Genomic DNA, 57271 nt, shown 5'->3' on the forward strand with positions numbered 1-57271 from the left:
GCCACGGCCCCCAGCAGGGAAATCGCCGCCCAGATTGCGATCCTCGCCGGAGTCCACCTTCGGTCATCGGCCTCCAGAACAGACTCGTCCACGGCGGTTGGGGGCAGCGTACGATCGGCGCCCTTCTCTTCTTCTGTTCGATCAACTTCTGTTCGATCGAGTTCTGCTCGGTCAAGTTCCGTTTGGTCAGGTTCTGTATGGTCAGGGGTCATGCCCGTGTCTCCTCCTTGAGAACTGCTGCGGTGGTGGCCGCGGGTGCGCTGAACAGTCAGGGCACGCTAACAAAGAGGACATACAGAACGTGCAGGTGACACCGGAACGCCCATGGTCCTGCGATAAGCGGTAGTACCCCTGCGGTGGGCGTACTAACTGAGCCCTCTGTTGCCCTGCGACTGGACCATGCGCGCCTCACAAAGATCCAGCCAGCGCACTTCCGCCTCGGCTTGAAAGATCAGGGAATCGAGCACCAGGAGCCATGCGGTGTCTGAGGAGCGTTGGTTGGCTGAGACGGCCTTCCGCGTCTGCGTATGTTCTTGCAGGGCGCGAACGGAAACTTCGCGTTGGGACTGGATGACAGCCGAGGCGTCCACGCCCGGCAGTGTCACGGCGAGCGCCAGCTTGATCGCAATTTCATTCCGCGGCGGGTTGTCTCGGTCCACCGCTCCCTCAAACCAAGCCGCGACCTCCTCCACCCCGGCGTCCGTGATGCTGTAAACGACGTGGCCGCCGCCGTCGTCGCCGTCGTTGCTGACGAGGCCGTCGCGCTCAAGCCGGTCCAGCGTGGTGTACACCTGACCGATGTTCAGCGGCCAGGCGGCACCCGTGCGGTCCTCGAACTCGACGCGCAGCTCATAGCCATACCGGGGCTGGTCCTGAAGCAGGGCAAGCAGACTGTGCCGGATGGACATGAGGCTCCTCGCTACTGGGGGGTGGTTGGCGGACGTCCTGCGTGGAAGGGGCTGCTGTGACTGTTAGAGGAGCAGGAGGACCTTTCCTACGTGCTCTCCGGAATCAAAGTATTCATGTGCCTCGCGGACCCGATCCAGCGGAAATGATTTGGCCACCAGGGGCTTGATGCGGCCATCAGCGAGCATCGGCCACACGGACTCCCGTACGGCGGACATGATGATGCCCTTTTCGGCCACCGGGCGGGGTCGAAGGGCCGTGCCGATCACGGCGGCGCGCTTGCTGAGTAGTTGGCCCAGATTTATCTCGGCTTTGGTTCCGCCCTGCAGGCCGATGACGATCAGCCGGCCGTAGTCGGCGAGCGCTTCGATGTTCTGTTGCAGGTACTTGGCGCCCACGACGTCGAGGATCACGTCCGCGCCTTTGCCTCCGTTTTGAGCCTTGAGGCTTTCTGGGAAGTCTTCCTCGTTGTAATTGATGGCGATGTCGGCACCGAGGAAGGCCTTTGCTGTGCCAACTTTTTCGTCAGAGCCGGCGGTGGTGGCTACCTTTGCCCCGTACGCCTTGGCGAGCTGGATGGCCATGGTGCCGATGCCGCCGGTGGCGCCGTGGATGAGGACAGTCTCCCCGGGTTGTAGCTGGGCCGTCATGACGAGGTTCGAGTACACGGTTGCCGCCACCTCGGGCAGTGCCGCAGCGGTGACCAGGTCTACGCCGTCGGGTAGTCGCAGTACTTGCTCTGCGGGCACGGCGACCTGCTGGGCATATCCCCCGCCCGACAACAGCGCCACTACTTTGTCCCCCACTGAGAATGCTTTGGTGACTCCTGGGCCGAAAGCCGCGATGCGGCCGGAGACCTCCAGCCCGGGAATTTCCGAGGCCCCTGGCGGCGGTGGGTAGAAGCCGCGGCGCTGCTGGACGTCGGCACGGTTGAGGCCAGCAGCTACGACGTCGATCAGTACTTCGCCCTCGCCCGGCACCGGTGCCGGTACGTCACGGACTTCGAGGACTTCGGGTCCGCCTGGTTCGGAAATAAAGACGGCTTTCATGACGAACTCCCGGTTTCTTGCTTGTACATCCAGGCCCGGGGCAGGGACTGGAGCACGTGATGTTTTGGAACAGCCAACTCCCTATGAAACACTACTAGGCAGGGAAGGTTGTCCGAGCGGCCTAAGGAGCTGGTCTTGAAAACCAGTGTGCGGTAACCCCGTACCAAGGGTTCAAATCCCTTACCTTCCGCCAGCAGATGCCCCGGGTTCACGAACCCGGGGCATTTTCGGCGTAAAACCGGGGCCAGATGTTGGACTCTCATCCGGATCTGAGAACTGACACCCAGAAAATCATTGAAACTGTCATAGCCCCCGCATAGTGTTCTGCTTGTCCTCACAACCGCCGACAAACAGCCGTGGCTTTCGCCGCGGAGCAAACACAGGAGCCTCACTTATGCCTACGCCTGACATCACCACCGGCGCACCGTGCTGGATTGATCTGATGACATCTGATACGGAAAAAGCCAAGTCCTTCTACAGCGCACTCTTTGGCTGGACTTACCAGACGGGCGATCAGGAGAAGTACGGGGGCTACATCACAGCTTCCAAAGATGGGCGCATGGTTGCGGGCATCATGCAGAAGCAGGAAGACATGGGTGCCATGCCGGATGTGTGGTCAACGTACTTGCGCACGGACGACATCAAAGCCACCACCGAGGCCGCTGCCGCCAACGGTGGCCAGGTCTACCTCGAGCCCATGGATGTTCCCGAACAGGGCAGCATGGCCATGTATGGCGACTCTTCAGGTGCCTCAATCGGAGCCTGGCAGTTCGGTGAAATGAAGGGCTATGAGGTCGCCGCAGAGTCCGGTGCCCCGGCATGGCACGAGCTACTCGCGAAGGACTACGAGTCGGCCGTCAACTTCTACCAAAACGTCTTCGGTTGGGATACTTCGGTCATGAGCGATACCCCGGAGTTCCGCTACACCACTCTGGGGGCTGGCGACGATGCCAAGGCCGGGATTATGGACGCAGCCGGTTTCCTCCCGGAGCAGGTTCCATCCATGTGGAGCGTGTACTTCGCGGTTGACGATACCGACGCCACCGTGGAACAGGCCACAGCCCTGGGCGCTACCGTTATGGAAGCTGCAGAAGATACTCCCTTTGGACGGTTGGCCACGTTGTCGGACCCTACAGGTGCCGTCTTCAAGGTGATCCAGAATATGACGCCAGCCAGCTAAACCACTGAACGCCCGGTTCCTGCTGGCTGCCTCCCGAGCAGAGGCAGCCATCAGGACCCGTGCAGTGCCGGTTACTCCTTAGCCAGCTCGGGTTCCTCCCCGCGCTTGGCGTCCTTCTCGAGCCGCGCTTGGAACTCCTCATAGCGAACCAGATGCGCAGCAAAAGCAGCTAGCTGCCCAGAATGCTACGAGCGATTTCGTCCGCATCCCGCAGGGTTCGCTGGCCGCTGGCGAAAGCCTTCCCTGTCGCTGGACGCGCCTCTGCGGCAATGGCTGTTCCCCACTGGGTGGCCGACAATTGCAGGCCCAAAACATACATCCCCCGGGTCACAGAGCCGTTGGACGCCACAGGCCGATACGGGTGCGGTTCCACATCCAGTCCCGTTGTCTGCACCGGCGTACCCTCGGCGCTCATCATGATTTTGGTTCGGACAAGGCCGTCGGCCATGAGTTGTTCCAGGAGTGGAGAAATATTCATGCCCACCCGGTTGGCCGGCGACATCGCTTCAATCAAAGTGGGCGCCTCGGCGGGCTTGTCGTGGACCCACGGCGAAACCGCCCGGAAAACCTTGGCGCTTCTATCCACGCTGAACTTCGGGTCGGGCCCAACGAAACCAACGACGCCGGCACGCGCCAAAGCAGCCAGCTGCTCCGAACGCAGTGCCGGGGCCCCGCTCGCAAGGCCTTCGACGAACGATTCGAACCATCCTCGCAATTCAGCGACCCACGATTCGTCCGTGATACCACCATCAGCCACAACGGACTTCAGGATCGCCCTGCCCGTGTGCAGGGCGCCAATTGCCATCTTCACGGGATCCGCTTCGCCCAGTGCCGAGCGCCGTGCATCGTCGTCAAGATATGCCGTTACCGCCAGATCCAGTTCCCGGCGGGACGCGAACGTCCGGCCGGCCAACGGCGCAGCGAGCCCGCGGACATTGAGTCGGCGGGAGGCAACCACATGCTTGTCCACCAAGGCTGCGACATCGCTTTCCCACTTGGCCGTGGTGTGGGCGTGGGGCTGCAAGGCATCTTCGAGGTCTGCGAGGAACTGCGCTGCATCGCGAATGGCAGCAGGCTGGGACCTGGCCAAAGTGGAGTAGTAAGCCCACAAGGCGTCGCGGTGCAGGAGCGGCCAAAGATCATGGTCGAATCCCGGCTGGATACCGGCTGCCCTGAAACGGTCCACCGCCGCCTCGGTCAAGTAACGCATGGTGATGCTGCTGGGGTAATACCCAGTCAAGCCGGCCTTTGCCCGGTACGGGGTTCCGCGCCGGGACGCTGCGATGATCTTAGGTTCCCTGCCAGACGGCCGGTACTCGAGAACTCCGGCTCCCGGTGCGCCGGCTTCGACGAACTTGCCTCCGCGCCCCTCAGTCAGCTGGCCCATGACATCGAAGAAATTCAGTCCCATCCCACGCACCAGGACGGGCTCGTTATCCGGCACCCGCTGCCAGTCGACGTCGGCCGGCGGTGCAGGCGGGAAATAGAGGAGGCCGTGTTCATCGGCCGCCCGTTGGAACGAACGCTGCTCGGGATTCAAACGGGACTCGATATGCCCGAGCGCGAGGACCACGGAGCCGACGGTGAGCGTAGAGCCGTCGGCGAGTTCGACGTCGAACGCTTGCCCAGTTGTGATGCCTGAGCTGGCCGGGACCGGGCGTGCCGCTACGGCCGACGTCTCATGGAAGGTGACCTCCACGCCGTCGGGTATTCGCTGAAGCAGCTCTGCCAAAGTCTGCCGCAGGTACCGTCCGTAGAGCGCCCGGCTGGGAAAATCGTGGGACTCGAGTGTGGCCAACTCCGCCTTTTCGGCATCGTCCAGGCCCTCTCCATCACGACGTCGGGCAGCGCGCCACTGGTCGAAGGAACCGCCTGCGAGGGGCGGCGCGAGCTTGGGGTCTTCAGGGATGAGCGTCGGATAGAACGCCTGCGTGTTCATCAGGTACAGCCTGGACTGCTCCGGCTGCCACACATGGCCTGACGCGGCAGGAAAAGGATCCACAACGTGGATGTGCAGTGTGCGGGACCCTGTATCGGTCCGGTTTGCGCGGCTGGTGGCCCCCGCAGCCCAATTCGCGAGCAACCGCTCAAGGACACTCGTGCCCCGGGGGCCGGCCCCAATGAGGGCAACACGATTGATTTGCGATTTAGCCACGCTCAAGCCTAACTTCTGCGTGACTTGCTTCCAGTTGAAAAGTGTTGCTTGGATGGGGCGATGACCACCACAGAAGCTGATCAGACGCCCCTTCCTGACAATGACACGGATCTGGAGACCAAGTCCGGGCCTCGCCACGCTGCGACCATTGCGCCCGAGCCCACGGATGAGAACGTGTGGTTGGAGGACATTCACGGCGAAGAACAACTGGCCTGGGTCCGCGAACAAAACGCGCGAACCGAGGATTTGCTGGAGGACGCAGACTACGCAGCGGTTGAAGCCGGCATTCTGGAGGTCCTGGACTCGACGGACCGGATTGCCATGGTGAACAAGCGCGGCGATTACTACTACAACTTCTGGAAGGACCAGGAGCACCCCAAGGGCCTTTGGCGGCGGACGACGTGGGAGAGCTATGTTTCCGAGGCACCCGAATGGGACATACTGCTGGACATCGATGCCCTCGCCGCCGCAGAAGGCGTCGAGTGGGTGTTTCATGGGGCCGGGTTCCTCCGCCCTTTGGACGCGGACACGTACCGCTTCGCGATGGTATCGCTGTCTCCCGACGGCGGCGACGCCAACCGCCACCGCGAGTTCGACGTCGAATCCCGCACCTTTGTTGACCCTGCCGCTGGCGGATTCGATCTGCCCACGGCAAAAGGCAACGTGAGTTGGCTGGATGCGGACACACTGCTGGTCTCCAGTACGGCAGAGGGGTTGCCCGCAACCACCTCGTCGTACGCCCGAACCGGCGTGAAGCTGCGTCGCGGCCAATCCCTTGCCCAGGCCGAGCGGATCTTCGACATCCCCGAAGACCACATGCTGGCCATCGTGGCTCACGATTCAACCCCGGGCTTCGAACGGACCTTCGCCGTAGATTACATCGACTTCTATAACCGCAAAACGTGGCTGTTGCGCGACGACTCATGGGTCGCAATCGACGTGCCCACCGACGTGAACATCAGCGCCCACCGCGAATGGCTGATGTTCCGCCCGCAGAAGGACTGGGACGTTTCCGGCACTACGTACCCAGCCGGTTCCTTGCTCGCCGCGGACTTCGAGGGCTACTTGGCTGGATCGCGGCAATTTGTGGTGCTGTTTACCCCCGATGATCACACGTCGCTGCAGTCATGGAGTTGGACCAAGGACTATCTACTGCTCAACCTCCTGCGCGACGTCTCTTCCGAAATCAGGGTGCTGGACCCTTCCCGTGTGGATTCCGACGCCGGCTGGGTCGCCACCGTACTGGACGCGTGCCCGCCGCTTCACGACGTCAATGCGTATGCCGTGGACGACGAAGACGATTCCGGGGCTGGCTCGGCCTCCAGGGCCGGAAATGACTACTGGTTGGTCGCCACAGGTTTCACTACGCCAACTACCCTCACGCGGGGGACCCTCACGGCAGGGGCGGTGGCTTCATCCGGCGTGGCTTCATCCGGCAACCCGACTGCGGGCGTTGCCAGCCAGCATGCCGTGGTGAAGCGATCGCCGTCGTTCTTCAATGATGGCGACTATGAGGTCCAGCAGCATTTCGCTGTCTCAGCGGACGGGACCAAAGTCCCCTACTTCCAGGTGGCCTCCAAGGATCTGGTCCTCGATGGACAAAATCCCACGCAGCTTTCCGGCTATGGCGGATTCGAAGTTTCCCGTACCCCCGCCTACAGCGGCACCATTGGCAGGGCTTGGCTGGAGCGTCGCACTTCCGCTGCTGCCTTGGCTGACGGTCCCGGCTCGCATACACGCGGCGGCGTGTATGTTGTGGCGAACATCCGTGGCGGCGGCGAATACGGACCCTCGTGGCACCGGGCCGCGCTGCAGGAAAAGCGGCACCGCGCCTACGAAGACTTTGCCGCCGTGGCACAGGACCTGATCTCCCGCGGCGTGACCAGCCGCCGTCGGCTCGGTTGCGTGGGCGGCTCAAATGGCGGGCTGTTGGTGGGCAACATGCTGACCCAGCACCCCGAATTGTTCGGTGCGGTGTCCTGCGGCGTGCCATTGCTGGACATGCGCCGCTACACCAAACTCTCCGCAGGTTATTCATGGATCGCGGAATATGGAGACCCAGACGTGCCCGAGCAGTGGGAGTTCATCCGCACCTTCTCGCCATATCACCTGCTTCACGACGGCGTCGAGTACCCCGAAACCTTCATTTGGACTGCGACCTCGGATGATCGGGTAGGCCCCGTCCAAGCCCGAAAGATGGCAGCGCGGATGCAGGCAATGGGTATCCCGAATGTCTGGTTCCACGAAGCCCTCGAAGGCGGACATGCCGGCGCCTCGGACAACAGGCAGGCAGCCGCACTCCAAGCCCGAAGCAACCACTTCCTCTGGCGTGTACTGGCCGGGAGCAACTGAGGTTCCGTTTCGATGGCCCGCTGCACGTAAGGCCGTGCGAACGGCACGGCCAGCAGCGAGTCATCGAAATGGGCAGCCGATCGACGGCGGTTTTGCACTGGAAGGCACGTTCTGCGTATCCTTGGTGGGCTAGCAATAGCAAATGGAGACGTGCCAGAGCGGCCGAATGGGCTTCACTGCTAATGAAGTGTGGGGCACAACTCCACCGGGGGTTCAAATCCCCCCGTCTCCGCGAATGGGTCCCGGTTTTCGAACCGGGACCTTTTGCGTTTAACGGCCAGGGCCTACGCGAGCGCTGGCTAACGGGGTTAGCTGCACTACGTCACCCCCGCTTGGCTCCGTGGCTGACTTCCGCGCCAGCGTGCCGGTGCAGGTTCAGGCTGTCCACTGTGCTGACCAGCATGAGGACAGCCATGGCTATAAAAGCCCCCTTGTAGGCCGCCACGTGGTCCGCCCCGAGCACATCCGTTGTCTCGAACAGCCTTAGGAACAACGCGCCCACGGCGATACCCGCCGCAGCTGCCAACTGTACGAGGGTGGCTGAGATGGCGTTGGCCGAGGGCAGTTGCCCCGGGACGATATCTGCATACTGCACGGAGGCATAGGCGGAGAAGCCTATGGATCGGAAGGCCCCGCTGAACAGCAACAGAGCGAAGATGAGGGGCTCGGGCGTCTGGGCATTCAGGAACGCACACAAGGCAAACGTCACGGCTGACGCGAAGGATGCAAAGACGAGGACCGGCTTGAACCCGAAGCGCCTTATCAGGGGTGTGGTGGCAGGCTTGATCCCGATGTTGCCCACGAAGACTGCGGCGACCATGACCCCGGCCTTCAAGGGATCCCAGCCAAATCCATCCTGAAACATCAGCGGCAGCAAGAACGGAACGGAGCTGATGGTCAGGCGGTAAATGAATCCGCCGGTGGATGTCGCCCTGAAAGTCCTGGTGCCAAATACGCTGAGGTTGAACAGCGGAACCCTTGCTTTGCTCATCCACCAGACGGCGCCGGCCAGGGACACTACGCCGGCAGTCACCACCACAACAGCCAGCACATTGGATGCGTGTCCGCCCAGCGTTTCCAGACCCACCACAAGGGAACCCACGCCCAAGGTAGTCAGCAACAGGCCAAACCAGTCAAGACGGCGTTTGGCATCAAATTGAGTCCGCGGAACCAACCTCAGTGCCGCAATGAAGGCAGCCAAGCCGAGGGGCACGTTAATGATGAAGATCCAGTGCCACGACAGAAAGGTGGTGAGGGCGCCGCCCACCATCGGAGCCAAAACCGGGGCTAACAGGCCTGGCCATACCAAATAGGCGGTGGCACGGAGAAGGTCGGATTTGGGCGTGCCCCGCAAAACCACCAAGGTGCCCACAGGAACCATCATGGCGCCGCCTACCCCCTGCGCCACCCGACTCAACGTGAGCATGGTCAAGTCGGTGCTTACTGCGCAGAGAAGGGAGGCAACAGTAAACACCGATATCGCCAGGCAGAATATCCTGCGGGCGCCGAACCGCTCGGCAAGCCAACTGCTCAACGGGATGCCCATTGCCACCGTCACCAAATAGGCAGTCATAGTGATGTTGATGTCAGCCGGTGCCACGCGGAAATCGGATGCAATGCTGGGGATGGCGGTAGTGAGGATAGTTCCGTCGAGAAACTCCATGAAGAACGTTGCCGCCACCAGCAGTGCCAAGCGCGGGCGCCAACTGGTTTCGTTGGCCGCTTCGACGTCGGTTTTGCTCGGGTTTGTGCTCATGGCTCCGGTCCAAGTCTTGTCTGGTGGCCCGCATCAGCAGGCGGGCGTGTTTGCTCGATCCTATAGAGGCACAGTGGGAGCGTTCACAACATGACGCTTTTCAGCGCGCTGTCCCGCCTTGAAGCACTACGCCGGTTGAACGTTTCCCGGTGAGCATCCCAGCCTGCGCGCTACCCTGCCTGGGCCAGGGCGATCGGTAGCACGCCACCTACTCCCGACCGCCTGAGCGCCCTCGCCGCAACGGTGAGTGTCCAGCGGCTGTCGATGAGGTCGTCCACCAAGAGCACTGGCTGGTCACCAATACCTGCCAGTGCCTGCGCCAATTCCGGGCCAACGGCCAAACGGTCCCATACTCCCGCGAGCCTGTAAGCGCTGTTGCCGCCACGTGATCCCGTGGGACCGCCGTGCTCTGGCTGCAGTTGACCCAGGTATGGCATCCGCCCTATGCCGGCGATTCCCTGCGCCAGGGAGTCCACAAGTTCTGGCTTGCTCCTTGAGGGAATGCTGACAACGGCCGCCGGTCGCCCAACCCCGCTCCAGGCAGTTCCGCCGTCGGCCCCCGACCATTCGCGCAGCACCTGAACGCAGGCCTGCAGCATAGCGGGGTCCACTGACCGATCGGGTGCCCCGGCGGCAAAGAGCTCGCGGAGCGCACCGCCCCAACCCAAGTCGGTCAATCTTGCCAGGACACGGCCTTCGGAAATGCTTTCGTCCGGCTTGATCTTGCCTTTGACTCCCACACCCAGCCTGTCCATTCCGCTGGGCCACTGGAGCCGCGGTTCCACCACGATCCCGGCTCGACGGAGCGTCTGGCCTGCTGCATCAACTGCAGCCGCTGCGATGTCCACTGGGAACCAGCGTCCAGCACAGTTGTCACAACGGCCGCAAGGGGCGGCGGTGTCGTCGTCGAGCACCGAGGTGATGTACTCCATGCGACAACCTGCGGTGTCTTGGTAAATCACCATGGAATCCTGCTCATCCACCCGAGCTTCCGCAATACGCGCATATCGTTCGGCATCGTAGCTCCATGACCGTCCGGTAGCCCGCCAACCGCCACCCACGCGTTCAACTGCCCCGTCAACGGCCAGGACCTTGAGGAGGAGTTCCAGAGGCGTGCGCCGAAGATCCACGCGGGCTTCCAGCGCCACCGTGGACATGGCCGCGTTCGCCTCACCAAGCACCCTCAACACGGCGTCGGCTTTTTCGGCTGAGGGCATGGACGCGGTGGCGAAATACTGCCATATTTCGCGGTCCTCGGAGCCTGGAAGCAACAGGACGTCGGCATTGGCTGCGCCTCGGCCAGCTCGTCCAACCTGTTGGTAATAGGCAACCGGCGAGGACGGCGCTCCGAGGTGAATGACGAAACCAAGGTCCGGTTTGTCGAATCCCATACCCAACGCGGAGGTGGCCACAAGCGCCTTGACCTGGTTGTCCTTGAGGAGCTGTTCTGCCCGCTCCCGATCGGAAGGATCCGTCCGGCCGGTATAGGACAAGACATTGTGTCCAGCCTCGGAAAGAAGCCGGGCAGTGTCCTCTGCGGCGGAGACGGTCAGCGTGTAAATGATTCCGCTGCCGGGGAGGTCCGCCAAGTGCGTCAGCAGCCAGCCCAGGCGGTCGCGGGAGTCGGGCAAGTTGAGAACGCCGAGCCGCAGTGACTCGCGGCCCAGTGCACCGCGAATGGTCAACACTCCGGCGCCGAGTTGTTCCTCAATATCGTGAACCACACGGGAGTTAGCGGTGGCCGTGGTGGCCAGGACTGGAACCGATTCGGGCAGTTGGGCAATGAGATCCGCGATGCGCCGGTAATCGGGTCTGAAGTCGTGGCCCCAATCCGAAATGCAGTGGGCTTCATCAATAACGAGCAATCCGGTCCTCCGGATCAGCTCGGGCAACTGGTTCTCCCTGAACGAAGGATTGGTGAGGCGCTCCGGCGACACCAGGAGAACGTCTACCTCGTCAGCTGCCAACTGGGCCAGGACAGTATCCCACTCAAGCGCGTTGGCCGAGTTGATGGCAACTGCCCGGACTCCCGCCCGTGCGGCCGCTGCCACTTGGTCCCGCATAAGCGCGAGAAGAGGAGACACGATCAACGTGGGACCGGCACCCCGTTGGCGCAGCAACAAGGAGGAGACGAAGTAGACCGCGGATTTTCCCCAACCCGTGCGTTGGACCACCAACGCACGGCGCCCCGCGTCCACCAATGCCTCGATGGCCTCGAACTGGCCGTCATGGAAGTCTGCTTCGGGGTGCCCCACAAGCTCACGAAGACAAGCCAAGGCCCTCTGACGGGTAGGGGATTCCACGGAAACAGCGGCATTTGGGGAGTTGTTGGCCATGGACCCAGTATTCCAGCAGCCCCTGACAGCCAGAACCGGTGGCCCCGGTTATGTGGAAAGAGGCTCCCCATGGGACTGGCTTTCCACATAGCACCTTCCCCGGTTCATGCTCAATTGCGCTACCGCAGTAGGATTGAGCCCGTGACTAGCGAGCAGAACAAGAACTTCGACCTCTCGGCTTCCTTCAAGGCGTACGACGTCCGGGGCATCGTGGGGGAATCCATCACGGCTGAAATCGTCGAGGCGGTCGGTGCTGCCTTCATCGATGTTTTGGGTCTTGAAGGTGAAACCGTCCTTGTTGGCGGAGACATGCGCCCGTCCTCGCCGGAGTTCAGCCAGGCCTTCGCGAACGGTGCTGCCACGCGCGGCGCCAACGTCCTGTTGCTGGACTTGATCTCCACAGACGAGCTCTACTACGCCTGCGGTGCCCTGAACGCAGCCGGTGCCACATTCACCGCCAGCCACAACCCGGCCGAATACAACGGCATCAAAATGGCGAAGGCCGGAGCGCAACCGATTTCCTCCGAGAGCGGCCTGAAGGAAATCCAGGCCCTCGCCGAGCAATACCTGAACGAAGGCAGCATCCCCGCGGCGGCAACGCGCGGGCAGATCGGTGTTCGAGACGTGCTGAAGGACTACTCCGAATACCTGCGGCAGCTGGTGGACCTCTCCGGTTCCCGCCCGTTGAAGATCGTCGTGGACGCGGGCAACGGCATGGCCGGGCTGACCACCCCGGCAGTGCTCGGCAACAAACTCCTTCCTGCCCTGCCGTTCGAGATCATCCCGCTCTACTTCGAACTGGACGGCTCGTTCCCTAACCACCCGGCCAACCCGCTGGAACCGGAAAACCTCCGTGACCTCCAGGCTGCCGTGATCAAGCATGGCGCCGATATCGGCCTTGCCTTCGACGGCGATGCTGACCGCTGCTTTGTGATCGACGAAAAGGGCGAGCCGGTCTCCCCGTCGGCAATCACCGGCATGGTCGCGCGCAGGGAGATCGCCCGCGCCCAGGCATCAGGGGAACAGACCCCTGTCATCATCCACAACCTGCTAACGTCCAAGGCCGTTCCCGAACTCGTTGCCAAGGACGGCGGCCGGGCAGTCCGGACCCGCGTCGGGCACTCCTTTATCAAAGCCGTCATGGCCGAAGAAGGTGCCGTGTTCGGCGGGGAGCACTCTGCGCACTTCTACTTCCGCGATTTCTGGAACGCGGACACCGGAATGCTTGCCGCCATGCATGTCCTGGCAGCCCTGGGCGAGCAGGACGGTCCCCTCTCCGAACTCGGGCGCCAGTACGAGCCCTACGTTTCCTCCGGTGAAATCAACTCCGAGATCGACGACAAAGCAGGCGCCATCGAGCGGGTCCGCCTCGATTTCCAGAACGATGACGTCGAGATCGACCACATGGACGGCAGCACCTTCAGCGCCAAGGACGGCAGCTGGTGGTTCAACCTGCGCCCCTCCAACACCGAGCCCTTCCTCCGCTTGAACGCCGAAGCCAAAGACCTGCCCACCATGGAAAAAATCCGCGACCGCGTCCTGACTCTGGTCCGGGCATAGGGACCGGCAAACATGAGCGAGCAGCCCATCGACGACGCCGATTCCACCGGGACAATCCAGGAGCGTGAACTCCGTGAGATTCTGGGGACTGCACTGGGAACTGCCCAGGAGCACATTCTGCAGAACGGCGGCTTTCTCCCGTTTGGCATCACGCTTTCACATGAGGGTGAGATGCGGATTGTCATGGTTTCTCCAGGAGAGCCGGACGAAGACGGTCACATTGACGCGGGGGCAATGTTGACGGACGTCCAGGAATTACTTCGCCAGGGTCGGAACGATTACCGGGCCGCGGCCATCGCAAGTGATGTCGCGCTGCCCGAGCATGGCTCGGATGGCATCCACGGCACTGCCGAGCACCGGGATGGCGGGGTCATGGCAGCCGTCATCCCCTACGTCCACACACCTGAAGGGTTCGACTTCGGCGCCCTTGAGCCTGACACCCATGAGCCCTCGCTCTGGGTGGACTAGACCTGACTACGTAGGCTGATCCCATGAAAATCAACGCGTTCGCAGATGTGAGCCTCCGCGCCGTTATGGTGTTGGCGTCCGCCCCTGAGGGTACGTTGCTGACAACGCAGGCTGTTGCCGACGCCGTGGGTACTCCGTATAACCATGTCAGTAAGGCCATGGTCCGATTGCGGAGCCTTGGATTGATTGACGTGGAACGAGGCCGCTTGGGTGGCTCGCGCCTGAACGAAGCGGGTCGCCAAGCCACGGTTGGCCAACTCCTTCGTCACTTGGACAGCCGGCAGGATCCCGCCGAATGCCAGTCCCCCACTCATGACTGCCCCCTCATCACAGAGTGCGGTCTCCGCCACGCAATGAACCGGGCCCGCGAAGCGTTCTATCGTGAGCTCGACACCGTCGTCATCTCGTCCCTGCCTCATGCCCGGCAGATGAATCCGGTCTTCCAAACAATAGGCCTCCGGCCCGAATTCAGGTCCCCCGCAACCCTGCCCTGACGGCGTGCGGGCCGGATCACGTTCCGATTTGCACATCTTTTCTACAAGGAGTAGAAATTGAGGTGTAAATATAAGCATTCCAAATGCTTGTATTGTGACGGTTCGGACGACCCAACCGGACCCCTACCCGCAGGAGAATCATGCTCTCGGAAAAATCCCGCCCCATTATTGAAGCCACCCTTCCCCTGGTCGGCTCGCGTATTGGTGACATCACCGCCGATTTCTACAAACGCCTCTTTGCAGCGCACCCCGAGTTGCTGGATGGACTGTTCAGCCGCTCCAACCAGCGCTCGGGTGATCAGCAACAGGCACTCGCCGGGAGCATCGCCGCCTTCGCCACCCATCTGGTGAACAACCCGGGCACGCTCCCGGAAAAGGTCCTGGCCCGGATCGCCCACAAGCACGCCTCACTGGGCATCGCCGAAGAGCAGTACGGAGTGGTCTACGAGCACCTCTTCGCAGCAATCGCGGCCGACTTGTCGGACGTCATTACACCAGAAATCGCCGAGGCATGGACAGAGGTTTACTGGCTCATGGCAGACGCCCTGATCAAGCTCGAAAAGGACCTCTATGCCTCCCAGCCAAACGATAAAATGTGGATGCCTTGGCGCGTGGTTTCCAAGGTACCGGCTGGCAAGGACGCCATGACATTCACCTTGGAACCTGCCGACGACACCGCCGTAACACCGGCCCTTCCCGGCCAGTATGTGAGCGTCAAGGTCACCCTCCCGGACGGCTTGCGCCAAGTTCGGCAGTATTCACTGTCAGGCGACGCCGGCACCAGCCGGATCTTCACCACCAAGCTAAACGACGGCGGCGAGGTGTCCACCGCCCTGCATACCGCCGTCGAACCCGGCGACGTACTCGAAATCTCCAACCCCTATGGCGAGATCACCCTCAAGGACGGCGAAGGGCCGGTTGTGCTCGCGTCAGCGGGCATCGGGTGCACGCCGACGGCCTCAATCCTGCGCTCTCTGGCTGAGGCGGGCACCGATCGCCAGGTTCTTGTCCTGCACGCCGAACGCTCCATGGACAGTTGGGCATTAAGCGGCCAAATGACTGCAGACGCCGCAAGCATTGACGCGGAACTGCAGCTCTGGCTTGAGTCGCCGCAGCCCAGCAACGAAGTGCACCGCGCCAAGGCAGGCTTCATGTCCCTGAGGGAAGTCGACATGCCGGCAGACGCTTCCCTGTACCTCTGCGGGCCCTTGCCCTTCATGAAGAAGATTCGCGACGAAGCGATTGAGGCCGGGATTCCGGCCACCCGGATCCACTACGAAGTTTTCGGCCCAGACGTCTGGCTCGCGAACTAAGGCAGAGCCGCAAAACCTGTAAAGCGCTAAAAGCACGACGGCGGCCCGTCACCTTTGATGAAAAAGGTGACGGGCCGCCGTCGTCTTAAGAACGCCGTTGTCCTTAAGAGGTCTAGCCCAGACGGCTCTTGAGGCCGTCCAGCTCGGACTGCAGCGCCGCGGGGAGAGACTCGCCGAAGTTGGCGAACCATTCCTCGATGGATGCAAGTTCCGTTTCCCACTCGCCGGCATCGACGCGGACGGCCGCTTCAACCTCGGCCGGGGTCATGTCCAGGCCCTCAAGGTCGATGGACTCACCGGTCGGAACGAAACCGATGGGCGTTTCCACAGCGTCTGCCTTGCCTTCGAGCCGTTCGATGGCCCACTTCAGCACGCGGGCGTTGTCCCCGAAACCGGGCCAGGCGAAGCCACCATCAGCGGTACGACGGAACCAGTTGACCAGGAAGATCTTGGGCAGTCGCTCCGGGTTTGCCTTTGCGGACAGGTTCACCCAGTGGTTCAGGTAGTCACCTGCGTCGTAGCCGATGAACGGCAGCATTGCCATGGGATCGCGGCGGACAACACCGACGGCGCCAGCAGCAGCAGCTGTGGTTTCCGAGGAAAGCGTGGCACCCATGAAGATACCGTTGGACCAGTCGCGGGCTTCGGTGACCAGCGGGATGGTGGTCTTACGGCGGCCGCCGAACAGGATTGCGGACAACTCCACGCCGTCCGGGCTGAAGTATTCTTCGGCGAGCATGTCGATCTGGTCGATCGGCGTGCAGAAGCGGGAGTTCGGGTGTGCCGCCGGGGCGTCGGAGTCCGGAGTCCAGGACTCGCCGCGCCAGTCTGTCAGGTGCGCCGGCGTTTCCTCGGTCATACCTTCCCACCAGACGCCACCGTCGTCAGTCAGAGCGACGTTGGTGAAGATGCTGTTGCCCTTGGCGATGGCACGCATGGCATTGGGGTTGGTGCCCCAACCGGTGCCCGGCGCGACGCCGAACAGGCCGGCTTCGGGGTTGACGGCGCGGAGCTCGCCTTCCTTGCCGAAACGCATCCACGTGATGTCGTCGCCGAGGGTCTCCACCTTCCAGCCCTTGATGGTGGGGTCGAGCAACGCAAGGTTGGTCTTGCCGCAAGCAGACGGGAAAGCAGCGGAGACGTAGTAGGTCTTCTGCTCGGGCGAGGTCAGCTTGAGGATGAGCATGTGCTCGGCCAGCCAGCCTTCATCGCGGGCCATCACAGAGGCGATACGCAGCGCGTAGCACTTCTTGCCCAGCAGGGCGTTTCCACCGTAGCCGGAACCGAAGGACCAGATGGAGCGCTCTTCGGGGAAGTGGACGATCCACTTGTCGGTGTTGCACGGCCATGCGACGTCGGCCTGACCGGGTTCCAGGGGTGCGCCCAGCGAGTGGAGGGCGGGCACAAAGAATGCATCGGTCTGGGTGATGCGGTCCAGGACGTCCGTGCCAATGCGGGCCATGATCCGCATTGAAGCTACAACGTAGGCGGAGTCAGTGATCTCAACGCCGAACTTCGGGTCCTCTGCGTCCAGGTGGCCCATGACGAACGGAATGACGTACATGGTGCGGCCGCGCATGGAGCCGGCGAACAGTCCGCGCAGCTTCTGCTTCATCTCGGACGGGGCCATCCAGTTGTTGGTAAAGCCAGCGTCGCGCTCGTTCTCGGAGCAGATGAAGGTCTGCTCCTCTACACGGGCAACGTCGGCCGGGTCAGAGAACGCCGCGAACGAATTCGGGAACGTTTCCGGGTTCAGCCTCTTCAGGGTGCCGGCCTCGACGAGTTCGTCGGTCAGCTTCTTGTTCTCTGCTTCACTGCCATCAACCCAGTGGATGCGGTCCGGCTGAGTCAGCTCGGCTACTTCCTCAACCCAGGCCAGCAGGCGTGCATGCGTAGTAGGTGCCTTCTCAAGCAGCGGCAGTCGCGCCAGATCGCCCATTGCGGTTCCCTTCCTCGGGTTCAGTGGTGTGTCCTAAACGATAGGGGTCCCGGACCAGACCAATCCCCTGTCAGACGTCAGATGTCCAGTGGGGAGGAAACGAAAAACCCCTAGAATTCAAGGTTTCAGTTTCGGAGAAGCGCGTTTTAAGTGAGGAAGGTCACATAGACCGGTCTAGTTGCCTAGATTACAGCTTTTCGATTTGGAACTTCACATGAACTTCTGTAAAGTTTATTGAGGTTCGAGGGGGTCAGAGAAACAGACCGCCGAGAATCACACGAAATGCGCCCATAGCTCAGCTGGATAGAGCGTCTGTCTACGGAACAGAAGGTCAGGGGTTCGAATCCCTTTGGGCGCACAGATAGAGACCCGCACCGGTTCGCCGGTGCGGGTCTTTTGTTTTGCCCGGGTTAGCCCAACTAAGTAGCAGTAGTGCCTGGGCCGAGCGCTGAAACGCAAGGGCCGCCGTCGTACTTTCCGAAAAAGTACGACGGCGGCCCTTGCCATTGGTGCGGACGCTTACTCCCCCACGGCCTCGCTGATGCGGCGGCGGATGCCGTCGAAGTGACGGTTGAGCAGCTCGGCCGAGAGCACCTTGTCTCCCGCTGCAACGGCGGCATAGATGTTCCGATGAATCGCGGCTGTCTTGGCCAGGTCCTCATTACCGGCGCCGATCTCTACGTGGATCTTCCGGTACACCTTCCAGAAGACCCCCATCAGGTTGATCAGCAGCTCGTTGTTAAGGGGTTCGAATAGTCGGCGGTGGAACTCGGCGTCGGCGGCCACGAAGTTCTCACCGGCGGCAGCGAGTTCCTCCATTTGCTTCACAGATTCCTCGATGGACGCGAGCTGCTCCTTGGTCATCACATCGATGGAGGAGGCGATAAGCCCGGACTCCAAGGCCTGCCGCACGTCCACCAGCTGCAAGGCTTCGAGCCCCTGGTGCCGGAGGGAAAGCCGGCCCCGGAATGTCAGGCCATCAGCCAAGGCATCGAAGTTGCTGGGCGCCACGAACATGCCGAAGCCATGGCGGATCTCGATCACACCCAGGGCCTGCAGCACTTTCAGGGACTCACGCAACGTATTGCGCCCTACACCGAGGGCGACTGAAAGTTCGCTCTCCGTGGGCAAAGGGTCACCCGCCTCGAGCTCGCGCTCAAGGATGAGTTCCATAATGTCCGACTGCAATGCACGCAGCCGGGCCTGTGCACTGAACCGCGCTTGCGGAACGACACCGGAAGTTGTCATGGGGCTCTCCTTGCCGATGCACTCTTCCCGCAGAGGCCTGTGAACCTCGGATGCAGAAGGAGTGCGGTGTTAATATTGAGGCGAGCTTAATGCCCACCGCAGATTGAGTGACTCGCAACATACAATATCGGATGTCCCACCTCCTTGATAGGTACGTCTTCGGAATTCCTTGAGAATTCCGCATTCTGGCACCTGGACGGCGACGAACCCTCGAGGCTCCAGCTTCCCAGGCAGCCCCACCGTGATCCATTTCTCACTTGACGTCCCCTTGTGACCACCCTTACAGTTTCAATACGAGCATCGGACGTCCTACATCCGATAACCCACGACAGTCGAATGGTGAGGCACCCTAATGAGCAAGACCATCAACAGCCTGCCGCTGGTCAATGACGCCAGCCGCCGAAACTTCCTCAAGCTGAGCGGCGCAGTTGGTGCAGCCGCTGCCTTCACCGCGACCCTTTCTGCGTGCGGCGGCGCTGCCAGCACCACCGCGGGGAACGCAGCAAACACCGCGGCCGTGAACAAGGACCTCATCATCGAGGCAGGCATCTCCTACGCCCTCTCCACAGGCTTTGACCCGCTGAGCTCTTCGGGAGCCACACCGATGGCAGCCAACCTCCACATCTTCGAAGGCCTCATTGAGCTCCACCCGGCCACGCGCCAGCCCTACAACGCCCTGGCAGCGTCAGATCCAAAGAAAATCAACGACACCACCTATCAAGTGACCATCCGTGATGGTGCCAAATTCCATGACGGCTCCCCGGTCACCACCGAAGACGTGGCCTTTTCGTTTACCCGCGTCATGGACCCCGCGAACAAGTCGTTGTTCTCCCAGTTCATCCCCTTCATCCAGGATGTGAAGCCTCTGGATGCCAAGACGGTGGAATTCACGCTCAAGTACGCCTTCCCGGGCTTCGGGCCGCGAATTTCGGTGGTCAAGGTGGTCCCCAAGGCACTCGCCAGCGATCTGAAGGCCTTCGACGCCAAGCCAATCGGCTCCGGTCCTTACAAGCTGGTCTCCGCCGTCAAGGACGACAAGATCGTCTTCGAAGCGTTCGCAGACTACAACGGCCCCAAGCCTGCACTGGCCAAGGGCATGACCTGGCTCCTCCTTTCGGACGCCGCGGCCCGCGTTACTGCTGTCCAATCCGGCCGCGTGCAGGCCATCGAGGACGTTCCGTACCTGGACGTCGACGGCCTGAAGTCCAAGGTCAAGGTGGACTCCGTCCAGTCCTTCGGCCTGCTGTTCCTCATGTTCAACTGTGCCAAGGCCCCGTTCGACAACAAACTGGTCCGCCAAGCACTGCACTACGGCATGGACAAGGAATCCATCATCAAGAAGGCCCTGTTCGGCAACGCCAAGGCGGCCAGCTCCTACTTCCAGGAAGGCCACCCGGACTACGTCAAGGCCAAGAACGTCTACGGTTTTGACACTAAGAAGGCCGAAGACCTGCTCAAGCAGGCGGGCGTCAGCAGCCTCGAATTCGAACTCCTCACCACGGACACCGCCTGGGTGAAGGACGTTGCACCGCTGATCCTGGAGTCCTGGAACAAGATCCCTGGCGTCAAGGTCACCGTGAAGAGCCTCCAGTCCGGTGCCCTTTACAGCGACCGCGTGGGCAAGGGTGACTACACGGTGGTTGCGGCCCCGGGTGATCCCTCCGTATTCGGCAACGATGCTGACCTGCTGCTGAGCTGGTTCTACTCCGGCGCCACATGGATGGAGAAGCGCGCTTTCTGGACCACTCCTGAACGCACCAAGCTGCAGGAACTGATGAACAAGGGGTCGCAGGCCTCCGGAGACGACGCCAAGAAGGTGGTGGCCGAAATCGTGGACATGGTCTCGGACGAGGTCCCCCTCTACCCGGTCCTCCACCGCCAGCTTCCCAGCGCCTGGGACGAGAAAAAGCTCAAGGGCTTCCAGCCTCTACCCACCACCGGATTGTCGTTCATCGACGTCGGACGTACCGCCTAGAAACCTGAGTTGCGAGGCCTGCTTTGCGGCCTAAATCCCCAAAGTAGCGCGCAGAGCAGGCCCCACAACCAGCAGCACCCCCAACCAACCGGAGAACAAATTGGTCACCATATTGCGTCTGCTTGGCCGCAGGCTTGCAGCATTGCCATTGATGATCCTGGGCATTACGTTGCTCGTCTTCCTCGTCCTGCAGGCCGCCCCCGGCGACCAAGCCAGCTCGGCCCTAGGCGACGGCGCCAGCGAAGAAGCCAAGCAGCAGTACCGCCAGGAAAATGGCCTGAACGATGCCCTGGTCCTGCAATACTTCCGTTTCCTGGGGAAGCTCCTGCAGTTCGATCTCGGCGTCACAACCCCGCCGGCAAAGTCGGTCGCATCCATGATCGGCTCGGCGTTCCCGTTGACGCTCCAGCTGACCTTCCTGGGCGTCATTATCGCAATTGTTCTGTCCCTGGCTTTCGGAATCCTCGGTGCCCTCTACCGTGACAAGTGGCAGGACCAGTTGATCCGGGTCTTCTCGATCGCCGCGATCGCCACGCCATCGTTCTGGCTGGGCATCCTGCTCATCCAGTGGTTCGCACTCGGCGCCAGCCCGATGTTTCCCTCAGGCGGAATTGCGACGCCGGAATCCGGCTTTGGTGGTTGGCTCAACTCGATGGCCCTCCCGGCCCTGGCACTGGGCATCCCGGTGTCGGCATCGCTGATCCGCGTGGTCCGGACGTCGATGGTGGAAGAGCTTGACCGAGACTACGTCCGCACAGCCATCGGCAACGGTGTCCCCTACCGCGAAGTGGTTTCCAAGAATGTTCTCCGCAACGCCCTCGTCACCCCGGTGACCGTGCTGGGACTCCGCGTGGGCTATCTGCTGGGTGGCGCCGTCGTGATTGAAATGATCTTCGCCCTGCCCGGCATGGGCCAGCTGATCCTCAATGGCATCACCAACCTGGACGTCAATCTGGTCCAGGGCGTGGTGCTCACCATCTCGGTCACCTTTGTTCTGGTGAACATCGTGGTTGACCTTCTCTACCTGCTCATCAATCCCCGAATCAGGACGGTATAGCTCATGCGCAGCAAGCTCGCAGAACGGCTAAGTGCACCGGGCATCCGCTTCAAGGCCCTGCCCTGGGGCTCCCGCATCGCCCTGCTCTTCCTCATCTTGATTGTCTTCGCGGCCATTTTCGCGCCGATCATCGCCCCGCACGATCCGCTGGAGACCTTCATTCCGGCCACCCCGCCGGGCGCTGAACACTTCTTCGGCACCGATCGCCTGGGCCGCGACATTTTTTCGCGCCTGCTCTTCGGCGCACAGTCGTCGCTTTTGATCGGCCTCGGCGCGGTTGGTTTAGCCATCCTCGCCGGTGCGCTCCTGGGCTCCTTCGCAGCGACCTCCAGCAAGTCCGTGAACGAGATCATCATGCGGCTCATGGACATTCTCATGGCATTCCCGGGCATCGCCTTGGCCGCAGTCTTGCTGGCTGCATTCGGCAACTCTGTTCCGACCATCATCATCGCAATCGCCATCATCTACACGCCGCAGCTGGCCCGCGTGGTTCGTGCCAACGTGCTCGCCCAATACGGCGAAGACTACGTCCGTGCCGAGCGCGTGATCGGTGCTGGCCGGTTCTACATCCTGGTCAAGCACATCGTCCGTAACACCGCAGCTCCTGTGTTGGTGTTCGCCACGGTCATGGTTGCCGACGCCATCATCCTCGAAGCCTCGCTCTCCTTCCTGGGCGCCGGCGTTCAGGATCCGGCGCCGTCCTGGGGCAACGTGATCTCCTACGGCCGCAATCTGGTGCTTTCCGGTGGCTGGTGGGCCACCACGTTCGCTGGCCTGACAATTCTGTTGACCGTCCTGTCCCTAAACATCCTCGCTGAGGGTCTCACTGACGCCATGGTGAACCCGAAGTTGCGTCGGGCCCCGGCGGTCAAGGACGACGACGGATCCTCCGCAGTGGTTGCTGTTGACACTGAGGTCGCCACCTCCGTTGCCCAGCCTTCAGTGGTTGAGGAACACGAGCTCGACGGCGTTCGGGCGGCTTCCGGCGACACGCCCGTCTCTGATTTCGGCGACTCCGCCGTACTGACTGATGTGAAGCTGGCCGCCACTAACCCGCACCTCCTGCTGGACCGTGAACTGGAACTCCTAGCCGCCATCGAAGCCAAGCGCACGGACCGCCTCCCCCAGGTCTCCCCCGGAGCCCGCAATGTCCTTGAGGTGAAAAACCTGTCCATCCGTTTCCCGGGCCGCTTCGGCGAAACCGCGATCGTGGACAACGTCTCCTTCACCGTCCGCGAAGGCGAAACCATGGGTCTGGTGGGCGAGTCCGGTTGTGGCAAGTCGATCACGTCACTCGCTGTGATGGGCCTCCTGCCCAAGACAGCCCAGGTCACCGGGTCCGTCCTGTTTGATGGCAAGGAACTCCTCGACGCAAAGGCCCAGCACAGCAACCCCAAGGCCTACGAGGGCCTGCGCGGCGAACAGATCGCCATGGTCTACCAGGATGCGTTGAGCTCGCTGAACCCGTCCATGAAGATCAAGGACCAGCTGGAGCAGCTCACCAAACGTGGCGGACGAAAGACACCCGCTGAACTGCTGGAGATGGTGAAACTGGACCCCGCCAGGACGCTTGTCAGCTACCCGCACGAGCTCTCCGGCGGGCAACGCCAGCGTGTGCTGATTGCCATGGCCCTGTCCCGCTCGCCGAAAATCGTGGTGGCCGACGAGCCCACCACGGCCTTGGATGTCACCGTTCAAAAGCAGGTGGTTGATCTGCTCAACGAACTCCGGGAGCAACTCGGCTTCGCCATGGTGTTCGTCAGCCACGACCTCGCCTTGGTTGCCTCCCTGGCTCACCGCATCACAGTCATGTACGCCGGCCAAGTGGTGGAATCCGCCCAGTCTTCCGAGCTCCTGCAGAATCCCAAGCACGAGTACACCCGTGGCTTGTTGGGGGCCGTGCTCTCCATAGAGGCCGACGCCGTCCGGCTGCACCAGATCCCCGGCACAGTTCCTTCACCGCGCGACTTTGCTTCGGGCGACCGCTTCGCGGCCCGCTCACTCAGGGCCGACGCCAACCCCACCCAAAAGCTCGTCCTCACCACCGTCCCGTCTCCCAATGGCGACGCTGCGGATCACTACTGGGCCAGCCACTTGAAGGAGGACGCGAAATGAGCGAATCAGGCTCCAAGCCGGTCATCGAGCTCAAGGACGTCAAGGTGTATCACCACGCCAGGACCGGCGGCTTGTTCCGGCCCAACATCGTCAAAGCTGTTGACGGAGTGGACTTCACCATCAGCCGCGGCGAAACCGTGGGCATCGTTGGTGAGTCCGGCTGTGGCAAGTCCACCCTCGCTTCAGTTCTCGTGGGACTTCAGCCCCCGACGTCGGGCAAGGTTTTGTTCCACGGAAAGCCAGCCATCAAGCGCAACGCTGCCATGCGCAAGCAGTTTGGCCGCTCGGTCTCGGTGGTCTTCCAAGACCCGGCTACGGCACTGAACCCGCGAATGACCATCCAGGACATCCTCACCGACCCCCTTCAGATCCACGGCATCGGGAACGCTGCCAGCCGCGCTGCCAAGGTCAAGGAACTGTTGGCGCTGGTTGGCTTGCCGCAATCGGCAGCCGAGGTGACGCCGTCGCAGGTTTCCGGTGGTCAGCGCCAACGTGTGGCGATCGCCCGGGCACTGGCGCTCGATCCGGACATCATCGTGGCGGACGAGCCGACGTCTGCCCTGGACGTTTCCGTCCGCGCGCAGGTCCTGAACCTGTTGTCAGATCTGAAGACCCAGCTGAACCTGGGCATGGTGTTCATCTCTCACGACATCCAAACAGTCCGCTATGTTTCGGACCGCATCTGCGTCATGTACTTCGGCAAAATCGTCGAACAAGGCACAGCCGCACAGGTCTTCGACAACCCCGGCAACGATTACACCAAGAAGCTGCTGGGCGCCGCGCCGAGCCTGCTCCACATCTAGTTTTCCCCTCACCAGCTACCAACAACGGAGATTTCTGTGTCCACTCAGTTCCAGGGCGTCATTCCCCCGGTCATCACGCCCCGCCACTCCGACGGCAGCATCGACACTGCGTCGCTGAAGAACGTCACCAAGCACCTGATCGACGGCGGTGTGTCCGGACTTTTCGTTCTGGGTTCCTCCGGCGAAGTCCCTTACCTGACCAATGACGAGCGTGAGCTGGTGGTCTCCACCATCGCCGACGCCAACGCCGGAGCGGTCCCGCTGATCGTCGGCGCCAACGAGCAGACCACCAACCGGGTGATCGAGGAAGCCCGAAAAGTGGTGGACCTGGGCGCTGACGCGATCGTGGTGACCTCCATGTACTACGCCATTGGCAACGCCGCGGAGACCGAAACTCACTTCCGCAGCATCCACGCAGCCGTCGAGAAGCCAATCTTCGCTTACGACGTCCCCGTCCGAACCCACTTCAAACTGCCAACGGACCTGTTGGTCCGCTTGGGCCGTGATGGTGTCATCGCCGGCGTGAAAGACTCCTCCGGCGACGACGTCTCATTCCGCCAGTTGCTCCTGGCAGCCAAGGACATTCCCAACTTCGACATCTTCACCGGTCACGAAGTTGTAGTGGATGGAGCCCTCCTCGGTGGCGCCCAGGGTGTTGTGCCGGGTCTTGGCAACGTGGATCCGGCCGGTTACCGCCGGCTGTTCGACGCCGCCAAGGCTGGCGACTGGGTTGGTGCCGCCCGGGAGCAGGACCGTCTGGCCGACGTCTTCGAGATCGTCTACGCCCCCAACGGCCGTGTCTCCGGTGGTGCCGCTGGGCTGGGAGCGTTCAAGACCGCGCTGCAGGTGATGGGCGTTATTGAGTCCAACACGATGAGCGAGCCGATGCTGTCCCTGAACTCCGATGAGACTGCGCTGATCCGTGAAATTCTGGAGCGGAACGGGCTGGTCTAGGCCTCCATGACCCACGTGATCGGCGTTGACCTCGGCGGCACCAAAACCGCCGCCGGGGTTGTTTCCGGCTTCGGTGAAGTGCTGATGTCGGAGACTATTCCGACGTTGAACCGGGCTGGCGGCCCGGCGATCCTCGACGCCACCGCTGCCCTGGTATCGGGTTTGATGCAACGCGCTGCCGACGCCGGAGTTTCAGTTTCCGGCGTCGGCATCGGCTCCGCCGGGGCTATTGATGCTTCTTCCGGCTCCGTGGTGTCAGCGACCGACGCGATTCTTGGCTGGGCCGGAACTGGTCTTGTTTCAGGCCTGTCCTCCCGGCTTTCGCTGTCTCCTTCTGCGGTCCGGGCCGTCAACGACGTCCATGCTCATGCCCTCGGCGAAGCGTGGCTTGGTGCCGCAGCTGGAACGTCCACTTCTCTTATGGTCGCGTTCGGAACGGGTGTGGGCGGCAGCTTCGTTGTGGATGGCACTCCTGTTCTGGGGCATCACTTTGTTGGCGGTCATGTTGGGCATTTTGCCTCGCCCTACGCCACATTTGATGGGGCTCCGCTGCCATGTGTATGCGGCCATGCCGGACACGTCGAGGCCGTGGCTTCGGGACCCGCTATTCACGAGTCGTACCTGCGCTTTGGTGGTTCTTCACGCGAGGCGGCGGATACGCGCGGCGTGTTCGTGCTGGCTTCAAGTGCTCCTCCTGGCGTGCCCGACGGCGGTGCTGCCGCCACTGCCAGCCGAGCCGCTGCCTTGCGTGCCATTGATCTCGGGGCGGCCGCCGCAGGTCAAGCCGTAGGCGGACTCATCAACATTCTTGACCCTGAAACCGTAGTGATTTCCGGTGGGCTGGCGGACTCCGGCGGGCTCTGGTGGGAACCCATGGAAGCCGCCCTCCGCCAAGAGCTATTGGCCCCTCTTGCCGAGGTCCCCGTGGCGCGGGCAACCCTGGGCAACACCGCGGCCATCGTTGGTGCCGCGAAACTCCTCCTTTAGACGAAAGAGACAGCATGATCCTGACCCTCGAAGGCCTCGAAGCCCTCCGTTCCCAGCTGATCGTCTCCTGCCAGGCCTACCCGGGCGAGCCGATGCGTGATCCCCACACCACAGCTCAGGTGGCGGCATCAGCGGTCATCGGCGGCGCTGCGGCGATCCGCGTCCAAGGGCTGGCCGACGTACAGTTCACGCGTGCCGCCGTCGAAGTTCCCGTCATCGGCCTCTGGAAGGACGGTCATGATGGCGTCTTCATCACCCCCACGCTCCGGCATGCGCTTGCCGTGGCGAACGCAGGCGCGCATGTTGTGGCGATTGACGGTACCCGTCGGGCTCGCCCCGATGGTTTGTCGCTGGCTGCCACCGTTGCGGGCATCCACGCCGAGTCCCACGCTTTGGTCATGGCGGACTGCGGTTCCTTCGATGACGCCCTGGCAGCCGTTGAAGCCGGCGCAGACCTGATCGGAACCACTTTGTCCGGCTACACCGGCGAGCGCCCGAAGACTCCTGGGCCGGATCTGGAGCTGCTGGAGCAGATCGCCTCTTCCGATGTGGGCAAGCCCCTCATCGCCGAGGGTCGCATCCACACGCCGGAACAGGCCCGCCAAGCACTGAATGCCGGGGCGTTTGCCGTAGTTGTTGGCACCGCCATTACACACCCGGCCACGATTACGGGCTGGTTCAAGGGTGCGATGCACACGGGCCTCACAACCCAGAGGTAGCAGTTGTAGGCTTCTCCCATGAATGCCGAGAGCTCCCGTGAATTCGACGTAATTGTGATCGGCGCGGGCGCCGTCGGGGAAAACGTGGCGGACAGGGTGGTTCGTGGCGGTCTGACGGCAGTGATTGTGGAAAGCGAACTGGTTGGCGGCGAATGCTCGTACTGGGCGTGCATTCCCTCCAAAGCACTCCTTCGGCCAGGCAGCGTGCTCCACGCGGCGCAGGGAATTCCTGGAGCTTCGGAAGCGGTCACCGGAGTTATTGACGCAGAATCGGCCCTGAAACACCGGGACTGGTTCACGAACAATTGGCAGGACGGTAGCCAGGTCGAATGGCTGGATAGTGCCGGCATTGAACTGATCCGTGGGCGGGGCCGCATCACAGGACCGCGAGAGGTCCAGGTGGACGGGCTCGACGGCAACAGCTATGCGCTCAAAGCGCACCACGCCGTGGTTGTGGCCACAGGCTCAACCCCCACCATTCCGGATATTGAGGGCTTAAAGGACGTGCCGTTCTGGACTACCCGTGGCGCCACTGCCGCAAAAGTCATCCCACAGCGGTTCGCGGTGCTGGGAGGCGGAGTGGCCGGCGTCGAATTGGCCCAGGCTTTTGCCCGCCTTGGTTCGGTGGTGACACTCATTGCTCGTGGTCGTCTTCTGAGCAGCTATCCCGAAGAGGCGGCCGATATGGTCCTGGCCGGGCTGCGCGCCGATGGGGTAACAGTCCACCTCCACACGGATGTGGACAAGGTAGAAAAGAACGACGACGGCTCGGTGACAGTCACGTTCCACGGCGGGGCCGTCACGGCTGACAAACTCCTGGTCGCATCCGGGCGGCATCCAACGTTGGCCAATTTGGGCTTGGAAAATGTGGGCGTTGAACCGCAGAACGGAAAACCGCTCCGGCTCACTACGGACGCCAGTGGCTTGGTGGAGGGCCCGGCAAGCGATGGAACCAGCGGACTGTGGCTGTACGCGGCAGGCGATGCCGCGGGCAAAGTGCTTCTGACGCATCAGGGCAAATACGAGGCCAGAGCAACCGGTGATGCAATCGTCGCAAGGGCAAACGGCAAACTCACGGGCACCCCGAAACCTTGGAGCGCGTGGGCGCACACTGCCAACGAGCACGCCATTCCAAGCGTCGTCTTCACGGATCCGGAAGTGGCCTCGGTGGGTCCCAGCCTTGAGCAGGCCCTCCTCCAGGGCAAGCATGTCACCGGAGTGGAGTTGCCCATCGATGTCTCCGGATCCCAGCTCTATTCCGCCGATTACAAAGGGTGGGCGCAGATCGTGGTGGACGAGGACCGGAAAGTGATTCTTGGCGCTACCTTCGTCGGCCCGGGGGTGGCTGAACTGCTCCACTCGGCCACTATCGCGATCGTCGGCGAAGTTCCCTTGGACAGGTTGTGGCATGCAGTTCCGTCGTATCCCACCATCAGCGAGGTGTGGTTGCGCCTCTTGGAGAAATACGGCCTCTAGCTCCTATTTGAACTGACCAGTCAGTTCAGTTAGACTTTCAGCAGACACCATTTCTGCGAAAGGCTCATTGTGCTGTCCGTACAGCAACTCCAGATCAACGGCCGCCGGGACGATCTCCTTCCGGCAACGTCACTCCAGGCCCGTCGTGGCCAACTCTTGCTCGTTGCGGGCGAAGGCCAGGATCAGCGGACTGCCTTGGCCTTGGCACTCAGTGGCCGCATGAAACCCAGCAACGGCGTCCTCAGTTGGGACAACAACAGCAAGACCAAGAAGATCCGGCTGGCGAGCGCCTTGGTGGATTCGCCCGGCGTCAATGAGCCTGAACAGCATCTAAGTGTTCGCGACCTCGTCACAGAGGACCTCTCCCTCATCCCCCGCCGTTACCGCGGCGCACTGCTCAGCAAGCCGTGGCTGAAGATCAACAGCTTTGAGGACATCGCCGGCCTGTGGATTGAACAGCTTCCCGCCGGCCGCCGGCTCGAGCTCCTGACTGCCCTCGCTTTGGCAGATCCAGCTACCGACCTCCTGGTGATCGATTCGCCCGATCGCCACAGCGCCGATCCCGCGGCGTGGCTGCCCCGACTTGAGGCACTGGCGTCCGACGCCGGGCGGCCGCTTGCCGTCGTCGCCGTCGTCGGTGCCCTCCCGGACAACTGGACTGGCCCTGCTGCGGTGATTGGCAACTCCGTCGCGCATCCGCCGGAACCGGAGAGCGTTGAAGAGTCCGAGCAGGCACAGGCGACGAGCGCGCCAGCGACAACGAGTCCAATCCCGGGCCGCGAGATTCAAGACAAAGCAACCGAACCCGAATTCCAAGACCTCCAAAGGACTGCAAAGTGACTGTTCTGCGGCTCGCCCGCTCCGAACTCAAGCGCATGACCGGCGGGCTCCTGCCCAAGCTGACCATCCTGGCCCTGACCATGGTGCCGTTGCTCTACGGCGCGGTGTATCTCTACGCCAACTGGGATCCATACGGCAACCTGAACCAGATCGACGCCGCATTGGTAGTGGAGGACACGGGGGCAACCTCCAAGGATGGCACCGAGCTGCAGGCCGGCAAGAAGGTTGCCGACAGTCTGGTGGATGGCCACGTCTTCAACTGGAAGCAGGTTTCCAGTCCGGAAGCTGCGGATGCCGGCGTCCGTTCAGGCGAATACGCCTTCGCGCTGCGCATCCCCAAGGACTTCTCCGCCAACCTGGTCTCCCCCGGCAATTTCGATGCCGCCAACCAGGCAATGCTCCATGTCACCACGAACGACGCCAACAACTACCTCCTGAGCACCATCGTGGACAAGCTCACCACAGCCGTGCATTCAACGGTCGCCAAGGAGGTGGGTGAGGAAACAGCCAATCAGCTCCTCACAGGCTTCGGTACCATCCACGCCTCCATCGTGAAGGCTGCGGACGGAGCATCCGAACTCGCCACGGGAGTGGGTCAGCTCAGTCATGGCGTTGCAACGCTGCATGACGGAACCACCCAGTTGGTCACCGGCGCCGATCAGCTGGTCGCTGGTCAGACGCAACTCCGCGATGGCGCTGTGCAACTCAATGACGGCGCGAGCCAGCTGAGCTCGGGCCTCACAGAGCTGAAGAACAAAACTGCCACCCTGCCTGCCGATTCGAAGAAACTCGCCGACGGCGCAGCGCAAGTAGCCGCCGGGAACGCCGAGCTGAATGCAAAAGTCCAGGACGTCGTCGGGCAGCTTGATGCCGCAGACAAAGGCCTTCGCAATCGCGTTGTCGAGTCCACTGCGCGGCTGGTGAGCGCTGGCGTACTCACCCAGGAGCAGGCTGACAAGGTCCTGGCGGATTTCGACTCCACTGCAACTTCCGGCCCGGTTACCGACGCCAAGGCCAAGATCGCGGGCGACGCCGCCAAGATCCAGCAGCTCTCCGACGGCTCAGCTGCCGTGAGCGCGGGCGCATCGAAGCTTGCCGCAGCCACACCAACGTTGACTGACGCGATTTCGCAGGCAGCGGCCGGAGCAGGACAGTTGAAAACCGGGGCGTCCGCGCTGGCCGCTGGCCAGCAGAGCGCACTGGACGGTGCCATCAAGCTCGACGACGGCGCCCACCAACTCAACGACGGCGCCGGACAGCTTGCCACCGGCGCGGTGAAGGCCTCCGATGGCTCACACACACTGGCCACAGAACTTGCCAAGGGTGCCGGAGAAATCCCGAACCCGAACGATGAACAAAAGAGCAGTGTGTCCAAAGTGATCGCCGATCCCGTAGCGGTGGACAACGTATCGCAGGCCAAGGCAGGTTCTTATGGCGCCGGCCTGGCACCCTTCTTCCTGACGCTGGCCTTGTGGATCGGAGTGTTCATGCTGGTGCAGGCCATGCGCCCCATCACCCAGCGCGCGCTGGCATCCAACGCACGCGCTTGGAAGATCGCGGTGGGTGGCTGGCTTCCGTTCTTCGTTGTCTCGGTCCTGCAGGCCACCATCCTGACCCTCGTGGTGAATCTGGGCCTCGGCTTGAATGCAGCCCACCCGGTAGGCATGTGGTTGTTCATGCTTGCCGCCGTGTTGGCGTTCAGTGCGATCATCCAGGGCATCGTGGCGCTCATGGGAACCCCGGGCAAGTTCGTGGTGCTGATCCTGCTGGTCCTGCAGCTTGTTTCCTCGGGCGGTACGTTCCCCTGGCAGACCACTCCCATGCCACTTCATGTAGTGCACGAAGTCCTGCCCATGGGCTACGTGGTCACGGGAATGCGGCACCTGATCTACGGCGGGGAACTCAGCATGATCTGGCCAACAGTCCTGGGCCTGCTTGGATACACTTTGCTGGGAGCGGCACTGTCCACTCTCGCCGTCCGCAAACACAAGATGTGGACCCTCAAGACGCTGAAGCCGGAGATTGCAGTATGAGCACCACCGAGCCGGCCCCTTCAGAGCTGGGGGCCGTGGCAGGAACCGCGGAAAAGAAGCTGCGCCCTGGACGCACCAACGCCACCAAGCAGCGCCTCTTCGAAGCGTCCATGGAGCTGATTGGCGAACGTGGGGCTGCCGGCGTCACCGTGGATGAGATCGCGGCCGCGGCCGGCGTGTCCAAGGGGACGGTCTATTACAACTTCGGCAGCAAATCGGACCTCATCGCGCAGCTGCTGCGGCACGGCGTGGACATCATGCTGGTCCGTCTCCAGGCAATCGAAGGCGAAACCAGCGATCCCCTCGAATCCATGAGGAACATGGTGGGCCAAGCCATGGAATTCATGGACGAATACCCATCCTTCGCGCGTCTCTGGGTGAGCGAAAACTGGCGGACGCCCGGCGAGTGGAGTGCCGTGTTCGCCGAACTCCGGGCAGAACTCCTGGCCGTCATAGGCTCTGCGGTGGAACGTGTGGCCTCCGGATACAAGGTGGACGAGTCCATCGTCCGCGGCAGCCTGGAGGCGGCAATCTTCGGGGCCATCTTCGTGGTGGGACTGGACAGGCAAACCTACAACCCGGAGCGCACCCGGGAACAGAGCGTGGCCGCGGTCATGACCATCATGCACGGATACGTCATCAAGTAGGTTCGAACAGGCCGCGTAACGGTATCCAACTGCAATCTACGACGGCGTGGCGCGGCCCGCTGGTCGGCGATGATTAGACTCATGCGTCACATGGGGAACAGCGGAAAGCTTGCGGTGGTAACCGCTTTTATGTCCCTCGGGCTTTTGGTGCTCGCAGCCGTGGTCCTCGAAGAACTGGTCCTGTACCTGTTTCTGGGAGCGGTGCTGACCTGCTATTTGGCATCGATAGTGCAGGTCTTCAACCGGCGGCGATACCTCGTGGTTCTCCTTGGCGCTGCCGGCACCAGCCTGTTCATCGGCTTCAGCATTGCATTCCTGCGCATGTGGGGCCTCGCGTTCAACCAGGACGCCAATGCCATGGGCAGTGCCGTAAGCACCGAGGACTCAGACATCTACTTCTACCTGGCCGCAGTGGCTGGGGTGGGGACGCTGGCTGTGCTGTTCCTCGGGGCGGTCTGGCCGTCCTTTGCTTCCAGCCGGGCCAGGCAACCCACGCCGGTGGCCAAAAGAACCACAACGCCAACTAAACGAGCCGCCAGCTCACGTCCAGCGGCGCCTGCAAAACGCCCAACTACATCGACGGCACGTCCTTCGAGCGCAGCAAAGGCATCTCCGGCGAAGCGTCCCGCAACACCCCGCACGCCTTCGGCGGCAGCCAAGCGTCCGACGTCGGGCGTTTCATCTCAACGTAAACCCGCCTCCAAGCGCTAACGCCCTGCAAACCCTGCGCTGCGGGGCCCACTCTGCTCGCTTCACGAGCGATTAGACGCGCAGAGCGGGCCTCACAACGGGAGTTTCCGGACGTTTTCGCGAGGCACCGAGCACGGCAGTCGCGACTCCGACGAGCAGGATCAGCCCTCCCATAATTTCGGGTGCCGTGGGGATTTCATTCAGGACCAGCCAGGCAGCCGTCATGCCCACCACTGGAACCAGCAGCGTGAACGGCACGACGTCGGAACTCGGGTAGAGCGTCAACAGCCGGTTCCAGATTCCGTACCCAATAAGCGACGCGAAAACTGCCGTGTAGATGGCGCTCAGGATGGTGGGCATTTGGAGGTCCGTGATGGTCGCCCACACGGTGTCCGGGCCGTCCACCACAAGTGACAATCCCGCCAACGGGAGCGGCACCACGGCCCCGGACCAGACCACCAAGCCAAGGCCCGACGCCGCTTTCGAGTGCCGCGCCACGACGTTTCCGATCGCCCAGGACAACGCAGCGGCCAGCACAATCATGAGAGGCAGGATCGGAGCCACGGCGCTGCGCCCCACGGCGACCACGCCCAGACCCGCCAGGCCGAGCACGACCCCGAGCATCTGACTGCGACTGGGCCTTTCGCCAAGGAACCGCGCCGCGATCAGCACTGTGAACAGCACCTGCGCCTGCAAGACGAGGGAGGCCAGGCCCGCCGGCATACCCAGCGCCATGCCCAGGTACAGCAACCCGAACTGACCGGCGCTCATGAAAAGCCCGACGCCGATGATCGCCTTCCAGCTGACGTCAGGTTTGCGGATGAACAGGATGAACGGAAATACGACCAGCAGGAATCGGAAGGCGACGAAAAGCAGCGGCGGGACATCACGACCGTTGGCGTGGAGGCCCAAGTCTATGGCGACAAAGTTCACGCCCCAGAGGACAGCGACGAGGACGGCGAGGGCGGAGTGGCGAAGGTTCACAAGAATCACTCTGGCACTTGACTGGTTTAAGCACCAGCGTTGAATTCAGCATGAAACCAAGTAGATTTACTTCATGATCGACATTTCAGCCTTGCGTGCTCTGGTAGCTGTGGAACAGCACGGATCGGTAGTGGCCGCCTCCGATGTGATGGGCTACAGTCCGTCAGCGGTTTCCCAGCAGATCAAGAAGCTGGAGAAGCAAACGGGCGTAGCCGTCCTGGAACGGAACGGCCGTGGTGTACTCCTTACCGAACGGGGCCTTGCCCTCGCTGGCTACGGGCGGCGAATCATGGACGAGCTCGAGGAACTGCAGGCAACGCTCCTCGCCGATCCCGCGAAACCTTCCGGGCTGCTGCGGCTCGTGGCATTCTCCACCGCCTGCCGTGGCTTGGTGGGGCCAATGCTCGGACGCATCGGGACCACCGATTCTGCACTTGAAATCAGCGTGCTGGCCGAGGACCCACGTGAGGCCGTCCAACGAGTGGCCTCAGGCGAAGCTGAGCTGGCCGTGGTGCACAACTGGAACTCCGTGCCGCTGGTCATTCCCGAGAACCTGGTACACGAGGATCTTTGTCTGGACCAGGCCGACGTCCTGGTTAACAGCGCGCACGCACTCGCTGGACGGACCGTCGTCGAGCGTGAAGACTTACTGGACGAAATTTGGGTCAGTACGCCGGCGGGTGCCATCTGCAACGAAGCCCTTCTGCAGATCTTCGCCGGGCTTGGGCGGGTCCCCGATATCCGTGTCTACGATCCCGATTTCTCCACCCATATCGCCATGGTGGAGCAGGCCGTGGCCGTGGCGCTTGTGCCTCGGCTGGGCAGGCCACCCCTGCCACCTGGTGTGATTGCCGTGCCGGTCGTCAACCCCATTCAGCAGCGGGCGGTGGGAATCGTGTATCGAAAGACCATGACCGCGAGCCCCAATATCCGGCATGCCGTCCGGCTGCTGCGCGAGGTGGCAGCAGAGCACGAGCTACCAGTGCGGGGCTAAACAACTGCGTTGCTACTTGCGTGGCACCTTGAAGTGCGTCAGACGGGCGTCCTGCCCATCCAGCTCCGCCCATGACTTCTCAGTCTCCAGGACCGTCAAAGCACTGGTTGGGTACCGCGTGGCAGCGTCCATGTAAGCGTCATGGTCCGAGTCGCGCGATGCGAGGTGCATGGCCAAATCCTGGACGCCGGGCATGTGCGAGATCACCATCAAGGTGGTGACGGTGTCCGGGACGTGGTTGATCACGGTCAACATCCGGTTCGCTGAAGCGGCGTACAGGCCGTCCTCAAGCTTGGGCGTCGGGGCTTTGTCCCCCAACTCATCGCACACCCACGTGCAGGTTTGGCGGGTCCTCACAGCAGACGAGCACAGAATGAAGTCCGGAACTACCCCATGCTTGAGCAACCATCTCCCAGCCAGCGGAGCCTCACGGTGTCCGCGTTCCTCCAAGGGACGCTCATGGTCCGGCACCCCCATGGGCCAATCCGCTTTGGCATGCCGCATAATCACCAGGCGCCTGATGTGATGGTCACTCATGAACCAACCCTATAGCCGCAAACCCCCATCCGCCGCGGAGGCCAATACTCACGGGAGCACGACAAAAGCAGAAAGGCGGCATGTCCCGATAGCGCCGTTGTTGCGTGAGGCACGAGCGCAGGCGCAGAGGGATATGCCGCCTTTCGGCTGCAGCAGTAGCTTAGATCGAGTATTCCGGAGCGGCCCAGACGATGACCTCGGGGTGCTCGTAGAAGCGGTAGCCCTGGCCACGTACGGTGCGCACGGTGTTGGCGAGGCGGCCCAGCTTGGAGCGGAGGCGGCGGATGTGGACGTCGATGGTGCGCTCGTTGGGCACTTCTTCGGCGTTGCGCCACAGGCCCTCAAGCAGTTCGTCGCGGCCCACTGTGCGGGTGCCGTTTTCGACGAGGTAGTTGAGGAGCTCAAACTCCTTGAACGTCAGGTTCAGCGACTCGCCGTCGAGGTGGACTTCGCGGCGGGCGAGGTCGATCAGCACGCCGGAGGGGCGGGCTTCCTGCTGCGGTGCCGGGCGGGCAGCCTCGGTGCGCTGGCGGGCGGCGACCGTGGGGTCACCGAAAGTTGAACGTACGACGTCGAGTGCGGACCCGGGTGCCCCGGCCGGCGCTACGGCGACTGCAGCGTAGCTCTCAGCGCCGGTAACCAGGGACTGGGCGTACGCCCGGATTTCCTGGGCGAGCTTGGCAATGGAGGTGCCGGCCGCTGCTGCTGTCTCTTCGTCAATGCCCATGTAGAGCACGAAACCGCGGGCCACGTTGTCGTTGGCGACCGGGCGGAGGCGGTCAGACTGCGCAATGACGGGGGTAGGCGCCGTCATGGGTGCTGGCTCGTTGGTGGGAACTGCCCGCAACTGGCCATAGGAGTTGGGGTTGTAGCCCTGGGGCACGTAGCCGGGAGCCTGCTGGCCGTTGCCCTGGGTGGCGGGGGCGTACCCGGGGCGGTTGCCGAAGCCGGGGCGGAGCCCTGCGTTTGAAGCGGCCTTGTTGGCGTTTCGGACGGAGATGTGGACGTAACCGGATGCAACTGACATGGAGTGATTACCTCAAAAGTGAATAGCCGTCATCGCGGCTTCGAATGCTGGTTGTCCCCGCAATGAGTTTGGGGAAGGGCGCCCAACGCTGGGCTAGGGGGCGAATGCCTGAAACTTCTTTGGGGTGGAAAGTTAGGCTTGCATTCGACAACAGCGGGTCTCGTCGCCAGCGGGTGTGCTGGACCAGATTGCTGCGGCTGCAGGTGCTGTTGAGTTCTTGTTCACATTGGAAGTGTGCAACGTAACAATGGCAACACGCAAGTAACAAACGGCCAAACCGTCCACATTTTGAGACAAGAGGGTCTATTGTGCTGCAGATCACAATTCTTTCACCATGGAAAATGAACGTCATTTCATTCGGTCGCGATGAGAAATATTCGGCTTATGGTGAATTTTCTTCGGCAGATAGTGCATGATGCCCTTCCTGATTCCCATCAGGCGCAAAAGGACGGAATCTCAAGATCTGAAACACTTGCTGTCCAATCGCAAGCCACTCCAAGCTCGAATTTTTCCCTCAAAATCTGCTACACGCCGTAGAACCGACCAGTATGGACGCCACACTCCTGCGACACCTGCCACCGAACTCCCACGTGGCTAGTGTTGACCTCACAGCGTCCTCACAGGACCGGCAAAGCTTCGGCAAACCAGCAGAATGGAGAGTTGTCACATGGCATCCCCGCACTCCATGACGAACAACCTTCCCCAGCTTTCCCACCCGGACGGCTCCCCTATCCGCGCTTTGGTGGTGGACGACGAACCCAGCCTCTCCGAGCTCATGAGCATGGGCCTTCGCATGGCAGGCTGGTCCGTCGCGGTGGCGGCCGACGGACCAGAAGCTGTGAAGCTTGCCAAGGACTTCCGCCCTGACGTGCTGGTGCTGGACGTGATGCTTCCAGGATTCGACGGCGTCGAGGTCCTCAACCGGATCCGTACCTTCGCGCCGGAAGTGCCCGCGCTGTTCCTCACGGCCAAGGACGCTGTCCAGGATCGCATCGTAGGCCTTGCCGCCGGCGGGGACGACTACGTCACCAAGCCCTTCAGCATGGAGGAGGTCCTCCTGCGCCTGCACAGGCTTGTCCAACGTTCAGGCGTTGCCGCCATGGACACGGCGGAATTGGTGGTCGGCGATCTCACGCTCAACGTAGACACGCGGGAAGTTTCGCGCGCCGGCGAGGACATCCAGCTCACGGCAACGCAGTTTGAGCTGCTTCGTTACCTCATGGAAAACCCCAAGCGCGTAGTCAGCAAGGCACAGATCCTGGACCGCGTCTGGGACTATGACTTCGGCGGACAGGCCAACATCGTGGAACTGTACATTTCCTACCTGCGCAAGAAAATCGAAGCCAACCACCCGCCAATGATCCACACCATCCGTGGCGCCGGCTACGTCATCAAGCCTGCGGACTGAATCTTGTCCACCCCTTCAGGAGCAACCCGCAAGACCCAGCGGAACTGGCTCAATCCCTCCACCTGGCATCTGCGCACGCGGTTGGTCCTGGTGGCGATGGCGTTGTTGGTTGCCATTTGTGGCGCAGTTGGAGTGGTTAGCTACGCCTCCATGGACATGTACTTCAACAAACAACTCGACAAGCAGTTGGAGCAGGCGTCAAGCCGCGCGAATGACTTCGGCAGGCCGCCGTCGAACTTTCCCTCAAGCGGGCGGCCGGATCCGCTGGAGGCCCGCGGCCAAGGTGCCGGGACCCTCAACGCGAGGATCGATGGTTCCACCGTCATTAACTCGGGCCTGTTAAACGCAAACGGCCGTCGCGTCGCACTCTCGGCAGAAGACAAGCAGGTCCTGCTCTCACTCCCCCGCGACAACCGGCCTGTGGACCGTTCATTGTCCAACGGCGACTACCGGCTGGTGGCTGTTGAGACCACCTACGGCGACGTCATTGTGACGGGCTTGCCGTTGGCTGACAAGCAAAACGCCGAGGCCTCGCTGGTTTGGACCATGGTGTTTGTTTCCCTGGGCGGCCTGGTGCTGATCGGCCTCGCCGGTACCGTCATCATCCGCCGGACCATGCGCCCGCTGGAGCAACTCTCGGAGGTTGCAACCAAAGTATCGCGCCTTCCCCTCGACGCCGGTGAGGTGGCACTCGCGGTGCGCGTACCGCCGTCGGCCTCCCATCCTGGAACTGAAGTGGGCAGCGTTGGCCACGCTTTAAACCAAATGCTCAACAACGTTTCCAGGGCCCTGGAAGCCCGTCAGGAGAGCGAAACCAAGGTCAGGCAGTTTGTTGCCGATGCCTCCCACGAACTCCGGACGCCGCTGACCGCCATCCGCGGATACACGGAGCTGCTTCGTATGACGGAGAACTTCACGGATGACGGCAGGAAGTCGCTGGCACGGGTCCAGAGCCAGTCGGAACGCATGACCACGCTTGTGGAGGACCTGTTGCTGTTGGCGCGCCTGGACGAAGGCCAGCCGCTGAAGGTCACGGATGTGGACCTGACGCAGCTGGTGATCGAGACCGTCAGCGACGAAAAGGTGATGGCACCGGACCACATCTGGAAGCTCCAACTCCCTGACGAGCCCATTACGGTGCGCGGGGACGCAACCCAGCTGCATCAGGTGTTGGCCAATCTGCTCTCCAACGCCCGCAAGCACACCGATCCAGGTACCACGGTGCTCACAGGCGTCACGCTTTCCGCGGACGGTAGCGCGGTGGTCACGGTCACTGACAACGGGCCTGGTATTCCTCTTGGGTTCCAAGGCCGTATTTTCTCGCGTTTTGCCCGGGCTGACGCGGCGAGATCAGGCTCGGAAGGAACCTCCGGATTGGGCTTGTCAATCGTCGAATCCATCGTCCAGGCGCATGGCGGAAGTGTGGAAGTAACGTCCCAGCCGGGACGCACGGAATTCGCTCTTCGCTTCCCCACAGCTTCGAACGAACGAATATAACGAATCAGGCAACATGACGCGCCGTGAACGTGATCTCTGTTACCCAAATGTGACTTAAGCCGAAACCTCCTGTACCTTCGAAAGGGTGGGTCGCCCCTAACTGGCCCACACCCGGGATGCGCCGAGCTCTGCCACTTCCCGGAGTTCCGTTCTCATTCGAGGCAGAGACGGGGGACCCAGAGTCTCCGGGCACAGTACTTTCCTTGCCCTTGGGGTGAAGCCGCAGCTACGCGCGCGGCCGGATGACCTCATCCGAACCCGACAGCTAACTCCGCAGGCGCTGAGAGGTAATCACACATGTCTGAATTCAACGATCAGACGCGCCCTTCCGCGCGTCACCGTGACGAACACAATGCTCCCCTGACGAAGTCGCAAACCGTTCTGAAGAACGCTGCACGCCGCGGCAAGACCGGGCAACGAATGTCCGTTGTTGCAGGAGTCGTTGCCGCAGCATTGGGCGTCGCATCGCTCGGCCAAGCCGCAAACGCCGCATTCAATCTCCCCGAAACGAGCCAGGCGTCCGAGACGCAGGCTACCGCCCAGATCAGCAACAAATCAGCGGAAATCTCTGCTTCTTTGGATGCCGCTGCCAAGAAGGGCGCAGCCGACAGGGCTGCCGCAGACCAAGCTGCCGCAGCACAAGCAGCTGCTGCCGAGAAGGCTGCGGCCGAGAAAGCCGCCGCCGACCAGGCTGCTGCCGCACAGGCCGCCGCCGAGAAGGCTGCCGCTGATGCAGCCGCCAAGCAGGCTGCCGATGCCGCCGCCGCTGCAGCCGCGGCCGCTGCCGCAGCTCCCAAGGCCGTGGACGATCCCGCTGCTGCCAAGGCATACGCCGCCAGCATCCTCGCCAGCTACGGCTGGGGTCCGGGCGAAATGACTGCCTTGAACACCCTGTGGGAGAAGGAATCCAACTGGCGGACCACGGCGACCAACGCGTCCAGTGGTGCCTACGGAATCGTGCAGTCCCTGCCGGCTTCCAAGATGGCAACTGCCGGCGCTGACTGGGAGACCAACTACCAGACCCAGATCAAGTGGGGCCTGAACTACATCAAGGAACGCTACGGCTCCCCCTCGGCAGCCCTCGCCTTCCACCTGGCCAACAACTGGTACTAAGCCAACTCAATAGGCAGGTTTGAGCCCACCCCAGCGGGCTCAAACGTGCAGGGCCTGATTACCGCCCCGTTTTCCGCCGTCGCAGCAGTGATTACTGCAGCTAACGGCGGGAACCGGGGCGGTTTTCGCGTTCAGGTGACGACGACTTGCACCTGACGTTACGTCAGGACTTAGCGTTGTGCTCATGACGGGAACAAGAGGATCCGGACCGTGGAGCATCGGTGAGCTGGCCACAGCGTGTGGCGTCAGCGTGCGGACGCTCCACCACTACGACGAGATCGGGCTGCTGTCCGCAAGCCAAAGGACAGCGTCCGGTCATCGCCGGTATTCGGAGGCCGACCTGCGCCGGCTATACCGGATCAGATCGCTTCAGATGCTGGGCCTTCCGCTCGCGGCCATCGGCAAGGCGCTGCAAACGCCGGAGGATGATCTGGAGTCCTTTCGAGGCCTCCTCCAACAGCAGCTGGTCCATGTGCAGGAGCACGCCCGGCAACTCCAAGCGCTCCAAAACCGTTTGGGCGAGCTGTTGTCACGCATGGACGGACGCGCCATGCCCACCCCTGAACAATTCATGTCAACGTTGGAGATGATTACCGTGCTCGAAAACAACTTCACAGCCGAACAACGCCAGCAACTCGCGGACAAGCGGGAAGAACTCGGCGCAGAAAAAGTCGAAGCCGCCAAGCAGCGGTGGGCTGCCCTTGTGGAAGAAGGACTGGCACACGTCCAAGCCAAGACGCCCGTCACCGACCCCTCCGTCCAGGAATGGGTACGCTCATGGGACGGCATCGGTTCAATGTTCCACTCCAGTGAGGACACCAAAGCCGCAGCGCGTGCAGCCTGGCAGGAAAACAGCAAGGCCATCAGCGCGGGACTGCCCTGGAGCGCTGAGCAGTTGGCCGGGCTGATGGCATACCTGGAAAAGGCGCGCTCGGCTTTGTAAGCGAGACGGCCCTATGCTTCCGGTTCGGCCTCAGCCGCACCTCTAACGGATGCGATGGAGGCAGCGACGTCACCTGCGTCCGTGGACCAGTTGCTCACCGAAATCCGGAGGATGTCACGTCCTCGCCATGAGGAACCCGACATCCACACGATCCCTTCGGCCATGAGCCGCTGGGTGACGCGGTGTGTGCGGTCATCACTGCCGAAGGCGACCGACACTTGCGTGAAAACGACGTCGTTCAGGATCTCGACGCCCGGGATTTCGGCTAGTCCCTCGGCCAAGGCGCGGGCGTTTGCTGCAAGCCTGTCCACCATGGCAATGACTCCGGACCGGCCCAGCTGTCGGAGGGCAGCCCACACCGGGATGCCACGGGCCCGACGGGACAGTTCAGGAACCTTGTCGAACGGATCGCCCAGTCCGGTCTCTGTTGCAATGAGGTAGCTCGTATGGACGCTGAAGGCGCGTCTCAGAGCTTCCGGCCGGGAGACGATGGCCAAACCGCAGTCGTATGGGACGTTCAATGTTTTGTGGGCATCGGTGGCCCACGAATCGGCTGCCTCTACTCCGGCCAGCCGCCCGCGCAGGTTTGGGCTGACCGCCGCCCACAACCCGAAGGCGCCATCCACATGCACCCAGGCCTCGCGGTCATGGGCTACTGCGATGGCTTCGGACATCGGATCGAACGCACCAGAATGCAGGTTGCCGGCCTGCAGGCACACGAGGGAAGGTCCGGGTTGTTCATCCATGGCATCCGCGAGGGCGTCCGGCAGGATCCTGCCTTGATCGTCCGTGTCCACAGGAACGCACGCTCCCAGCCCCAGATACCGCAGGGCGAGATCCACGGCTGCGTGCCGTTCCCGGCCGGCAAACGTTGTGATGAGCGGCGCCCCGGTCAGGCCAAGGTCCGCCAGGTCCCATCCTGCCTCGTCCATCAGGTATTGGCGCCCGGCGGCCAGGCCCGCGAAGTTGGCCGTTGTAGCGCCAGTGGTGAACCCGACGTCGGACCCTCGCGGAAGATCCAGTAACTCCAGGAGCCATGCCGCGGCAGATTCTTCGATCGCAGCGGCCGCGGGAGTCGCAAACCTGAGTCCGGCGTTTTGGTCCCATGCCGAGACCAGCCAATCTGCGGCCATGGCAGCGGGCAACGTTCCGCCCATGACCCAGCCATAGAAGCGTCCGGACTGGATTGCCATCAACCCGGGCTCAGCCAATGCGGCGAGCTCATCTACTACGTCAGCAGCATCCGTTGCTTCATCGGGAAGGATCGAAAGAAGGGTCGAGGCGACCTGGTCGGCGTCGGATGTGGGCCGGACAGAACGGCTGGGCACCGACGCAAGCCAATCCGTAGCGTGCGCCATGGCCCGCTGCAGTGCAGCACCGTACGCCTCCGGCAACGCAGACATGCGCACAGCCTACTCCCGCTTCACCGGTCGGAACAGCGGAGGCGAACAGTGCTAGAGCGTGAGGGTGATGAGGTGACCGCCGTCGTCGTCTTTCACGGCCGTGACCGTCACGGCGGAGTAGTCCGGGATACGCCACATGCCCGGCTCAAGCTCCCCTCCGGCGTCGCCGACCACCACGGTTCGCATCCCGGCGGCGCGGGCGGCTGCGATACCTGCGGGAGCGTCCTCAAAAACCACGACGTCGGCCGGTTCCGCACCCAGCAACGCCGCGGCCTTGAGGTACCCCTCGGGGTGCGGCTTGCCTCGCGTAACGCCTTCGGCCGTGACGGTAGTAGATGGCATGGACAGTCCGGCAGCCTTCATCCGGATGTCGGCAAGGATGCGGTCCGCGGATGTGACGAGCGCGATGGCGTCGTCCGGCAAGGCAGCAAGCAGCGCTTCGGCGCCAGGGAGGGCAATCACGCCGTCGGTTCGCGTGCGTTCCATCTCGCCAAGCTCGGCAGTCAAAGCTTCAAAATCGGCTCCGGCCGGAGCATAACGGCGCACAGTATCGCCCGCTTGCACGCCGTGGGACGTCCGCAGGATCTCGTTGTAATCGAGGCCGTATCTTTCGGCGAACTCCAGCCATACCTGCTCGACGATCGCCGTGGAGTCAACCAGTGTTCCGTCCATGTCGAACAGGACAGCACGGACGGTCAGGGCTGGCGATCGCTGGGCTTGCGCGGAAGACGAGGTTGGCTCGGCAGGATGGCTCATGGCTCCATCCTGCCGCACCATGCAGGGGTCGCGGCGAACTGTGACTTAGCCGTTGGGCCGGTGCGGAATGTACTGCACAGCCCACTTATTGCCGTCCGGGTCCGCAAAATGGACGAAGTGTCCCCAGTCCTGGACATCGATATCGCTGACCTCGACGCCGTTGGCCTTGAGTTGCTCGTGAGCTTTGTTGATGTCGCTCACCACTATTTGAAGGGATGGCGCCGTTCCGGGAGGGGCATCGCTGAGGCCCTCGCCGATCGCGATGGAACAAGCCGAACCCGGCGGGGTCAACTGCACAAAGCGGATGCCGTCCATGGGACGCTCATCGAAATCGGCGTTGAAACCAACTTTGTTGACGTAAAAGTCCTTCGCGCGATCCACGTCGGACACAGGGACAAACACCAGTTCAAGTTTCCAGTCCATGCGCCACAGGCTAACGGGGCGCACCGGAAAGCGGTAGAGGCGTGAGGATTAGCCCGCCACGCCGTAGAGGCGGTCACCGGCGTCGCCCAAGCCCGGAACGATGTACGACTTCTCATTGAGCTTCTCGTCAATCGAAGCGAGGACAACCTTCACGTTGGCGTCCTGCAACTCCTCCTCCAACTTGGCGAGGCCTTCCGGAGCCGCCAGCAGGCAGATGCAAGTAACGTCCGAGGCGCCGCGCTTGAAGAGGAACTTGATGGCTTCGCGCAGGGTGCCGCCGGTGGCAAGCATGGGGTCCAGAACGAAGATCTGACGTCCGGTGAGGTTCTCGGGGAGGCGCTCCGCGTAGGTGATGATGTCCAGTGTTTCTTCATCGCGGGCCATGCCCAGGAAACCGACCTCGGCGGTGGGGACCAACTTGGTCATGCCCTCAAGCATGCCAAGGCCAGCGCGCAGGATGGGAACCACCAACGGCGTCGGCTTGGTGAACGCCGTGCCAATGGTCTTGGTGACAGGGGTCTCGATCTCGACTGGCTGCGTCTTAACCTCACGGGTGGCCTCATAGGCCAAGAGAGTGACGAGTTCTTCAGTGAGCTGCCGGAAGACCGGTGAAGGGGTGTTCTTGTCCCGCAGAACGGTGAGCTTGTGAGCGACCAGCGGGTGGTCCACGACGAGTGTGCGCATCGTCCAAAACTATCATTGAGACATGAGCGCCACCGAGCCGTATCACGCTGAACACCTGGCCTGGATGGGCCTCGCCCTGGACGAGGCCCGGTTGGCCATGGAAACGGACGACGTGCCGATCGGCGCGGTTGTTCTAGGGCCCGACGGCGGCGTGCTGGGTTCTGGACGCAACGAACGGGAAGCACACGGGGACCCGACAGCCCACGCAGAGATCGTCGCGATCCGTGAAGCCGCGGCTGCCCTGCAACGCCACGCCCTCGAATTGGGCGAAGGCGGCGATGGATGGCGCCTCGAGGACTGCACCTTGGTGGTAACCCTCGAACCGTGTGCCATGTGCGCCGGGGCAATTGTCCTGGCACGGATTCCCCGCGTCGTGTTCGGCGCGTGGGATGAGAAAGCCGGGGCGGCAGGTTCCGTGTTCGATATCCTCCGCGAGCGCCGGCTCAACCACTGGGTGGAGGTCTACGCAGGCGTGCGTGAGGAAGAATGCGCAACGCTCCTCCGGGACTTCTTCGCTACACACCGGGTACCGGCAGCGGAGCACCGCTCACCCGCCTGAGCTCTATGTAAGGAGCCAATCATGGCCATCGCTTTCAACCACACCATCGTCTACGCCAAGGACAAGCACGCATCCGCTGCGTTTCTGGCCCGCATCCTTGGGCTACCCGCGCCACAGCCCATGTGGTCCTTCGTTACTGTTTCCTTGGAAAACGGCGTCACCCTGGATTTCCTCGAGGCCCCAGGAACCATCGCGCCCCAGCACTACGCGTTCCTGGTCAGCGAGGAGGAGTTCGATGCGATCTTCCTGCGGATCACCGCCGAACACGTCCCCTACTGGGCCGACCCCGCACGCTCCCGCGCACAGCAGATCAACCACAACGACGGCGGCCGCGGGATCTACTTCTGCGACCCGGACGGGCACTTCCTTGAAGCAATCACCCGGCCGTATGGTTCGGGCTGAATGCCTTTTCCGGCTGAGCGCGTTACAGACCAGCGGCCTCGTTGAGGGCGTCGATCCGTAGCTGGCGCGACGCCGGTGAGTCCAGGCTGAACGACCTGAAATCGCCGAGTTCGTCGCGGATCCATGCTTCGATTTCAGCGATCCGCCTGCTGACTGCTGCAGTGGGCTTGGCAAAGGTCCAGGCTGCGATGCGTTCTTTGCCGGGATCGTACTGCCACAGGCCGATGATCCTGCCCCGGTCCAGAATGGGGTGATCCGGGAGATCGGCCTGAAGCGCCAGCGTGGTGTCCAGGACCTTCTTTCCTTTGTCCTCCTCAGCGAACATGTCAGCCGAATTCCGCCTGTGGAGGACCAGTGAATCGGTGCCGGCAAGCAATTGGATCTGTTCGTCGCCGGGTTCTTCGAACTCGGCCAAGCGTTCGACGTCGTCCGGCAGCATCCACAGCACGTCACCATTTGCTGTGGGCACTTCTACGGCCCCGACGCCGGCGAGCGCCGCTTTGCTCTGGGCGACGGTGAACGCGGTGAACCACTGGCTCTGCTTGAGAGTCGCTCCACCAGTCCAGCGCAAGTACCTTTCCAGCAGGAGGCGGCGGGCGCCGTCGTCGTCGATTTTGCTGGAGGCAAGGCCCCATTTGGTATAGGCGTAACGCTGCTGATCGAGGCGGCCGTTGATGGGGACCCGGCGGATGCGGCCGTCGGCTTGGAGCAGGCCCAAGGCAGTGGGCAGGGTGGTGGCTGCACCCTTCTTCTTGCCTTCCTCCCCGAGGCTCCGGACGGAGTCGCCCAGTTGGTCCTTGAGCTGTTTGGGGTCCAGAGGATCGCTGGACTCCTGCAGGGCGTGCTCTACTTGGTCCTCGAGAAGGGTGATCTCGCTGCGCTCCACGCCGAGTCTGGCCAGTACCTTGAAGGGTGCAACGGCGGCGTCGCGGCCGATCTGCAGGCCCCAGGCAAAGTCGGCCCGGCCGAGTACGTAGGTGCAGCCGCGGGCGGTGGGGAGTTCGTGAATTTTGAGTTCTTTGACGTCCCGGTCGACCCGTTCGCGGCTGATTCCCGCCCTCGCGAACAGCGTGAGGTACGGATTGGCGCCGCCCACCGAGCGTGCCCATCCGGCGTGGTCCAGGACTTCCTCGGACGTCTTTCCTGCGAGTGACCGGTCGAGGCCTTGTTTGTGCCAGGCCCAGGCCCGGAGGCGTTCCGGGGTGAGGGTTGTTGCGGCCGGAATGGTCTGGACTGTGGGCGTCATGGCCCTATTCTGCACCCTCGCCGGTTCCGAGGGCTTTCAGAACCGTTGCTGCTGTACCGTCCCACCCGGGAAGGTTGGCCCGGGCCTGGATTGCGGCAGTGCGCCAGCTCTGTTGGAGTTCGTGGTCGCTCAGCCAACTCCGGATGGTGCTGGCAAGGTTGTTGGGCTGTGTGAGGTCAAGGGCCGTCCCCGCTCCTGTGTTTCCGAGGGCTTCCACGGCGCCGGTCCCCTGCCGGACAACGACCGGCAAGCCATGGGCCAATGACTCAGTGACCACCAGCCCGAACGCCTCGGACTTCGAAATGAGGATGCTGAGATCGGCTTTGCGCCACTGATTCTCCAACGGCTCGCCGGCCAACTCACCCGTGATAGTGATGCGGTCTTGGAGCCCATGACGCTCGACGGCGGCCCTCACCTCTGCCGCGTACGCCGGGTCAGGTTGGTCTGTGCCGATCAGGGCGGCCCTCCATGGCAGGTCCTTTAGCGTGGCGAGGGCTTCCACCACTTCCGTTTGGCTCTTGTTGGGCAGCAACGCGGCGAGGGCGATAATGTGCAGGGGTTTCGAGCCGTTTGCTATTTCAGCCGCTTCAACCCCGGGATGGGCGATCACAACGTTTTTGAGGCCATGCCTTTTTTCCAGCGCCGCGGCAGCATGCGCGCTCGGGCAAATAACACCTGTGGCTGCGGCAAGCGCCCCGGCTTCAAGGTCCGGGTGATCGGCCAGCGCCATGTGGGAAAGGATCCACACTTTGATTCCTGCCCTTACCGAGTCCGCCACTTCATCCGGGGCCCCACTCGCGACCAAACCGTCGGCAATCACAGTGGTGCCGCCGTCGAGCATTTCAGCAAACCGCTGCCGGTCCGCCGCACTTCCCACCGGCCAATCGCCGTCGACGATGACTGTCTCTACCCCGACGCCCAGGGCGGTCAGGTGCTCCGCGAGTTTGGCGTTGTACCTGTTCCCCCCGGAACCGTGCCGTACGTTTCCCGGCACCAGGAAGCGGATGTGCACTTACTTAACCGGGAGCTCCAGTGAATATCCTGCCCACGCATCAGGATTCTCACGAAGGACGACGTCGATGCCGCTGAGGGCTGCTCCATCCGGTGTGTCCGTGATGTGCGCGGCCACGGCGTCTGCGATGTGCTTGGCCAGTGCCTCTGTGGTGGACAACTTGCCCTTGAAAGCTGGGTGTTCGTCGAGGTTCTTGTAGTTCAGGTCTTCAAGAATCTCCTCAAGAATGCCGCCAGCAGCGCCGATGTCCAGGACGATGGCGTCCTCATTGAGGTCCGGGCGGCGGAACGTCACCTCGGCGACGAACGTGGCACCGTGGAGGCCCTGCGCTGGGCCGAAGGCTTCGCGGGGAAGGCTATGGGCGATCATGAAGTGGCGTCGGACGGTCAGGCTGAACATGTCTTATTCCTCCGGCTTTGGATAGGCGACCACGTGGCAGAAGCCGCCGGGCTTTTCAAACAACTTAACGAGTGTGGTGGGCAGATTCTGAAACTGGCATTCGCTGCTCAGGAACGTGTCGAACACCGGATCTTTCAGAGTTGCTGCCGCGAGTTGGAGGCGCTGGGCGTTGGTTCTTCTGTGCCTCCTCGGCAACGCCACGGCCCCAACCTGGCTGGAGCGGATGGTGAGCCTGCGAGCATGGAAATCCTCGCCCAGCGGCAGCGTGACTTCCTTGTCAGCGAACCACGAAAGCTCAATTACGTCGGAATCGTCGCCAGCAAGTTGGAGGCTCAGTTTCAGTCCCTCGTTGGAAGCCGAGCAGTGAAAAACGATGTCGCAATCATTCACTGCTTCGTCCGGGAGCGCGAAGTTGATGTTGAGTTTTTCGGCGAGATCTCTCTTGTCCGTGTCTGCATCAACGAGTTGCAGACGGCCCAGCGGATACTTCCGGAGAATGGCCGCCAGGACGCCGCCCACCAGGCCACCACCGACGACGGCGACACGGTCTCCCAGCCTCGGTCCAGCTTCCCAAAGGGCATTGATGGCCACCTCCACGATGCCCGTGAGCACGGCACGGCGGGCAGGCACGTCGTCCGGTATGGCTGTGAGCTGGTTCGTCGGGACAACATAGAAATCCTGGTGCGGGTGCAGGCTGAAGACTGTTTTGCCGATCCAGTTATCCGGGCCTTGTTCTACGACGCCGACGGACAGGTAGCCGTACTTGACCGGGCCGGGGAAGTCGCCTTCCTGATGCGGGGCGTGCATCAAATCAGCCACTCGCTCTGGGACGCGCCCTTCATGGACTACGCGCTCCGTGCCGCGGCTGACGCCTGAGTACAGGGTCCTGACGAGCGCTTCTTTGGGGCCTGGCGTTGGTATGGCCTCCGGGCGCAACTCACCGTGTCCCGACTCAGTGACCCAATAGGCCTGGGCCTCGTGTTCTTGTTCGTGCGAGATAGTCATGATGCTTATGAATCTATCGCTGGGCCGGTGCGGGCGGAAGTTGGTGTGGGTTGTCGGCGTTTCCCGGGTGGTTGGTGGTTGGCTCGCTTGCGGCTCGTTTGCGGCTCGTTTGCGGCTCGTTTTGGGGAACGGGCCCCAACTCCGGTACCCTATTTCAGTTGGTGACGTGTCCGAGCGGCCGAAGGTGCAACACTCGAAATGTTGTTTGGTGTAAAAGCCAACGTGGGTTCAAATCCCACCGTCACCGCCACGTTGAAAGGCCCTGCTTCCCTTTGTTTATGAGGGATGCGGGGCCTTTTGCTTTGGTCGGACTGGGCATGAGGCAAGGAATTGCGGAGCCCAGCAACGTCCCTTTCCTCCCCCAAGGGTTTGCCGGGCGGGGACTTTGGCGAGTTGTTCAAGTTGATGTTGGCAAGCCACCCGAATAGCGTTGGAAATGGAAGCCCGTCGGTCCCCCATCGGCGGGCTTCTTCTATATCCGCAGCCACATCGTTCCTCCGTTGGTTCTGCGGGCTGGGTCTAGTATTTTTGCGCCAGGCTCACGGACGGCGTTGTCGATGGAGGCACGTGGTACTTCGCCAGGACCCGGGCCATGACGTCGTTGAACACGCCAGCTTCACTAATGCCGTAGATATTTCCCTTCGGGCGCTGAACATTGACCATCACAACGTATTGCGGGTCGTCCATGGGCGCCATACCCACAAATGATGCCGTGAAACCATCAAAGCCGGCCCCGCTCTCGGCAACCGCTTCCGCTGTTCCTGTCTTGCCTCCGACGCGGTAGCCAGGAACCTTCACGTCCTTGGCGCCGCCGGCGGTGACAACACTTTCAAGAATGTCCCGCACCTGGTGGGCGGTGTCCTTACTGATGACTTCGGTTCCCGACGCAGGTGTCTCAGCATGCTCGATGCCTGCCTGATCGATGATGGATTCGACGAGCCGGGGTTGTAGCCTCACTCCGTCGTTGGCGATCGCCTGGAACGCCATTGTCGTCTGCAGCGGCGTCTGCGCAACCCCCTGCCCAAAGAGAACAGAGAACTCCTGGCGGGAATCCCACGTATCGGGTTGAGCCAGCAGACCAGGTGATTCGCCAGGCAGTGGTATGCCTGATTTCTCGCCAATACCGAATTTCCGCAGGTAGTCATACCGCTGCTCGCGCGACAGCTTCTCGCCAACCATGACAGTCCCAGTGTTCATGGAATCGCCGATGATGCCAGCGAACGTGCGCTGCTGCGTTTCGTGCACGAAAGAATCCTGGAAGGTCTGGCCATTCACGGTATACGTCGGCGGGACAAGGAGCTGGGACAACGGCTCAATCTTTCCTTCCTGGATGGCGGCCGCTGCGGTGATTGCCTTTTCTGTTGATCCTGGTTCGATCGCCGCCGTGACTGACCTTGCACCCCGGTCGCCAGGTGGCGTCGCCCCGGGAACATTGGGATCGACCGTGCCGGTTTCCGCCATGGCACGGATCTTGCCTGTCTTTGACTCGACCACCACGATGTTGCCGTACTCCGCACGTTGAGCCTGGACCTGTTTCTCAATGGACTGCTGCGCGTAAAACTGCAGGTCACCATCGATTGTCAGCTTCACCGTCGCCCCGTCCACAGCCGGCGTAATTCTGTTCGTGGCTGTTGGAATGATGATTCCGTCCGCACCGATCTGAAAGGTCCGTTCCCCATCGGAGCCTTTCAGCTCCTCGTTCAACGTTTGCTCGATACCGGCGGCCCCTCCTTCATCATTGACGTAGCCAACGATGCTGCCGCCAACAGGGCCCAGAGGAAACGTACGCTGCTGGACCGGACGGGACTTGACTCCGGGAATCCGAAGTTCGGCAATCGTGGCCTCTACTGCCGAGGAGACGGACCGCGCGAGGTATGCAAATTGACTGCCGCCTTTCATGGCCGTCCTGATGTCTTCGTCGGAGCGGCCCAGGGCTTCTGCCAGATCACGAAGGCCGGTGTCCCGGTCAATGTCGGCGATAGTGCCGTCTGCTGCCTGTCGAGGAAAAGAGAGATTGGCGGTATTTTCCCGGGGCGATCCGATGATGTCGTAACGAATAATGCTCTCGGCCAGAACGACACCTGAAGCATCCACGATCTTTCCTCGGGATGCGCCCAATACCGATGACTGCGTTCGCAAAGCGTCACCTGCCTCCGCCAGTCCGGTGGGGTCAAAACCTTGGACAACAATGACCCGCCCGGCAATGACCAACAGGAACACCAACATGACCCCCATGCCGATGCGGAGCCGTTGACGCCCTCTTTTCGCGTTCACTCGGGCGGAAGAAATTGCTGGTACCGATTATTCACTTTAGGACGTCCTTGTATTTGGCCAGCGCGGAAGGGCCACCGCTATCCATTAGGTGTCCGCACTCCCCCAAACATGATGCAGATCGCCGTGATCCGCCCTGTCTGAAGCGGGAAGTATGGACGCTAAACCTAACTTCCATTTCGTGACGCGAAAATCTAAAGAATTAATCAAACCGAGACTAAATGCTTAATTGACCCTTGCCATTCAGCAGTAGCGAGCGAAAGCTCAATTGTTTGAATCGAGAAAAATCAATTACCTTTGAAAATCGTGCATGTAGCGCATCAACAACTCTGAGGAGCGTCATGAACCCGCTGGATCAAGCCGAAGCATCTCCGCCACATTTTCGAGTGCGGAAGCCGGCCAGCATGTCTTCCTCGGCGCTTCGAAATCCTTGGTGGATCGCGTTGTCTGTCGGATTGCTGGCCCTGGCGTTCCGGGTGTTCGGCGTTCAGCGGGCAAACGATGTATTTATCGACGAAGTTACCTACGCGGACCTGGCCAGAGAAATTGCTGATGGGAAAATGCCATCAATTCTCGGCAACCCCTTTTTCCTTCATCCCCCGGCCTCGTACGCTCTGAACGCGCTCGTAATACGCGTGCTCGGTCTTGAGGGCCACCCCATGGACCTGGCTTTGCAATTGCGCTGGGTCAACACGGTCCTCGGAGCATTGACGGTGGTTGTCTGCTTTCTGTTGGTGCGCCGTCTGGTCGGAGTAGGACCAGCTGCGGTGGCTGCCGTCATACAGGCCAGTGATCCCTTTGTCCTCCGCATGGACGGGCGCTTGATGATGGAGACTCCAGCTGGCCTGGCTGTACTGTCGGGATGGCTACTCGTCCTTCACCTGATAGACCGCAAGTGGGACCGCACACGCTTGTGGCTTGAACTCAGCGCCGGGTTGGTCTTCGGGCTGGCAATCGTCACCAAAGACATGACTGCTGTGTTCACTGTCGTCCCGCTCGTGGCCGCGACGTTCTGGCGTAAAACCGTTCCACTGCTTACAGCTCTGCGAATCCTCGTCGTTTCCGCCGTGCCCTATTTGATCTATCTAGGCGTGATCGCAGCAAACGGCCTGCTTCCGCAGTTCATCGAACAAAAGTCGGTGGGCGTTCTAAGAATGATGGGAGCCGTTCAAATGACCGGCTTCAATTCAGTTCCGGGTGTGAACCTGACAGAACGGCTTATAGACATGGCTGGTCGGTTCGGCACCAGTTATCTGCTCCTGGGGCTATCGATTCTCGCCGGTACCGTGGCCGCCACCTCACAGGTGACGAATCGGCGCGTCATTGGCTTGTTTTCGCTTTTCACAGGTTTCGTGGGCATCTATTCAGTGTTCTTTGGGGCGGCAGAAGAACAATTTGGATACTGCGTTGTTCTTGCAGCCCTGGTTTCAACGCCGGTGGCTCTGGCGATGTTGGTTTCGTGGCGACCCCGACTTCGCAGGATCACAACTGCCGCCGTGGCAGTCGTGGCAGTTCTCAGTCTCGGTTTGGGCATACAGGCAAGGTCAGTCGTGGACGACGGGCTTGTCCGCGCACGAGATTGGATGAACGCCGAACTGCCCGGATCTTCCAAGGTGGGGTTGACGTCGGTAACCGGTGAATTCGCACTAATGCCACACGAAGGTTGGGAGGTTTTGCCCTCGTTGCAGTCGTTAAGGAACGCTGGCGCCGAGTACGTTCTGACTCAGGGAAGGCCGCTGAGCGAGGGCTACGGCTTCGCGGCTCCTGAACTCCTGGACTGGCTGGAGGGCAATGCTCAGCCGGTTTTCATTTTTACCGGACCCACTTCAGGTGAGACGGTCGTTTGGAAGCTGGACCGAACTAAGCTGGACGCCGCAGTCGACGGAGGGACGATTCTCCCACCCATAAATGGCGGCTACCGGTAGAGGAAGGATTTTTGCAACGCAGCATTGCAGGATGCGCCTACCCAGGCGAAGTGAGGGACGATTTCTCCGGCTGCGTTGGCCTCGGAGTAGTGGCGGCTCTTGCTGCAGAGATACGCCCCACAACCAAGACCAACCCAAGCGCAATCATCACAGGCACGCACACTGAAAGAACGATGAAGCTGGTATCTACGCCGAATCCAATAAGGATCCCGCCGAAGATCGGTCCAACCACGGATCCGAGTCGCCCCAGCGAAGCTGCCCACCCGACGCCGGCGGTCACTGTTGCTTGCGGATACAGTGTGACTGCCAGCGCGGTAGCGCCGATCATCCCAGCCTGGAGTCCCAGGCCGACTCCACCAAAGACGAGCAGCAGCAGAGTTTTGTCGGGGCCGAGAAACGCAGAAGTAACAAGAAACAAAATGGCTACTGACGTGGTTCCAGCCAGCACGGACGTCATCCGGAATCGACGTGATCCGAGGATTAGCACGCCAGCACCCACGATGCTTCCGATGCCTAGAGCCGCTGACCCCAGTGGTGCTAGACCGGCACTGAAGCCGTAGCTGGTGAGCAGGGTCGGCAACCACGACGAGAACACGTAGAACACGGCGAATATGAGAAAGGAAAAGGCCCATAGGAGAAGAGTTCTGCTTCGAACGGAGGCATCGAACAGGCGCGCAACCGAGGCATGGTGCTTAGCTTCGAGCGCTTTGTCGAGCGTGTCTGGCGTCTGGCTACCTGACAGCCCGAACCACAAGAATGGCAGAAGAATACCGGAGGCGATAGCACCCAAAATGAACACCCATTCCCACCCAAAAGCCCCCACGATAGCGCTGCCGGTAAGCCCTGCAATGAGTGCCCCGAAAGAGATGCCTGTCATTACGACCACAGCGATGGATTGCCGCAAACGTGCAGGATTGACTGCGGTTGCATGGGATACGGCGGCAGGAAGAACGGCACCCAGCCCTAGGCCCGTTATGAACCGCAGAATCGTGAGTTCCACAATCGAAGTCGACCACGCTGTCATCAGTGAACCAAGAGTGAAGACCACAACGGCAGAGAAGATGACGTTCCTTGTGCCCAGCTTTGCCACGAGGCGTCCAACAGCGAGATATCCCAGGGCCACTCCGGCGCTGGTCAGCGAGAGGGCAGGAGTGAAGAACGAGGGTTGAACCTCCCAGTCTTTCGCAATTGTCGGTATGGATACGCCCAGCGCGACCGTGTCGTAACCATCGAGCACTACAGCCGCACAAGTGAGGAAGAGTACCCACCAATTTGGTCTCGTCTCTTCCTGCTTCTTGAGTTCGGTCTTCATGTCCATCGGGACATCCTTAAGGTTGTGAGGGCTTCGAATCCAGTGTCGAAGCGGGGCATCCGCCGGTCACCGGCGGTTCAACAGGCCAGTGCCATGGACGAACCTCCCGGATTGCAGGCTCGGCCAGGCAGCTACTTCGTACACCAACGACAAGCGCACTTCGCCCATAACCCTGCCCCACAAGTGTGGGACTGGCGAGGTGCCGGATGTGGTGAAGATCATGGCACTGCGTCATTTCTATCCCCTTAGTGGTTAAAGGTCAAGAACTAATTGACTTAATCCAAAGTATCTTAGCGCTTTATTCTTTGGTGTGATGTAGTTCTCATTCGGCGGTCTCACGACAGCAGGACAGGGCCTGAAAAGACTCGCGGTAGGCCCGAATGGCCAAACAAATTTGGTAGATCGTAGGAATGACAATGCAGAGCAGCGCGGGCATCGTGAAATCCCATGCCGTTACTGGTCTGGACCCGCGGTTCCGGGCTGCTTATCGAGTCCGTCGATCGCGCCACGTCCAAGGTCTTCGCAACCTTCCACGGCGCTAGCGTCGACGATGTCGATCTAGCAGTTGCGGCCGGCCTGGCGGCCATTGAAAAGTCCGGGTGGGCCCGTAAGTTGCCTCACGGCCGGAAGCCGAATCGATGATGCGCCGTTCTCCCAGCCAGCGACTGAGCTCATCTAGAAGTTGGCCAGCGCATCACGAAGCATTCGGTGGCCCTGTTCCTCAAACCGTTGGTCGCCGGCCTGGTACGCCCACGCAGCGGTGGCGACAGCTTCGCGCAGCAGCGCAACATTCCAAACCTCGCCGTCTCTGGGATCTGAACCGTACCCCTCAAAAAAGGCAGTCTCCAAATGAGGATGGGAGCGCCATTGCTGCACAGCCAGGCGACAGAAGTCAGTGGCGGCTGGCCTGAAGTCGTAGCGGCCAAAGTCGATGATCCTCAGCTCGGTGCGGTCCATTAGCCAGTTGCGTGGTTGCCAGTCACCGTGGGTCGGGACGAGCACCACAGGCTTCGGCTGATATGCGCCGAGTATCGCCTGGACTTTCTCAACGTTAGAGCTTTCGATGCGATGGGGCGTGCTCAGCCAAGACAACGTTTTGGAAGCGGCTGCCGCCTCATAGTCTGGGTCAGTCTGCTCGGCTTGCTCGTGAAACGCACGCATTAGACGCCCGGCTTGCTGATACGTTTCCGTGTCATATTCAGCTTCGGTGCCCTCCACTAGGGAGCCTTCGAGATGCTCGGTCATCAAGATATTCATGGAACGGTCCGATTGAACGAGCTTAGGAGCACGGTTCTGCCGAGCCCACACATTCACTGAGGACTCGTGAGCTTGTATCTCACGTCCTATGTGGTGATTCAACGGCCCCGCGGCTTTGACTATGTATTTGCAGTGCTCGTCCGCTACCTCAAGGACCGCCGTATCAATGAGATTCCAGGAGAGGTCCTTGAGGAGGCGAACACCTGGCAGCCAGCTTTCTACAAGTCCGGCCTGGCTCGCACTCAGCCGGTTACCGTGCCAGGATTCCATTCCAGAAGACTAACGTCTCGGTCCGCACGTTCACCTGCGTGTTATCCCAGTCCCGCTAGGCTGGTGGCACATCGGGCCGCCACAGGGGGATTCATGCGTCGTCGTATCGCGTTAACGACTATTGCCGTGTTTTGGCTGGGAATGCTCACGGCTTGCGTCGTCCCCAGCAGCCTCCAACTGAATCCATCGGAAACCACTGTCGAGTACAGATTCCGCGACAGTTCCGTCCCGCCCGAATACCATCGCAGCTACGTCATCAAGGCCTCTGTCAAGGAAGCCAGCATCACGGTCGATTCCTACGGCGACGTGCTTCGTCAGGAAACTGCTGCCATGCCCGCAGAGACGTGGACAGACGTGATCGAACTTGCCCGCAGCCTGCCTGAGCGGACTAAGGACATCACCGCCCCAAAGCCTGGTTGCGCGGGCGGCACTGCATCGAAGGTTATCGTCCGGGAAGGCGAGCAGGAGCGATACTCTCAGCGAATTGAAGATTGCGGCGGTGGCCCGGTCACACCGCTCACGGACACAGCCGCCCCACTCGAAGCACTTTTCGACATGAAGGATCTGCTGAAAACCGGCGGATGAGGTTTAGGTTTGCCAGGACATCGTGAACCAGATGATCGCGATGACGTAGCCGACCAGTGCCAGCAAAGCGAAGCGTTTCGGCGTGCCCACTGGGTTCTTTTTCGTGAAGCCGAAGAACGAGTTGATGTTGAACAAATGAAGCAGCAATCCTCCGCCAAGCAGCCCTACGAACATCGAGGGAGGAGCCACCAAGAGAACAGTTAGGGC

Annotated in this window: 50 protein-coding genes, 4 tRNA genes and 1 riboswitch (2 of these 55 only partly in view); of the genes, 31 read left to right on the forward strand and 23 right to left on the reverse strand. The window is 61.7% G+C overall.

Annotated elements, in window-relative coordinates; all coding sequences use genetic code 11:
- The 3 genes from AC1DD7_RS06920 to AC1DD7_RS06930 form a co-directional block, all read right to left on the reverse strand.
- Positions 1–212, reverse strand: partial view of a carbon starvation CstA family protein gene (locus AC1DD7_RS06920; protein WP_477514361.1) — the 5' end (the start) only. The gene continues 2116 nt to the left of window position 1, outside the view; only the first 212 of its 2328 coding nucleotides appear in the window; its start codon is at positions 210–212; its stop codon lies beyond the left edge, outside the window.
- A gap of 153 nt (positions 213–365) precedes the next feature.
- Positions 366–908 (reverse strand): PadR family transcriptional regulator, encoded by a 543-nt coding sequence (locus AC1DD7_RS06925; RefSeq protein WP_477514362.1) that lies wholly within the window; start codon positions 906–908, stop codon positions 366–368.
- A gap of 63 nt (positions 909–971) precedes the next feature.
- Positions 972–1955, reverse strand: a complete 984-nt coding sequence (locus AC1DD7_RS06930) for an NAD(P)H-quinone oxidoreductase (RefSeq protein ID WP_477514363.1) — start codon at positions 1953–1955, stop codon at positions 972–974.
- Between the two features lie 102 nt (positions 1956–2057).
- On the opposite strand from AC1DD7_RS06930, the gene AC1DD7_RS06935 reads away from it, so the two are divergent.
- Together AC1DD7_RS06935 and AC1DD7_RS06940 are read left to right on the forward strand one after the other, a co-directional pair.
- Positions 2058–2148 (forward strand) — tRNA-Ser (locus AC1DD7_RS06935).
- A 201-nt stretch (positions 2149–2349) separates the two neighbouring features.
- The gene (locus AC1DD7_RS06940) at positions 2350–3135 is read left to right on the forward strand and encodes a VOC family protein (RefSeq protein WP_477514364.1); all 786 of its coding nucleotides are present in this window, start codon (positions 2350–2352) and stop codon (positions 3133–3135) included.
- Positions 3136–3304: 169 nt separating this feature from the next.
- On the opposite strand, the gene AC1DD7_RS06945 is transcribed toward AC1DD7_RS06940, so the two are convergent.
- The gene (locus AC1DD7_RS06945; protein WP_477514365.1) at positions 3305–5290 is read right to left on the reverse strand and encodes an FAD/NAD(P)-binding protein; all 1986 of its coding nucleotides are present in this window, start codon (positions 5288–5290) and stop codon (positions 3305–3307) included.
- Positions 5291–5350: 60 nt separating this feature from the next.
- Here AC1DD7_RS06945 and AC1DD7_RS06950 point away from each other — a divergent pair, with 60 nt between their 5' ends.
- On the forward strand, positions 5351–7642 hold the full coding sequence (locus AC1DD7_RS06950) for a prolyl oligopeptidase family serine peptidase (protein ID WP_477514366.1): 2292 nt from the start codon (positions 5351–5353) through the stop codon (positions 7640–7642).
- A gap of 144 nt (positions 7643–7786) precedes the next feature.
- Positions 7787–7874: transfer RNA gene (locus AC1DD7_RS06955), tRNA-Ser, on the forward strand.
- Between the two features lie 90 nt (positions 7875–7964).
- Here AC1DD7_RS06955 and AC1DD7_RS06960 read toward each other — a convergent pair.
- Positions 7965–9398 (reverse strand): MFS transporter, encoded by a 1434-nt coding sequence (locus AC1DD7_RS06960; RefSeq protein WP_477514367.1) that lies wholly within the window; start codon positions 9396–9398, stop codon positions 7965–7967.
- A 170-nt stretch (positions 9399–9568) separates the two neighbouring features.
- Positions 9569–11734, reverse strand: coding sequence for a RecQ family ATP-dependent DNA helicase (locus AC1DD7_RS06965; protein WP_477514368.1), 2166 nt, complete (start codon positions 11732–11734; stop codon positions 9569–9571).
- Between the two features lie 141 nt (positions 11735–11875).
- Here AC1DD7_RS06965 and AC1DD7_RS06970 point away from each other — a divergent pair, with 141 nt between their 5' ends.
- The 4 genes from AC1DD7_RS06970 (at position 11876) to AC1DD7_RS06985 (ending at position 15569) form a co-directional block, all read left to right on the forward strand.
- On the forward strand, positions 11876–13294 hold the full coding sequence (locus AC1DD7_RS06970; protein WP_431118339.1) for a phosphomannomutase/phosphoglucomutase: 1419 nt from the start codon (positions 11876–11878) through the stop codon (positions 13292–13294).
- A gap of 12 nt (positions 13295–13306) precedes the next feature.
- Positions 13307–13762 carry a hypothetical protein gene (locus AC1DD7_RS06975; protein ID WP_477514369.1) on the forward strand — a complete coding sequence of 152 codons (456 nt, stop codon included), beginning with the start codon at positions 13307–13309 and terminating at the stop codon, positions 13760–13762.
- Between the two features lie 23 nt (positions 13763–13785).
- A complete protein-coding gene (locus AC1DD7_RS06980) occupies positions 13786–14256 on the forward strand; it encodes an RrF2 family transcriptional regulator (RefSeq protein WP_224094402.1) in 471 nt (156 codons plus the stop codon).
- Positions 14257–14396: 140 nt separating this feature from the next.
- On the forward strand, positions 14397–15569 hold the full coding sequence (locus AC1DD7_RS06985) for a globin domain-containing protein (protein WP_477514370.1): 1173 nt from the start codon (positions 14397–14399) through the stop codon (positions 15567–15569).
- A 112-nt stretch (positions 15570–15681) separates the two neighbouring features.
- On the opposite strand, the gene AC1DD7_RS06990 is transcribed toward AC1DD7_RS06985, so the two are convergent.
- The gene (locus tag AC1DD7_RS06990; RefSeq protein WP_431118333.1) at positions 15682–17508 is read right to left on the reverse strand and encodes a phosphoenolpyruvate carboxykinase (GTP); all 1827 of its coding nucleotides are present in this window, start codon (positions 17506–17508) and stop codon (positions 15682–15684) included.
- 284 nt (positions 17509–17792) lie between these two features.
- On the opposite strand from AC1DD7_RS06990, the gene AC1DD7_RS06995 reads away from it, so the two are divergent.
- A tRNA-Arg gene (locus AC1DD7_RS06995) sits at positions 17793–17866 on the forward strand.
- A 161-nt stretch (positions 17867–18027) separates the two neighbouring features.
- Here the strand turns inward: AC1DD7_RS06995 and AC1DD7_RS07000 are convergent.
- On the reverse strand, positions 18028–18756 hold the full coding sequence (locus AC1DD7_RS07000; RefSeq protein ID WP_477514371.1) for a FadR/GntR family transcriptional regulator: 729 nt from the start codon (positions 18754–18756) through the stop codon (positions 18028–18030).
- Between the two features lie 352 nt (positions 18757–19108).
- Between AC1DD7_RS07000 and AC1DD7_RS07005 the strand changes: the two genes are divergently transcribed.
- The 12 genes from AC1DD7_RS07005 to AC1DD7_RS07060 all read left to right on the forward strand — a co-directional run bounded on the left by AC1DD7_RS07005 (position 19109) and on the right by AC1DD7_RS07060 (position 33073).
- Positions 19109–20731 carry an ABC transporter substrate-binding protein gene (locus tag AC1DD7_RS07005; RefSeq protein ID WP_477514372.1) on the forward strand — a complete coding sequence of 541 codons (1623 nt, stop codon included), beginning with the start codon at positions 19109–19111 and terminating at the stop codon, positions 20729–20731.
- Between the two features lie 100 nt (positions 20732–20831).
- Positions 20832–21788, forward strand: a complete 957-nt coding sequence (locus tag AC1DD7_RS07010) for an ABC transporter permease (RefSeq protein WP_477514373.1) — start codon at positions 20832–20834, stop codon at positions 21786–21788.
- A gap of 3 nt (positions 21789–21791) precedes the next feature.
- A complete protein-coding gene (locus AC1DD7_RS07015; RefSeq protein ID WP_477514374.1) occupies positions 21792–23903 on the forward strand; it encodes a dipeptide/oligopeptide/nickel ABC transporter permease/ATP-binding protein in 2112 nt (703 codons plus the stop codon).
- Positions 23900–24706 (forward strand): ABC transporter ATP-binding protein, encoded by an 807-nt coding sequence (locus AC1DD7_RS07020; RefSeq protein WP_442004729.1) that lies wholly within the window; start codon positions 23900–23902, stop codon positions 24704–24706. The genes AC1DD7_RS07015 and AC1DD7_RS07020 overlap by 4 nt, the downstream gene beginning before the upstream one ends.
- A 36-nt stretch (positions 24707–24742) precedes the next feature.
- Positions 24743–25660: a dihydrodipicolinate synthase family protein gene (locus AC1DD7_RS07025; RefSeq protein WP_477514375.1), complete on the forward strand. Its 918-nt coding sequence runs from the start codon at positions 24743–24745 to the stop codon at positions 25658–25660.
- A gap of 6 nt (positions 25661–25666) precedes the next feature.
- Positions 25667–26647 (forward strand): ROK family protein, encoded by a 981-nt coding sequence (locus AC1DD7_RS07030; RefSeq protein WP_477514376.1) that lies wholly within the window; start codon positions 25667–25669, stop codon positions 26645–26647.
- Positions 26648–26661: 14 nt separating this feature from the next.
- On the forward strand, positions 26662–27366 hold the full coding sequence (locus AC1DD7_RS07035; protein ID WP_477514377.1) for an N-acetylmannosamine-6-phosphate 2-epimerase: 705 nt from the start codon (positions 26662–26664) through the stop codon (positions 27364–27366).
- 18 nt (positions 27367–27384) lie between these two features.
- The gene (locus tag AC1DD7_RS07040) at positions 27385–28842 is read left to right on the forward strand and encodes a dihydrolipoyl dehydrogenase family protein (protein WP_477514378.1); all 1458 of its coding nucleotides are present in this window, start codon (positions 27385–27387) and stop codon (positions 28840–28842) included.
- Positions 28843–28911: 69 nt separating this feature from the next.
- On the forward strand, positions 28912–29682 hold the full coding sequence (locus AC1DD7_RS07045; protein ID WP_477514379.1) for an ABC transporter ATP-binding protein: 771 nt from the start codon (positions 28912–28914) through the stop codon (positions 29680–29682).
- Positions 29679–31715 carry a YhgE/Pip family protein gene (locus tag AC1DD7_RS07050; RefSeq protein ID WP_477514380.1) on the forward strand — a complete coding sequence of 679 codons (2037 nt, stop codon included), beginning with the start codon at positions 29679–29681 and terminating at the stop codon, positions 31713–31715. The genes AC1DD7_RS07045 and AC1DD7_RS07050 overlap by 4 nt, the downstream gene beginning before the upstream one ends.
- Positions 31712–32362 carry a TetR/AcrR family transcriptional regulator gene (locus AC1DD7_RS07055; protein ID WP_477514381.1) on the forward strand — a complete coding sequence of 217 codons (651 nt, stop codon included), beginning with the start codon at positions 31712–31714 and terminating at the stop codon, positions 32360–32362. Before AC1DD7_RS07050 ends, AC1DD7_RS07055 begins: the two co-directional genes overlap by 4 nt.
- Before the next feature lie 90 nt (positions 32363–32452).
- A complete protein-coding gene (locus AC1DD7_RS07060; RefSeq protein WP_477514382.1) occupies positions 32453–33073 on the forward strand; it encodes a hypothetical protein in 621 nt (206 codons plus the stop codon).
- 51 nt (positions 33074–33124) lie between these two features.
- Here AC1DD7_RS07060 and AC1DD7_RS07065 read toward each other — a convergent pair whose 3' ends face one another.
- Positions 33125–34036: an EamA family transporter gene (locus tag AC1DD7_RS07065; RefSeq protein ID WP_477514383.1), complete on the reverse strand. Its 912-nt coding sequence runs from the start codon at positions 34034–34036 to the stop codon at positions 33125–33127.
- Positions 34037–34109: 73 nt separating this feature from the next.
- Between AC1DD7_RS07065 and AC1DD7_RS07070 the strand changes: the two genes are divergently transcribed.
- Positions 34110–35030, forward strand: coding sequence for a LysR family transcriptional regulator (locus tag AC1DD7_RS07070; RefSeq protein ID WP_477514384.1), 921 nt, complete (start codon positions 34110–34112; stop codon positions 35028–35030).
- Between the two features lie 12 nt (positions 35031–35042).
- On the opposite strand, the gene AC1DD7_RS07075 is transcribed toward AC1DD7_RS07070, so the two are convergent.
- Both AC1DD7_RS07075 and AC1DD7_RS07080 read right to left on the reverse strand, forming a co-directional pair.
- Positions 35043–35567 (reverse strand): SixA phosphatase family protein, encoded by a 525-nt coding sequence (locus AC1DD7_RS07075; protein WP_431118312.1) that lies wholly within the window; start codon positions 35565–35567, stop codon positions 35043–35045.
- Between the two features lie 160 nt (positions 35568–35727).
- The gene (locus tag AC1DD7_RS07080; RefSeq protein ID WP_223935847.1) at positions 35728–36594 is read right to left on the reverse strand and encodes a winged helix-turn-helix domain-containing protein; all 867 of its coding nucleotides are present in this window, start codon (positions 36592–36594) and stop codon (positions 35728–35730) included.
- A gap of 667 nt (positions 36595–37261) precedes the next feature.
- Here AC1DD7_RS07080 and AC1DD7_RS07085 point away from each other — a divergent pair.
- The 4 genes from AC1DD7_RS07085 (at position 37262) to AC1DD7_RS07100 (ending at position 41555) form a co-directional block, all read left to right on the forward strand.
- Entirely contained in the window at positions 37262–38002 is a 741-nt protein-coding gene (locus AC1DD7_RS07085) for a response regulator transcription factor (RefSeq protein ID WP_431118309.1), read from the forward strand.
- A gap of 3 nt (positions 38003–38005) precedes the next feature.
- Positions 38006–39499: a sensor histidine kinase gene (locus AC1DD7_RS07090; RefSeq protein ID WP_477514385.1), complete on the forward strand. Its 1494-nt coding sequence runs from the start codon at positions 38006–38008 to the stop codon at positions 39497–39499.
- Between the two features lie 134 nt (positions 39500–39633).
- Positions 39634–39791, forward strand: a riboswitch (cyclic di-AMP (ydaO/yuaA leader).
- A 5-nt stretch (positions 39792–39796) separates the two neighbouring features.
- Entirely contained in the window at positions 39797–40612 is an 816-nt protein-coding gene (locus AC1DD7_RS07095; RefSeq protein ID WP_477514386.1) for an aggregation-promoting factor C-terminal-like domain-containing protein, read from the forward strand.
- Between the two features lie 184 nt (positions 40613–40796).
- Entirely contained in the window at positions 40797–41555 is a 759-nt protein-coding gene (locus tag AC1DD7_RS07100) for a MerR family transcriptional regulator (protein WP_477514387.1), read from the forward strand.
- A gap of 11 nt (positions 41556–41566) precedes the next feature.
- Here the strand turns inward: AC1DD7_RS07100 and AC1DD7_RS07105 are convergent, their stop codons facing one another.
- From AC1DD7_RS07105 to upp, 4 genes are read right to left on the reverse strand one after another with little or no spacing between them, the layout of a single operon-like run.
- Positions 41567–42958 carry a pyridoxal phosphate-dependent decarboxylase family protein gene (locus AC1DD7_RS07105; protein WP_477514388.1) on the reverse strand — a complete coding sequence of 464 codons (1392 nt, stop codon included), beginning with the start codon at positions 42956–42958 and terminating at the stop codon, positions 41567–41569.
- Positions 42959–43009: 51 nt separating this feature from the next.
- Entirely contained in the window at positions 43010–43714 is a 705-nt protein-coding gene (locus tag AC1DD7_RS07110; RefSeq protein ID WP_477514389.1) for an HAD-IA family hydrolase, read from the reverse strand.
- Between the two features lie 45 nt (positions 43715–43759).
- Positions 43760–44137, reverse strand: a complete 378-nt coding sequence (locus AC1DD7_RS07115; protein ID WP_431118300.1) for a VOC family protein — start codon at positions 44135–44137, stop codon at positions 43760–43762.
- Positions 44138–44185: 48 nt separating this feature from the next.
- On the reverse strand, positions 44186–44821 hold the full coding sequence (upp, locus tag AC1DD7_RS07120) for a uracil phosphoribosyltransferase (RefSeq protein WP_431118299.1): 636 nt from the start codon (positions 44819–44821) through the stop codon (positions 44186–44188).
- Between the two features lie 22 nt (positions 44822–44843).
- On the opposite strand from upp, the gene AC1DD7_RS07125 reads away from it, so the two are divergent.
- Positions 44844–45380: a nucleoside deaminase gene (locus AC1DD7_RS07125; RefSeq protein WP_431118297.1), complete on the forward strand. Its 537-nt coding sequence runs from the start codon at positions 44844–44846 to the stop codon at positions 45378–45380.
- A 21-nt stretch (positions 45381–45401) separates the two neighbouring features.
- Positions 45402–45782: a VOC family protein gene (locus AC1DD7_RS07130; RefSeq protein ID WP_431118296.1), complete on the forward strand. Its 381-nt coding sequence runs from the start codon at positions 45402–45404 to the stop codon at positions 45780–45782.
- 22 nt (positions 45783–45804) lie between these two features.
- Here the strand turns inward: AC1DD7_RS07130 and AC1DD7_RS07135 are convergent, their stop codons facing one another.
- The 4 genes from AC1DD7_RS07135 to AC1DD7_RS07150 are packed head-to-tail and all read right to left on the reverse strand — an operon-like array spanning position 45805 to position 49444.
- Positions 45805–47028 (reverse strand): DNA glycosylase AlkZ-like family protein, encoded by a 1224-nt coding sequence (locus AC1DD7_RS07135; RefSeq protein WP_477514390.1) that lies wholly within the window; start codon positions 47026–47028, stop codon positions 45805–45807.
- A 4-nt stretch (positions 47029–47032) separates the two neighbouring features.
- Positions 47033–48040 carry a glycosyltransferase family 4 protein gene (locus tag AC1DD7_RS07140; RefSeq protein ID WP_477514391.1) on the reverse strand — a complete coding sequence of 336 codons (1008 nt, stop codon included), beginning with the start codon at positions 48038–48040 and terminating at the stop codon, positions 47033–47035.
- On the reverse strand, positions 48041–48439 hold the full coding sequence (locus AC1DD7_RS07145) for a 6-pyruvoyl trahydropterin synthase family protein (protein ID WP_431118292.1): 399 nt from the start codon (positions 48437–48439) through the stop codon (positions 48041–48043).
- A 3-nt stretch (positions 48440–48442) separates the two neighbouring features.
- Positions 48443–49444 (reverse strand): zinc-dependent alcohol dehydrogenase, encoded by a 1002-nt coding sequence (locus AC1DD7_RS07150; protein ID WP_477514392.1) that lies wholly within the window; start codon positions 49442–49444, stop codon positions 48443–48445.
- A 160-nt stretch (positions 49445–49604) separates the two neighbouring features.
- Here AC1DD7_RS07150 and AC1DD7_RS07155 point away from each other — a divergent pair.
- Positions 49605–49694, forward strand: a tRNA-Ser gene (locus AC1DD7_RS07155).
- A gap of 269 nt (positions 49695–49963) precedes the next feature.
- Here AC1DD7_RS07155 and AC1DD7_RS07160 read toward each other — a convergent pair.
- Positions 49964–51718 carry a peptidoglycan D,D-transpeptidase FtsI family protein gene (locus AC1DD7_RS07160; RefSeq protein WP_477514393.1) on the reverse strand — a complete coding sequence of 585 codons (1755 nt, stop codon included), beginning with the start codon at positions 51716–51718 and terminating at the stop codon, positions 49964–49966.
- A 338-nt stretch (positions 51719–52056) separates the two neighbouring features.
- On the opposite strand from AC1DD7_RS07160, the gene AC1DD7_RS07165 reads away from it, so the two are divergent.
- Positions 52057–53640, forward strand: a complete 1584-nt coding sequence (locus AC1DD7_RS07165; protein WP_431118286.1) for an ArnT family glycosyltransferase — start codon at positions 52057–52059, stop codon at positions 53638–53640.
- Between the two features lie 37 nt (positions 53641–53677).
- On the opposite strand, the gene AC1DD7_RS07170 is transcribed toward AC1DD7_RS07165, so the two are convergent.
- Positions 53678–54952 carry an MFS transporter gene (locus AC1DD7_RS07170; protein ID WP_477514394.1) on the reverse strand — a complete coding sequence of 425 codons (1275 nt, stop codon included), beginning with the start codon at positions 54950–54952 and terminating at the stop codon, positions 53678–53680.
- 675 nt (positions 54953–55627) lie between these two features.
- Positions 55628–56479: a phosphotransferase gene (locus tag AC1DD7_RS07175; RefSeq protein WP_431118283.1), complete on the reverse strand. Its 852-nt coding sequence runs from the start codon at positions 56477–56479 to the stop codon at positions 55628–55630.
- Positions 56480–56605: 126 nt separating this feature from the next.
- Here AC1DD7_RS07175 and AC1DD7_RS07180 point away from each other — a divergent pair, with 126 nt between their 5' ends.
- Complete coding sequence (locus AC1DD7_RS07180) at positions 56606–57064, forward strand: hypothetical protein (RefSeq protein ID WP_477514395.1); 459 nt, start codon at positions 56606–56608, stop codon at positions 57062–57064.
- A 3-nt stretch (positions 57065–57067) separates the two neighbouring features.
- Here AC1DD7_RS07180 and AC1DD7_RS07185 read toward each other — a convergent pair whose 3' ends face one another.
- Positions 57068–57271 carry the 3' portion of a hypothetical protein gene (locus AC1DD7_RS07185; RefSeq protein WP_477514396.1) on the reverse strand. Its footprint extends 462 nt past the window's final position, so 204 of the gene's 666 nt are visible here — the last part of the coding sequence; its start codon lies off the right edge, out of view — the gene reads right to left on this strand; its stop codon occupies positions 57068–57070.

It is taken from the genome of Paenarthrobacter sp. 10L412 (genome assembly GCF_056395565.1).

Excerpts from the sequence above, each read along its gene's own strand:
- AC1DD7_RS06960 (WP_477514367.1), bottom strand. The coding sequence starts at position 9,398 with ATGAGCACAAACCCGAGCAAAACCGACGTCGAAGCGGCCAACGAAACC.
- AC1DD7_RS07055 (WP_477514381.1), top strand. The coding sequence starts at position 31,712 with ATGAGCACCACCGAGCCGGCCCCTTCAGAGCTGGGGGCCGTGGCAGGA.
- AC1DD7_RS07165 (WP_431118286.1), top strand. The coding sequence starts at position 52,057 with ATGAACCCGCTGGATCAAGCCGAAGCATCTCCGCCACATTTTCGAGTG.
- AC1DD7_RS06965 (WP_477514368.1), bottom strand. The coding sequence starts at position 11,734 with ATGGCCAACAACTCCCCAAATGCCGCTGTTTCCGTGGAATCCCCTACC.
- AC1DD7_RS06985 (WP_477514370.1), top strand. The coding sequence starts at position 14,397 with ATGCTCTCGGAAAAATCCCGCCCCATTATTGAAGCCACCCTTCCCCTG.
- AC1DD7_RS07100 (WP_477514387.1), top strand. The coding sequence starts at position 40,797 with ATGACGGGAACAAGAGGATCCGGACCGTGGAGCATCGGTGAGCTGGCC.
- AC1DD7_RS06980 (WP_224094402.1), top strand. The coding sequence starts at position 13,786 with ATGAAAATCAACGCGTTCGCAGATGTGAGCCTCCGCGCCGTTATGGTG.
- AC1DD7_RS06975 (WP_477514369.1), top strand. The coding sequence starts at position 13,307 with ATGAGCGAGCAGCCCATCGACGACGCCGATTCCACCGGGACAATCCAG.
- AC1DD7_RS07145 (WP_431118292.1), bottom strand. The coding sequence starts at position 48,439 with ATGTTCAGCCTGACCGTCCGACGCCACTTCATGATCGCCCATAGCCTT.
- AC1DD7_RS07035 (WP_477514377.1), top strand. The coding sequence starts at position 26,662 with ATGATCCTGACCCTCGAAGGCCTCGAAGCCCTCCGTTCCCAGCTGATC.
- AC1DD7_RS07105 (WP_477514388.1), bottom strand. The coding sequence starts at position 42,958 with ATGTCTGCGTTGCCGGAGGCGTACGGTGCTGCACTGCAGCGGGCCATG.
- AC1DD7_RS07015 (WP_477514374.1), top strand. The coding sequence starts at position 21,792 with ATGCGCAGCAAGCTCGCAGAACGGCTAAGTGCACCGGGCATCCGCTTC.
- AC1DD7_RS07175 (WP_431118283.1), bottom strand. The coding sequence starts at position 56,479 with ATGGAATCCTGGCACGGTAACCGGCTGAGTGCGAGCCAGGCCGGACTT.
- AC1DD7_RS07150 (WP_477514392.1), bottom strand. The coding sequence starts at position 49,444 with ATGACTATCTCGCACGAACAAGAACACGAGGCCCAGGCCTATTGGGTC.
- AC1DD7_RS07110 (WP_477514389.1), bottom strand. The coding sequence starts at position 43,714 with ATGAGCCATCCTGCCGAGCCAACCTCGTCTTCCGCGCAAGCCCAGCGA.
- AC1DD7_RS07095 (WP_477514386.1), top strand. The coding sequence starts at position 39,797 with ATGTCTGAATTCAACGATCAGACGCGCCCTTCCGCGCGTCACCGTGAC.
- AC1DD7_RS07135 (WP_477514390.1), bottom strand. The coding sequence starts at position 47,028 with ATGACGCCCACAGTCCAGACCATTCCGGCCGCAACAACCCTCACCCCG.
- AC1DD7_RS06990 (WP_431118333.1), bottom strand. The coding sequence starts at position 17,508 with ATGGGCGATCTGGCGCGACTGCCGCTGCTTGAGAAGGCACCTACTACG.
- AC1DD7_RS07000 (WP_477514371.1), bottom strand. The coding sequence starts at position 18,756 with ATGACAACTTCCGGTGTCGTTCCGCAAGCGCGGTTCAGTGCACAGGCC.
- AC1DD7_RS07030 (WP_477514376.1), top strand. The coding sequence starts at position 25,667 with ATGACCCACGTGATCGGCGTTGACCTCGGCGGCACCAAAACCGCCGCC.
- AC1DD7_RS07070 (WP_477514384.1), top strand. The coding sequence starts at position 34,110 with ATGATCGACATTTCAGCCTTGCGTGCTCTGGTAGCTGTGGAACAGCAC.
- AC1DD7_RS07130 (WP_431118296.1), top strand. The coding sequence starts at position 45,402 with ATGGCCATCGCTTTCAACCACACCATCGTCTACGCCAAGGACAAGCAC.
- AC1DD7_RS07080 (WP_223935847.1), bottom strand. The coding sequence starts at position 36,594 with ATGTCAGTTGCATCCGGTTACGTCCACATCTCCGTCCGAAACGCCAAC.
- AC1DD7_RS07060 (WP_477514382.1), top strand. The coding sequence starts at position 32,453 with ATGGGGAACAGCGGAAAGCTTGCGGTGGTAACCGCTTTTATGTCCCTC.
- AC1DD7_RS06930 (WP_477514363.1), bottom strand. The coding sequence starts at position 1,955 with ATGAAAGCCGTCTTTATTTCCGAACCAGGCGGACCCGAAGTCCTCGAA.
- AC1DD7_RS07005 (WP_477514372.1), top strand. The coding sequence starts at position 19,109 with ATGAGCAAGACCATCAACAGCCTGCCGCTGGTCAATGACGCCAGCCGC.
- AC1DD7_RS07040 (WP_477514378.1), top strand. The coding sequence starts at position 27,385 with ATGAATGCCGAGAGCTCCCGTGAATTCGACGTAATTGTGATCGGCGCG.
- AC1DD7_RS06950 (WP_477514366.1), top strand. The coding sequence starts at position 5,351 with ATGACCACCACAGAAGCTGATCAGACGCCCCTTCCTGACAATGACACG.
- AC1DD7_RS07075 (WP_431118312.1), bottom strand. The coding sequence starts at position 35,567 with ATGAGTGACCATCACATCAGGCGCCTGGTGATTATGCGGCATGCCAAA.
- AC1DD7_RS07170 (WP_477514394.1), bottom strand. The coding sequence starts at position 54,952 with ATGAAGACCGAACTCAAGAAGCAGGAAGAGACGAGACCAAATTGGTGG.
- AC1DD7_RS07125 (WP_431118297.1), top strand. The coding sequence starts at position 44,844 with ATGAGCGCCACCGAGCCGTATCACGCTGAACACCTGGCCTGGATGGGC.
- AC1DD7_RS07115 (WP_431118300.1), bottom strand. The coding sequence starts at position 44,137 with ATGGACTGGAAACTTGAACTGGTGTTTGTCCCTGTGTCCGACGTGGAT.
- AC1DD7_RS07020 (WP_442004729.1), top strand. The coding sequence starts at position 23,900 with ATGAGCGAATCAGGCTCCAAGCCGGTCATCGAGCTCAAGGACGTCAAG.
- upp (WP_431118299.1), bottom strand. The coding sequence starts at position 44,821 with ATGCGCACACTCGTCGTGGACCACCCGCTGGTCGCTCACAAGCTCACC.
- AC1DD7_RS06940 (WP_477514364.1), top strand. The coding sequence starts at position 2,350 with ATGCCTACGCCTGACATCACCACCGGCGCACCGTGCTGGATTGATCTG.
- AC1DD7_RS06925 (WP_477514362.1), bottom strand. The coding sequence starts at position 908 with ATGTCCATCCGGCACAGTCTGCTTGCCCTGCTTCAGGACCAGCCCCGG.
- AC1DD7_RS07085 (WP_431118309.1), top strand. The coding sequence starts at position 37,262 with ATGGCATCCCCGCACTCCATGACGAACAACCTTCCCCAGCTTTCCCAC.